At 57.7% G+C, this 55,944-nt stretch carries 53 protein-coding genes (1 of these 53 running past the window's edge); 20 read left to right on the top strand and 33 right to left on the bottom strand.

Features of this window, described 5'->3' with window-relative positions; genetic code table 11:
- On the top strand, positions 1 to 239 hold a 239-nt coding region (locus FCS96_RS20175), incomplete at its 5' end, for a hypothetical protein (protein WP_212747113.1).
- A gap of 200 nt (positions 240 to 439) precedes the next feature.
- On the opposite strand, the gene FCS96_RS19235 is transcribed toward FCS96_RS20175, so the two are convergent.
- The 6 genes from FCS96_RS19235 to FCS96_RS19210 form a co-directional block, all read right to left on the bottom strand.
- Positions 440 to 1,072 (bottom strand): protein-methionine-sulfoxide reductase heme-binding subunit MsrQ, encoded by a 633-nt coding sequence (locus FCS96_RS19235; protein ID WP_138441968.1) that lies wholly within the window; start codon positions 1,070 to 1,072, stop codon positions 440 to 442.
- Positions 1,072 to 2,046 carry a protein-methionine-sulfoxide reductase catalytic subunit MsrP gene (gene msrP / locus FCS96_RS19230; protein ID WP_138441967.1) on the bottom strand — a complete coding sequence of 325 codons (975 nt, stop codon included), beginning with the start codon at positions 2,044 to 2,046 and terminating at the stop codon, positions 1,072 to 1,074. The genes FCS96_RS19235 and msrP overlap by 1 nt, the downstream gene beginning before the upstream one ends.
- 101 nt (positions 2,047 to 2,147) lie before the next feature.
- Positions 2,148 to 2,999, bottom strand: a complete 852-nt coding sequence (gene pssA, locus FCS96_RS19225) for a CDP-diacylglycerol--serine O-phosphatidyltransferase (protein WP_138441966.1) — start codon at positions 2,997 to 2,999, stop codon at positions 2,148 to 2,150.
- A 90-nt stretch (positions 3,000 to 3,089) separates the two neighbouring features.
- Positions 3,090 to 4,106 carry a ketol-acid reductoisomerase gene (gene ilvC / locus FCS96_RS19220; RefSeq protein ID WP_138441965.1) on the bottom strand — a complete coding sequence of 339 codons (1,017 nt, stop codon included), beginning with the start codon at positions 4,104 to 4,106 and terminating at the stop codon, positions 3,090 to 3,092.
- Between the two features lie 65 nt (positions 4,107 to 4,171).
- A complete protein-coding gene (ilvN, locus tag FCS96_RS19215) occupies positions 4,172 to 4,663 on the bottom strand; it encodes an acetolactate synthase small subunit (RefSeq protein ID WP_070970156.1) in 492 nt (163 codons plus the stop codon).
- A 2-nt stretch (positions 4,664 to 4,665) separates the two neighbouring features.
- Positions 4,666 to 6,384 carry an acetolactate synthase 3 large subunit gene (locus FCS96_RS19210; protein ID WP_138441964.1) on the bottom strand — a complete coding sequence of 573 codons (1,719 nt, stop codon included), beginning with the start codon at positions 6,382 to 6,384 and terminating at the stop codon, positions 4,666 to 4,668.
- A 533-nt stretch (positions 6,385 to 6,917) separates the two neighbouring features.
- On the opposite strand from FCS96_RS19210, the gene FCS96_RS19205 reads away from it, so the two are divergent.
- Entirely contained in the window at positions 6,918 to 7,379 is a 462-nt protein-coding gene (locus FCS96_RS19205; protein WP_138441963.1) for a DUF4124 domain-containing protein, read from the top strand.
- A 63-nt stretch (positions 7,380 to 7,442) separates the two neighbouring features.
- Here the strand turns inward: FCS96_RS19205 and clpB are convergent, their stop codons facing one another.
- The 3 genes from clpB to rluD form a co-directional block, all read right to left on the bottom strand.
- On the bottom strand, positions 7,443 to 10,019 hold the full coding sequence (gene clpB / locus FCS96_RS19200; RefSeq protein WP_138441962.1) for an ATP-dependent chaperone ClpB: 2,577 nt from the start codon (positions 10,017 to 10,019) through the stop codon (positions 7,443 to 7,445).
- A gap of 170 nt (positions 10,020 to 10,189) precedes the next feature.
- Positions 10,190 to 10,939: a peptidoglycan editing factor PgeF gene (gene pgeF / locus FCS96_RS19195; protein ID WP_171040867.1), complete on the bottom strand. Its 750-nt coding sequence runs from the start codon at positions 10,937 to 10,939 to the stop codon at positions 10,190 to 10,192.
- Positions 10,929 to 11,906 carry a 23S rRNA pseudouridine(1911/1915/1917) synthase RluD gene (rluD, locus tag FCS96_RS19190; RefSeq protein WP_138441961.1) on the bottom strand — a complete coding sequence of 326 codons (978 nt, stop codon included), beginning with the start codon at positions 11,904 to 11,906 and terminating at the stop codon, positions 10,929 to 10,931. The genes pgeF and rluD overlap by 11 nt, the downstream gene beginning before the upstream one ends.
- A 159-nt stretch (positions 11,907 to 12,065) precedes the next feature.
- On the opposite strand from rluD, the gene FCS96_RS19185 reads away from it, so the two are divergent.
- Positions 12,066 to 12,899, top strand: coding sequence for an outer membrane protein assembly factor BamD (locus FCS96_RS19185; protein ID WP_138441960.1), 834 nt, complete (start codon positions 12,066 to 12,068; stop codon positions 12,897 to 12,899).
- A 21-nt stretch (positions 12,900 to 12,920) separates the two neighbouring features.
- Here the strand turns inward: FCS96_RS19185 and FCS96_RS19180 are convergent, their stop codons facing one another.
- A complete protein-coding gene (locus tag FCS96_RS19180; RefSeq protein WP_138441959.1) occupies positions 12,921 to 14,585 on the bottom strand; it encodes an NAD+ synthase in 1,665 nt (554 codons plus the stop codon).
- A 93-nt stretch (positions 14,586 to 14,678) separates the two neighbouring features.
- Here FCS96_RS19180 and FCS96_RS19175 point away from each other — a divergent pair, with 93 nt between their 5' ends.
- The 10 genes from FCS96_RS19175 to FCS96_RS19130 all read left to right on the top strand — a co-directional run bounded on the left by FCS96_RS19175 (position 14,679) and on the right by FCS96_RS19130 (position 25,583).
- Entirely contained in the window at positions 14,679 to 16,322 is a 1,644-nt protein-coding gene (locus FCS96_RS19175; protein WP_138441958.1) for a sensor histidine kinase, read from the top strand.
- 56 nt (positions 16,323 to 16,378) lie between these two features.
- Positions 16,379 to 17,767, top strand: a complete 1,389-nt coding sequence (locus tag FCS96_RS19170; RefSeq protein WP_138441957.1) for a sigma-54-dependent transcriptional regulator — start codon at positions 16,379 to 16,381, stop codon at positions 17,765 to 17,767.
- Positions 17,768 to 17,889: 122 nt separating this feature from the next.
- Positions 17,890 to 18,462 carry a GspH/FimT family protein gene (locus tag FCS96_RS19165; protein ID WP_171040871.1) on the top strand — a complete coding sequence of 191 codons (573 nt, stop codon included), beginning with the start codon at positions 17,890 to 17,892 and terminating at the stop codon, positions 18,460 to 18,462.
- Positions 18,463 to 18,628: 166 nt separating this feature from the next.
- On the top strand, positions 18,629 to 19,114 hold the full coding sequence (locus tag FCS96_RS19160) for a GspH/FimT family pseudopilin (protein ID WP_138441955.1): 486 nt from the start codon (positions 18,629 to 18,631) through the stop codon (positions 19,112 to 19,114).
- Positions 19,111 to 19,599, top strand: a complete 489-nt coding sequence (gene pilV / locus FCS96_RS19155; protein WP_138441954.1) for a type IV pilus modification protein PilV — start codon at positions 19,111 to 19,113, stop codon at positions 19,597 to 19,599. Before FCS96_RS19160 ends, pilV begins: the two co-directional genes overlap by 4 nt.
- Positions 19,596 to 20,723, top strand: coding sequence for a PilW family protein (locus FCS96_RS20330; RefSeq protein ID WP_138441953.1), 1,128 nt, complete (start codon positions 19,596 to 19,598; stop codon positions 20,721 to 20,723). Before pilV ends, FCS96_RS20330 begins: the two co-directional genes overlap by 4 nt.
- Before the next feature lie 14 nt (positions 20,724 to 20,737).
- Positions 20,738 to 21,220, top strand: a complete 483-nt coding sequence (locus FCS96_RS19145; RefSeq protein WP_138441952.1) for a pilus assembly PilX family protein — start codon at positions 20,738 to 20,740, stop codon at positions 21,218 to 21,220.
- A 75-nt stretch (positions 21,221 to 21,295) separates the two neighbouring features.
- Positions 21,296 to 24,697, top strand: coding sequence for a pilus assembly protein (locus FCS96_RS19140; protein ID WP_138441951.1), 3,402 nt, complete (start codon positions 21,296 to 21,298; stop codon positions 24,695 to 24,697).
- 37 nt (positions 24,698 to 24,734) lie between these two features.
- A complete protein-coding gene (locus tag FCS96_RS19135) occupies positions 24,735 to 25,100 on the top strand; it encodes a hypothetical protein (RefSeq protein WP_138441950.1) in 366 nt (121 codons plus the stop codon).
- 36 nt (positions 25,101 to 25,136) lie between these two features.
- Positions 25,137 to 25,583 carry a type IV pilin protein gene (locus tag FCS96_RS19130; protein ID WP_138441949.1) on the top strand — a complete coding sequence of 149 codons (447 nt, stop codon included), beginning with the start codon at positions 25,137 to 25,139 and terminating at the stop codon, positions 25,581 to 25,583.
- A 22-nt stretch (positions 25,584 to 25,605) separates the two neighbouring features.
- Here the strand turns inward: FCS96_RS19130 and ispH are convergent, their stop codons facing one another.
- The 6 genes from ispH to murJ form a co-directional block, all read right to left on the bottom strand.
- The gene (gene ispH, locus FCS96_RS19125) at positions 25,606 to 26,559 is read right to left on the bottom strand and encodes a 4-hydroxy-3-methylbut-2-enyl diphosphate reductase (protein ID WP_138441948.1); all 954 of its coding nucleotides are present in this window, start codon (positions 26,557 to 26,559) and stop codon (positions 25,606 to 25,608) included.
- 38 nt (positions 26,560 to 26,597) lie between these two features.
- Complete coding sequence (fkpB, locus tag FCS96_RS19120) at positions 26,598 to 27,050, bottom strand: FKBP-type peptidyl-prolyl cis-trans isomerase (protein WP_138441947.1); 453 nt, start codon at positions 27,048 to 27,050, stop codon at positions 26,598 to 26,600.
- Positions 27,051 to 27,055: 5 nt separating this feature from the next.
- Positions 27,056 to 27,580, bottom strand: coding sequence for a signal peptidase II (gene lspA / locus FCS96_RS19115; RefSeq protein WP_138441946.1), 525 nt, complete (start codon positions 27,578 to 27,580; stop codon positions 27,056 to 27,058).
- The gene (gene ileS, locus FCS96_RS19110) at positions 27,580 to 30,399 is read right to left on the bottom strand and encodes an isoleucine--tRNA ligase (RefSeq protein ID WP_138441945.1); all 2,820 of its coding nucleotides are present in this window, start codon (positions 30,397 to 30,399) and stop codon (positions 27,580 to 27,582) included. Before ileS ends, lspA begins: the two co-directional genes overlap by 1 nt.
- A gap of 71 nt (positions 30,400 to 30,470) precedes the next feature.
- On the bottom strand, positions 30,471 to 31,442 hold the full coding sequence (ribF, locus tag FCS96_RS19105; RefSeq protein WP_138441944.1) for a bifunctional riboflavin kinase/FAD synthetase: 972 nt from the start codon (positions 31,440 to 31,442) through the stop codon (positions 30,471 to 30,473).
- 113 nt (positions 31,443 to 31,555) lie between these two features.
- The gene (gene murJ / locus FCS96_RS19100) at positions 31,556 to 33,136 is read right to left on the bottom strand and encodes a murein biosynthesis integral membrane protein MurJ (RefSeq protein WP_138441943.1); all 1,581 of its coding nucleotides are present in this window, start codon (positions 33,134 to 33,136) and stop codon (positions 31,556 to 31,558) included.
- Positions 33,137 to 33,405: 269 nt separating this feature from the next.
- On the opposite strand from murJ, the gene rpsT reads away from it, so the two are divergent.
- Complete coding sequence (gene rpsT, locus FCS96_RS19095) at positions 33,406 to 33,675, top strand: 30S ribosomal protein S20 (protein WP_138441942.1); 270 nt, start codon at positions 33,406 to 33,408, stop codon at positions 33,673 to 33,675.
- Between the two features lie 82 nt (positions 33,676 to 33,757).
- Here rpsT and proB read toward each other — a convergent pair whose 3' ends face one another.
- From proB to rplU, 4 genes are all read right to left on the bottom strand, one after another.
- A complete protein-coding gene (gene proB / locus FCS96_RS19090) occupies positions 33,758 to 34,882 on the bottom strand; it encodes a glutamate 5-kinase (RefSeq protein WP_138441941.1) in 1,125 nt (374 codons plus the stop codon).
- Positions 34,883 to 34,903: 21 nt separating this feature from the next.
- Positions 34,904 to 36,100, bottom strand: coding sequence for an Obg family GTPase CgtA (gene cgtA, locus FCS96_RS19085; protein WP_138441940.1), 1,197 nt, complete (start codon positions 36,098 to 36,100; stop codon positions 34,904 to 34,906).
- Positions 36,101 to 36,235: 135 nt separating this feature from the next.
- Complete coding sequence (rpmA, locus tag FCS96_RS19080; RefSeq protein ID WP_041341649.1) at positions 36,236 to 36,496, bottom strand: 50S ribosomal protein L27; 261 nt, start codon at positions 36,494 to 36,496, stop codon at positions 36,236 to 36,238.
- Between the two features lie 36 nt (positions 36,497 to 36,532).
- Positions 36,533 to 36,844, bottom strand: a complete 312-nt coding sequence (gene rplU, locus FCS96_RS19075) for a 50S ribosomal protein L21 (RefSeq protein WP_041341647.1) — start codon at positions 36,842 to 36,844, stop codon at positions 36,533 to 36,535.
- A 254-nt stretch (positions 36,845 to 37,098) separates the two neighbouring features.
- On the opposite strand from rplU, the gene ispB reads away from it, so the two are divergent.
- Complete coding sequence (gene ispB / locus FCS96_RS19070; RefSeq protein ID WP_138441939.1) at positions 37,099 to 38,067, top strand: octaprenyl diphosphate synthase; 969 nt, start codon at positions 37,099 to 37,101, stop codon at positions 38,065 to 38,067.
- On the opposite strand, the gene FCS96_RS19065 is transcribed toward ispB, so the two are convergent.
- Positions 38,060 to 39,046, bottom strand: coding sequence for a glutathione S-transferase family protein (locus FCS96_RS19065; RefSeq protein WP_138441938.1), 987 nt, complete (start codon positions 39,044 to 39,046; stop codon positions 38,060 to 38,062). The genes ispB and FCS96_RS19065 overlap by 8 nt on opposite strands.
- Positions 39,047 to 39,204: 158 nt before the next feature.
- Between FCS96_RS19065 and FCS96_RS19060 the strand changes: the two genes are divergently transcribed.
- Complete coding sequence (locus FCS96_RS19060) at positions 39,205 to 40,116, top strand: LysR substrate-binding domain-containing protein (RefSeq protein WP_138441937.1); 912 nt, start codon at positions 39,205 to 39,207, stop codon at positions 40,114 to 40,116.
- Between the two features lie 116 nt (positions 40,117 to 40,232).
- Complete coding sequence (locus tag FCS96_RS19055) at positions 40,233 to 41,762, top strand: WS/DGAT/MGAT family O-acyltransferase (RefSeq protein ID WP_138441936.1); 1,530 nt, start codon at positions 40,233 to 40,235, stop codon at positions 41,760 to 41,762.
- 48 nt (positions 41,763 to 41,810) lie between these two features.
- On the opposite strand, the gene FCS96_RS19050 is transcribed toward FCS96_RS19055, so the two are convergent.
- Positions 41,811 to 42,485 (bottom strand): DUF2057 family protein, encoded by a 675-nt coding sequence (locus FCS96_RS19050; protein WP_138441935.1) that lies wholly within the window; start codon positions 42,483 to 42,485, stop codon positions 41,811 to 41,813.
- A 266-nt stretch (positions 42,486 to 42,751) separates the two neighbouring features.
- Between FCS96_RS19050 and FCS96_RS19045 the strand changes: the two genes are divergently transcribed.
- Entirely contained in the window at positions 42,752 to 42,955 is a 204-nt protein-coding gene (locus FCS96_RS19045; protein WP_041341637.1) for a DUF6316 family protein, read from the top strand.
- Positions 42,956 to 42,981: 26 nt separating this feature from the next.
- Here the strand turns inward: FCS96_RS19045 and FCS96_RS19040 are convergent, their stop codons facing one another.
- The 8 genes from FCS96_RS19040 to glyA form a co-directional block, all read right to left on the bottom strand.
- The gene (locus FCS96_RS19040; protein WP_138441934.1) at positions 42,982 to 43,506 is read right to left on the bottom strand and encodes a phosphatidylglycerophosphatase A family protein; all 525 of its coding nucleotides are present in this window, start codon (positions 43,504 to 43,506) and stop codon (positions 42,982 to 42,984) included.
- Entirely contained in the window at positions 43,503 to 44,459 is a 957-nt protein-coding gene (thiL, locus tag FCS96_RS19035; RefSeq protein WP_138441933.1) for a thiamine-phosphate kinase, read from the bottom strand. Before thiL ends, FCS96_RS19040 begins: the two co-directional genes overlap by 4 nt.
- Positions 44,460 to 44,462: 3 nt before the next feature.
- Positions 44,463 to 44,939, bottom strand: a complete 477-nt coding sequence (gene nusB / locus FCS96_RS19030; RefSeq protein WP_138441932.1) for a transcription antitermination factor NusB — start codon at positions 44,937 to 44,939, stop codon at positions 44,463 to 44,465.
- Complete coding sequence (gene ribH / locus FCS96_RS19025) at positions 44,939 to 45,415, bottom strand: 6,7-dimethyl-8-ribityllumazine synthase (RefSeq protein ID WP_138441931.1); 477 nt, start codon at positions 45,413 to 45,415, stop codon at positions 44,939 to 44,941. The genes nusB and ribH overlap by 1 nt, the downstream gene beginning before the upstream one ends.
- A 47-nt stretch (positions 45,416 to 45,462) precedes the next feature.
- A complete protein-coding gene (ribBA, locus tag FCS96_RS19020) occupies positions 45,463 to 46,578 on the bottom strand; it encodes a bifunctional 3,4-dihydroxy-2-butanone-4-phosphate synthase/GTP cyclohydrolase II (RefSeq protein ID WP_138441930.1) in 1,116 nt (371 codons plus the stop codon).
- Between the two features lie 64 nt (positions 46,579 to 46,642).
- Positions 46,643 to 47,758, bottom strand: a complete 1,116-nt coding sequence (ribD, locus tag FCS96_RS19015) for a bifunctional diaminohydroxyphosphoribosylaminopyrimidine deaminase/5-amino-6-(5-phosphoribosylamino)uracil reductase RibD (protein WP_138441929.1) — start codon at positions 47,756 to 47,758, stop codon at positions 46,643 to 46,645.
- Positions 47,755 to 48,273 carry a transcriptional regulator NrdR gene (nrdR, locus tag FCS96_RS19010; protein WP_138441928.1) on the bottom strand — a complete coding sequence of 173 codons (519 nt, stop codon included), beginning with the start codon at positions 48,271 to 48,273 and terminating at the stop codon, positions 47,755 to 47,757. The genes ribD and nrdR overlap by 4 nt, the downstream gene beginning before the upstream one ends.
- 75 nt (positions 48,274 to 48,348) lie before the next feature.
- Entirely contained in the window at positions 48,349 to 49,602 is a 1,254-nt protein-coding gene (gene glyA / locus FCS96_RS19005; RefSeq protein WP_138441927.1) for a serine hydroxymethyltransferase, read from the bottom strand.
- Between the two features lie 264 nt (positions 49,603 to 49,866).
- On the opposite strand from glyA, the gene ettA reads away from it, so the two are divergent.
- Positions 49,867 to 51,528 (top strand): energy-dependent translational throttle protein EttA, encoded by a 1,662-nt coding sequence (gene ettA, locus FCS96_RS19000; RefSeq protein WP_138441926.1) that lies wholly within the window; start codon positions 49,867 to 49,869, stop codon positions 51,526 to 51,528.
- Positions 51,528 to 52,904 (top strand): DNA repair protein RadA, encoded by a 1,377-nt coding sequence (radA, locus tag FCS96_RS18995; RefSeq protein WP_138441925.1) that lies wholly within the window; start codon positions 51,528 to 51,530, stop codon positions 52,902 to 52,904. Before ettA ends, radA begins: the two co-directional genes overlap by 1 nt.
- Before the next feature lie 172 nt (positions 52,905 to 53,076).
- Here radA and FCS96_RS18990 read toward each other — a convergent pair whose 3' ends face one another.
- From FCS96_RS18990 to FCS96_RS18980, 3 genes are all read right to left on the bottom strand, one after another.
- Positions 53,077 to 53,445, bottom strand: coding sequence for a PilZ domain-containing protein (locus FCS96_RS18990; RefSeq protein WP_138441924.1), 369 nt, complete (start codon positions 53,443 to 53,445; stop codon positions 53,077 to 53,079).
- 253 nt (positions 53,446 to 53,698) lie between these two features.
- Positions 53,699 to 54,763, bottom strand: coding sequence for a uroporphyrinogen decarboxylase (hemE, locus tag FCS96_RS18985; protein WP_138441923.1), 1,065 nt, complete (start codon positions 54,761 to 54,763; stop codon positions 53,699 to 53,701).
- A gap of 129 nt (positions 54,764 to 54,892) precedes the next feature.
- Positions 54,893 to 55,944: the 3' portion of an FAD-dependent oxidoreductase gene (locus FCS96_RS18980; RefSeq protein ID WP_138441975.1), read on the bottom strand. 367 nt of this gene lie beyond the right edge of the window; 1,052 of the gene's 1,419 nt are visible here — the last part of the coding sequence; its start codon lies off the right edge, out of view; it ends in the stop codon at positions 54,893 to 54,895.

Below are 55,944 nucleotides of genomic sequence, written 5' to 3'. Positions count from 1 at the left end.
ATCCGAAATACCTCGGCCAGCGCCCACACGAATTACTTGGTCAATTTTTTAAAGAGCGGTTGAGCTGCTGCTCAATCAAGGTGGCGTATTCTACATCGTGTCGCCGCCTTGTCAACCGTTTATTTTCGATGTTTTCCGTCTCCGGAAAGCGCCGAAAATCAACCGGCTTACTGCTTGTTTCGAGAGGCGCATTCTACAGCGAATCGAGCCTCTGTCAACCGCTTTCTGAAGAATTTTGAAACTCAATTTCTTCAACAATTTCAAACGGTTGCCTTCCTCGGGGGCCGCTGCGTCAGTGGCTTGTCCCTCAGAAGTGGTGCGCATTCTACAGGCGTCAGGAAAACTGTCAACGCGCTTTGCGAAGAAAATTCCAAAACTACGGGTTTCCACGCATTAGGCAGGTCAACAACCGCACAACTTGAGCGGTGTTTAACCAATATCAGCCCTTTTTCAGAGGGACCAGGCTGGACCAGCCTGACCAATAACCTCGCACGCCCAACAAAATAGCCAATAACAGGCCGTAAATCACCATTTCACCCAGATCACTTCTTGCTTGCCAGAGGAAATGAACCCAGGCAACAACCACAGCCAGATAGATCAACTTGTGCAGAGGCTTCCAATAAGAGCCCAACCTGCGCATCGCACTCACTGGCGACGTTGCAGCCAACGGCACCAGACACAGGAATGCCACCGCACCGGCAATGATGTAGGGCCGCTTGGTAAAGGTGGCCCACAAATCCGACCAGCCGAGAATGAACTGGAGAAACGCCAGGACATGGAGCACGGCATAGAAGAAAGCAAACAAACCGAGCATGCGCCGGACCCGTAGCCAACCTCCCCACCCGGTCCAGCGTCGCAACGGAGTCATCGCCAGGGTCGCCAATAGTAGCTGGAAGGCAGCAATGCCAAGCGCCTCCGTGATGGTCTGTCCGGGATCCGGCCCCACAGCACCGCTGACCACATCCCCAACCAGCAACAATAGAGGCAAAGATGCCAACGCAGCCATCAGCCAGCGAAACGCCAACAGCACCCCTGCGCTTCGGCGCCACTCAATACCCAGCACTCCCGGCATTAATAGAACTTCCGCAAGTCCATGCCCTTATAGAGGCTAGCGACCTGATCACCATAACCATTGAACTTTTCGGTCTCGATCCAGTTTGGTGAAAACAACGCCGATGGCAAGCGACGTTCCCGCTTCTGACTCCAGCGCGGGTGGTCGACCTCAGGATTCACATTGGCATAGAAGCCATACTCACTGGGAGCAATTCGTTCCCACGTGGTCTTCGGCCGCCTTTCCTGAAACCGAATCCTGACAATAGACTTGATACTCTTGAATCCATATTTCCAGGGCAATACCAATCGAATCGGTGCGCCATTCTGTTTAGGCAGAGCCTTGCCATACAGGCCGACAGCCAGAAACGCCAATTCGTTCATGGCCTCATCCATCCGCAACCCTTCCCGATACGGCCAATCGATGGTACTGAATATCGACTGCTGTCCCCGCATCTGTTCTGGGTCCTCCAGGGTTTCAAAGTAGAGATACTTGGCCTTGGACGTTGGCTCCAGGCGCTTCACTACATCGGCAAGCGGTACCCCAACCCAGGGAATCACCATGGACCAGGCCTCCACGCACCGTAACCGGTAAACCCGCTCCTCATAGTCATGGGGCTGAAGCAGGTCTTCGAGGGCATAGGTACCCGGATTGCCACACTCGCCATCCACAATCACGGACCAGGGATCGACCGACATGTTGTCGGCATACTTGGCCGGATCGTCCTTTCCGGCTCCAAACTCATAGAAGTTGTTGTAGCGGATAACGTCTTTGAACGGGGTCTTTTCTTCGTCGGTTGAGAACTGGGGCGCAGGGATGAAATTGAGCGATTCGCCCTGAACCGGGGCAGCCGCCGCAGACAGTAGCCCAGGCATAGCGAGGCCGGCCGCACCAGCAGCAATGCCAGACATGAATCGGCGACGGTTCAGATAGATATGTTCGGGGGTAACGTGGCTGTGGGACAGTGCCCAGGAGGGGCGACTCTTGATCAACATCGAAACTCTCCGCTCTAGTCGCCCGAGCATCGGGCGCTGGTAGGGTTGACCGGAGGTTTTGCATTAAATTCCCGGGCCTCAGGGGCCCGGGACTCAATACCTTACGCAGACTCCTCCGGGCTACGCTTGGGCTTGCCTCTGAAGATCGCCCGCACGGGACCCGACAGGGCATACAGCAGAAACCCGGTAAACAATACGGTCGCCGGATCAAGCGCGATCACGACAAAGATCAGGACCACGAGCAGGATTGCCGCAAACGGCACCCGGCCACGCATATCGAGATCCTTGAAACTGCGGTACAGGATATTGCTGACCATCATAACGCCGGTACCGCCAACCACAACAATCGTCAGCAGCGTCAGCCAGGACGAAGGCTCGAATTCGTGAAAGCACCACACCAGGCCAGCCACGCACGCAGCCGCAGCCGGACTCGCCAGGCCAACGAAAAACTTCTTGTCGACGGAGCCAATCTGGGTGTTGAAGCGGGCCAAACGGAGGGCCGCGCCAGCCACATAGATAAAGGTTATTGCCCAGCCTACTTTACCCAGGCCATTAAGGGACCAGAAAAATGCCACCAAACCAGGGGCAACACCAAATGCCACCATGTCGGCCAAGGAGTCATACTCTTCGCCGAATTTGCTTTGGGTGTTGGTCATGCGTGCGACGCGGCCATCGAGCCCGTCAAGAATCATGGACACGAAAATCGCGATAGCGGCGTTATCGAACATGCCGTTGGCCGCAGACACGATGGCATAGAAACCCGAAAACAGGGACGCTGTCGTGAGTGCGTTCGGCAGAAGGTAGATGCCCTTGCGGCGGACAGGGGCCCCCTCTACCAGTTCTTCTTCAACCACTTCGCCGGCTTCCACTTCATACTCTGAAGCCTGATCGTGCTTTTTCTCCGACGCCACGCGCTGGGCGTCCGCATCGGCAGTCTTTTTTTCGTCAGTCATTCCCATAACTCCGGAAAGCATTTGGGCGGAGTATATACGAAAAACGCGGCCTCCCGGGCCGCGTTTCTCAAGAACCAGTCAGAAATCTGATCAGTTCTTATCTTTATCCACGATCTTATTCGCGGAAATCCACGGCATCATGCCACGGAGCTTTTCACCCACGGTTTCAATATCGTGAGCCGCGTTCTGGCGACGACGAGCCGTCATGGACGGGTAATTGAGAGCGCCTTCAGAGATAAACATCTTGGCGTACTCACCGCTCTGGATGCGCTTCAGGGCGTTGCGCATGGCTTCGCGAGACTGCTCGTTGATGACTTCCGGGCCAGTCACGTACTCACCATACTCCGCGTTGTTGGAGATGGAGTAGTTCATGTTGGCGATGCCGCCTTCGTACATCAGGTCAACAATCAGCTTCAGCTCGTGCAGGCACTCGAAGTACGCCATTTCCGGCGCGTAGCCCGCTTCAGTCAGGGTCTCGAAACCGGCCTTGACCAGTTCAACGGCACCACCACACAGAACGGCCTGCTCACCGAACAGATCGGTTTCGGTTTCGTCCTTGAAGGTGGTTTCGATGATGCCGGTACGACCACCGCCGATGCCGCTGGCGTAGGACAGGGCAACGTTCTTGGCGGTGCCGGACGCGTCCTGGAAGATGGCGATCAGGTCAGGAATACCACCGCCGTTGGCAAATTCGGTGCGCACAGTGTGACCCGGAGCCTTCGGAGCGACCATGATCACGTCCAGATCTTTCCGCGGGACGATCTGGTTGTAGTGGATAGCAAAACCGTGGGCAAACGCCAGTGTGGCACCCTGCTTCAGGTTCGGCTCGATCTCGGCCTTGTACAGCTGAGACTGGAATTCGTCCGGGGTCAGAACCATGACCACGTCAGCAGCAGCAACGGCGGAAGGCACGTCGCTGGTCTTCAGGCCATAGGCTTCAGCCTTGGCGATGGACGACGAACCCGGGCGCAAACCAACGGTGACGTCAACGCCGGACTCTTTCAGGTTGCACGCGTGAGCGTGGCCCTGGGAACCGAAACCGATAACGGCAACTTTCTTGCCCTGGATGATGGAAAGATCGCAATCCTTATCGTAGTAAACCTGCATGACAAAACCTCTGTTATTTGTAATGGCCCTATCAGGCCATGATGTTCAATTCGTATCAATAGCCGTTAAAGGCTGAGAACCTTTTCGCCGCGGGCAATACCGGAGACACCGGTACGCACCACTTCGAGGACACCGGAGGTGCCAACCGCCTGGATAAATCCGTCAAGCTTCTCACTGTCACCCGCCAACTGCACGGTATAAACCGAACTTGTGACGTCGACAATCTGGCCCCGGAAGATGTCCACGGTACGCTTGATCTCAGCTCGCTGGGAACCGGTGGCCTTCAGCTTGACCAACATCAATTCACGCTCGATGTGGGAGCCTTCGGTCAGGTCCACCAGCTTGACCACTTCAATCAGCTTGTTGAGCTGCTTGGTGATCTGCTCGATGACCTTGTCCGACCCGGTGGTGGTCACCGTCAGACGGGACAGGGTCTCGTCCTCGGTGGGCGCCACGGTCAGCGTCTCGATGTTGTAGTTACGCTGGGAGAACAGGCCAACAACACGGGACAGTGCGCCCGGTTCGTTTTCTAGCAAAACAGAAATGATTCGACGCATGATCACACCCTCTCCGTTTTGCTGAGCCACATGTCCTTCATGGACCCACGGGCTACTTGCATCGGATAGACGTGCTCAAAGCGATCAACGTAGATGTCGACAAACACCAACTCGTCTTTCATCGCCAACACTTCTTTCAGCTTGGATTCCAGATCGGCCTTCTTGTCGATCACCACGCCCTTATGGCCATACGCCTCTGCCAGCTTGGTAAAGTCCGGCAGCGACTCCATGTAGGACTGGGAGTGACGGGACTCGTAGTTCATGTCCTGCCACTGCTTGACCATGCCCAGGGCCTGGTTGTTGAGGTTGATGATCTTCACCGGCAGGTTGTACTGCTTACAGGTGGACAGCTCCTGAATGTTCATCTGGATACTGCCTTCACCGGTGATGCACAGCACTTCATCGTCCGGGTGCGTCAACTTGACGCCCATAGCCGCGGGCAATCCAAAGCCCATGGTGCCCAGGCCGCCGGAGTTGATCCAGCGATTGGGTTTGTCGAACTTGTAGTACTGGGCCGCAAACATCTGGTGCTGACCCACATCGGAAGTCACGTAGGCTTCACCGTTGGTGAGCCTGCACAGCATCTCGATGACTTCCTGGGGCTTGATCACATCGTCACTGGTTTCGTATCGCATGCCGTGAAAGGCCCGCCACTCGTCGATCTGCTTCCACCAGGCAGCGATCGCATCCGCGTCCGGCTTTTCCTTGCTTTCTTTCACCAGCGCCTGCATTTCTTTCAGCACCGCATCAACCGGCCCCACGATGGGAACGTCAGCATCCACAGTCTTAGAGATGGACGCCGGATCGATATCGATGTGAATGATGCGGGCGCCCGGACAGAACTTCTCGGTCGCGTTGGTGACCCGGTCGTCAAACCGCGCCCCGACACAGAGAATCAGGTCCGAGTGGTGCATCGCCATGTTGGCTTCGTAGGTGCCGTGCATGCCCAGCCAGCCAAGGTGCTGCTTGTCGCTGGCTGGATAACAGCCGATGCCCATGAGCGTGTTGGTGATCGGGTAACCAAGAGTGCGGACCAGTTCGGTCAGCTGCTCAGAGGCCTTGCCCAGAATGACACCGCCACCGGCATAGATGATCGGACGACGGGCCGCCAGCATCATGTCGACCGCTTTCTTGATCTGACCGGCGTGGCCGCGAATGGCCGGGTTGTAGGAGCGCAGCTTGACCTTTTTGGGGTACGAATATTCGTAACGCTCGTTCGGCGTCGTCATATCCTTGGGGATATCGACCACAACCGGGCCGGGACGGCCTGTGGCGGCAATATAATAGGCCTTGCGGATCACCTCGGGAATTTCTTCCGGGTGACGCACGCTGAGGTTGTGTTTAACCACCGGACGGGAAACACCGATCATATCGGTTTCCTGGAAGGCATCCTCGCCAATTAGAGTGGACGCAACCTGACCGCACAGCACCACCATGGGGATGGAATCCATAAAGGCGGTGGCAATGCCGGTAATAGTGTTGGTGGCTCCAGGACCCGAGGTCACCAGTACGGTACCCGGTTTCCCGGTCGCACGGGCGTAGCCGTCGGCCATATGGACCGCAGCCTGCTCATGCCTGACCAGAATATGTTTGACCTTGTCCTGTCTGAACAGCGCGTCATATATATGAAGGGCTGCACCACCCGGATAGCCGTAAACGTATTCGATCCCTTCATCTTGCAAGGAACGAATGAGCATGTCGGCGCCAGACAATAACTCCACGATTTTCTACCCTCTTCCTACGAGTGAATGAGCCGGGGTACACCCGGTTGCCTGGATTCACGGTTTCCATGCTTCTTGTGAAAGCGGAACCGGCTGCTCCTCCACACTTTATGAGAGGTTGTCTCCTGGCCAGCCGCCCTCCTGAGGGTTGCGGAGAACGGCCAATCAACGGGTTGCACGTAAGCAACAACCATCCCGCGACGACGGCGCGGTGCGTTCAGTGTGGTGATTAACGGGGGTTACTCGCTCGGGATTGCCTGCCGTATTGACCCCAGTCTTCAGGCAATCGGTAATTCTGACAGCGGGAAACTCCCTGTCAATAGCCGTCACGCCTTTATTGCCCCTCCATCGCACCCCGATCGCACCCCGAAAAAGACGCCGGGCAGCATTGTCTTGCGGAGTTTTGAACCAAACGGAAGAAAATTACTGACACCGGTGGCATGATGACCTTGAATATGTACTAAGACCAAGATGAATCCGGTTACCAGGTTTTGACCTGCCCCGGGTGCAGTGAACCTATGATGAGTGGACTCATGAATAAAAAAATCCTGACGCTGAGCTTATTACTGGCCGTTGTACCGGGTGTCTCGATGGGCGCATCTGTCTATAAATGGACCGACGAGAACGGTGTTACGCACTTTGGTGACCGCCAACCGACCGGTACGCAATCTGAAAAGGTAAATGTGCGGTCGGGGAGCGCGTCGCCAGCAGCATCCAGCCGCCCAAGCCCAACGGAACGGGTCAATGCGCTGGAAGAACAAGAGCAGGAAGCGGCAGAGCAACGACGCCAGTCAGCGGCTGAAGAGGCCCGCCAAAAGCAGCGAGAAGCCAATTGCTCGACGGCCCAAGCCAATCTTGACGTGATGGCCAGAAATGCCCGCATCCGGATTGAGGAAAACGGTGAGCAACGGTATTTAACGCAGGAAGAGATCGCGGAGAAGCGTACTCAGTTTGAAGAGATCGTCGCCGAGAACTGCGGGCCTGAAGAAGGCTAATAAACCGCTAGCGTTAGAAAAGAGATGGGGACCGGATCAATACCGATCCGGCCCCTACCCCGCTCAGATTTTGGCAAACACCAGCTGGTGATCCTGAACCGTGGCCTGGATAGTGTCCCCGGGCACGAAGTCTCCGCGCAGAAGCTTCTGTGCCAACGGATTCTCGATCATCCGCTGGATGGCTCGCTTCAAAGGCCGCGCGCCGTAGACCGGATCGTAGCCAACCTCCGCCAGCAATTCCATGGCGGCATCGTCCAGCTCCAGCCTCATTTCCTGATCCTTCAGACGCTTGCCAAGAGCCTCGATCTGAATCTTGGCAATGCCCTGAATCTGGTTCTCCGCCAGCGGATGGAACACCACCACTTCGTCGACCCGGTTAATGAACTCGGGGCGGAAATGGGTGCCTACCACCTCCATCACGGCTGTCTTCATGGCCTCGTAATTTTCTTCACCGGCTTTTTGCTGAATGATGTCCGAGCCCAGGTTTGAGGTCATCACGATGACGGTGTTCCGGAAATCGACCGTACGACCCTGGCCATCAGTCAGCCGGCCATCCTCCAACACCTGCAACAGGATGTTGAAGACATCCGGGTGGGCCTTTTCCACCTCATCCAGCAGCAAAACCGAATAGGGCCGGCGACGTACGGCTTCGGTCAGATAACCGCCTTCCTCATAGCCAACATACCCCGGAGGAGCACCAATCAGCCGGGCTACCGAGTGTTTCTCCATGAACTCCGACATGTCGATGCGGACCATAGCCTCTTCGGTATCGAACAAGAACGACGCCAGCGACTTGCACAGCTCGGTCTTACCGACACCGGTGGGGCCCAGGAACAGGAACGAGCCGTTAGGGCGGTTGGGGTCAGACAGGCCGGCCCGGGACCGGCGCACGGCGTTGGACACGGCTTCGACCGCCTCATCCTGACCAATGACGCGATCGTGCAGCGCCTCTTCCATGCGCATCAGCTTGTCGCGCTCACCTTCCAGCATTTTCGATACTGGGATGCCGGTCCACTTGGAGACAATCTCGGCGATCTCCTCATCGGTCACCCGGTTGCGGAGCAGTTTCATCTCCATCATTTCGGCCTGGCTGGCCATATCGAGCTGACGCTCAAGCTCCGGAATCTGGCCGTACTGAAGCTCCGACATCTTGCCCAGATCACCGGCCCGCCGAGCATTTTCGAGATCAATCCGGGCCTGTTCCAGCCGACTCTTGATCTTCTGGGAGCCGTGCAAGGCCGCCTTCTCGGTGTTCCAGACTTCTTCCAGGTCGGCGTATTCGCGCTCGACACCGGTAATGACACCAGACAACTCTTCCAGCCGCTTCTTGGAGGCAGCGTCGGTTTCTTTTTTCAACGCTTCCCGCTCGATCTTGAGCTGGATCAGCCGGCGCTCAAGGCGGTCGAGGGCCTCGGGCTTGGAGTCCATCTCCATGCGGATCTGGCTCGCTGCCTCATCCACCAGATCAATGGCCTTGTCCGGCAACTGGCGATCGGCGATATAACGGTGCGACAGCTTGGCGGCAGCAATAATGGCACCGTCGGTCACCTCGACCCCGTGGTGTACCTCATAGCGCTCTTTGAGCCCCCGCAGGATGGCGATGGTGTCTTCCTCGTTGGGCTCACTAACCAGCACCTTCTGGAACCGACGCTCCAGCGCGGCGTCCTTCTCGATGTTCTCGCGGTATTCATCCAGGGTGGTGGCTCCCACACAATGCAGCTCACCGCGGGCCAGCGCTGGTTTCAGCATATTGCCGGCGTCCATGGAGCCTTCGGCCTTGCCGGCGCCGACCATGGTGTGAATTTCATCGATGAACAGAATGATTTGCCCCTCTTGCTTGGACAGCTCATTCAGCACCGCCTTCAGGCGTTCTTCGAACTCGCCCCGGAACTTTGCACCGGCGATCAGGGCGCCCATGTCGAGGGACAGCACCTTCTTGTCTTTCAGGCCGTCGGGCACTTCGCCATTAACGATGCGCTGAGCCAGGCCTTCGACAATAGCGGTCTTACCAACACCGGGCTCACCAATCAGCACCGGGTTGTTCTTGCGCCGGCGCTGTAGCACCTGAATAGTGCGACGAATCTCGTCGTCCCGGCCAATCACCGGGTCCAGCTTGCCCTCCTCGGCACGCTCGGTGAGGTCAATAGTGTACTTGGACAGCGCTTGCCGGTTCTCCTCGGCGCTGGCGTCGTTCACGGCCTCGCCGCCGCGGGCCTCATCGATGGCCTGTTCCAGAGCTGCCTTGTCGACACCCTGCTCGCGCAGCACCCGCCCCAGCGTGCCGCGATCTTCCAAGGCCGCCAGCAGCATCAGTTCGCTGGAAATGAACTGATCCTTGCGCTTCTGGGCAAGCTTGTCGGCAATATTGAACAGACGCCCCATGTCGTTGGACATGGAAACATCCCCGGCCGAGCCCTGAACTTCCGGAAGATGCTCAAGCTCACGGGCGATGGCCTGACGGATACGCCCGGGCTCTGCCCCGGCCTGTTTCAGCAGCGGCTGTATAGCACTGCCGTCCTGGTCCAGTAGCGCCTGCATCAGGTGCACCGGCTCAATAAAGTTGTGATCCTTGCCCACCGCAAGCGATTGAGCATCCGCAAGAGCGGTCTGCAACCGGCTGGTCAGCTTATCGATTCTCATAGGTTCTGTTCCCCAATTCGTAGGTCCGGGATGTCGGCCGAGTTCTGGACTGAACCAACATCCGCACTGCTTTGAAGTTAAATGTAGGGGCAAGCGCGGGGACTTCAAGCGGTCAGGTCATCAAGCCATCAGGAAGTTGACCGGGATCATCCAACCCCGGCAACGAAGTTTCAGGATTCGAGCCAGATCAGGGTTGCCATACGACCAGTCTGGCCGTCGCGGCGGTAGGAGTAGAAACGCTGGGAATCGGAGACGGTGCATAGATCGCCGCCGTAAACGGCACTGACACCAGCCTTTTCGAGCCGCTGCCGGGCCAGGCAATAGATATCAGCCATGAAATGCCCAGGGCGGACACCGGATGTCGAAAAAGCTTCGGCGGCACGGTCGCCCGTCGCAATAAATGCATCCCGGACTTCTGGCCCCACTTCGAATTGCCCGGGACCAATGGCCGGACCCAGCCAAGCAATAATTTCCCCTGTCGGTGCGGTGAAGCTGGCTACGACCTGTTCCAGAACACCGGCACACAGACCACGCCAACCGGCATGGGCCGCGGCCACTTGGGTACCGGCACGGTCACAGAACAGTACCGGGAGGCAGTCGGCGGTCAGAATAGCGCACACCTGCCCGGCCTGAGTCGTGGTGGAAGCGTCCGCCACCGGAACACCATCAACCGGGAGCGTTACGAGCTCTGTGCCATGCACCTGGGACAGCCAGCCAAAGGCGCCCTGCTCAAACGCCAATTCGCTGGCCAGCCGACCTCGATTTACAGAGACGTGTTGCGGATCATCCTGCACATGACTGCCAAGGTTCAGCGAGTGCCACGGTGGCTGGCTGACACCGCCAAGCCGGGTGGTACTGACCGCCCGAACCCGATCAGGCGCAGGCCAGTCCGGCCGGATCAGGTCCAGCTCAGAAGTCATGGTTTTCCAGGTCTTTGACATGCTTTCGAAGCGCCGCCATCAGTTCCACCATATCCTCGGGTACAGGTACCTCCCAGGACATAGTCTCTCCAGTTTCCGGGTGCTCAAGGGTGAGCTGACGGGCATGCAAGGCTTGCCGGTTAAAGGCGGCCAGAGCTTCCCGAAGCTCCTCGGTGGTGCCTTTGGGCAAACGTAGCCGACCGCCGTACATCGGATCGCCCACCAGGGGATGTTTCACATGGGCCATGTGTACCCGAATCTGGTGAGTACGGCCGCTCTCAAGTTTGCACCGAATGTGGGTGTGCGCGGCAAATCGCTCAACCAGCCGGTAATGGGTCACGGCCGATTTTCCGCCGGGGACGACCGCCATTTTCTTACGCTCACGGGGATGACGGCTAATCGGCGCGTCCACGGTTGCCCCACCGGTCAGGGTACCCACTACAACGGCGTCGTATTCCCGGCCCATGGTCCGGGTCTGCAACTGGCCCACCAGGGAGGTGTGGGCGATCAGACTGCGCGCCGCCACCATAACGCCAGAGGTGTCTTTATCCAGGCGGTGCACGATACCAGCCCGGGGCAGGTTCTCCACTTCCGGCGCGTAGTTAAGCAGTGCGTTCACCAGGGTGCCATCGGCGTGGCCCGCGGCCGGATGCACCACCAAGCCAGCCGGTTTGTTGATCACCAGCAGGTGCTCGTCTTCGTAGACGATGTCCAGCGTGATTTCCTCGGCCTGCCAGCTCACCTGGGCTTCAGGCTCGGCATCCAGCTCCAGGCGGTCGTCAAGCATGACCTTGTCCCGGGGCTTGCGACTCTCCCCATTGACAGTCAGTGCACCGCTCTTGATCCAGGTTTGCAGCCGCGACCGGGAGTGCTCGGGCATCAGCTCAGCCGCGGCCTGATCCAGACGCCGGTCACTCAGCTCTGGTGGAACCAGAAAACTGGCGGTAATTCGATTATCAGATGACATTAAGCCCCCAGGGCCGGTGTGTGTTACGTTTCACAAAGAATTTTTCGAACAATCTTTCAAACATTCTTTCAAAGAAAGAGGCACAGTCTGCACATGCGGCGTCTTCCCCGCTACAATGGCGGCTCTTTTGAACTTATCGACATTATACGGGAATCCGGCATGAGATCAGTTGTCCGTTTACTGCTACTGACCACTCTGATGGTTTTGGTCAGTGCCTGCGCCTCCAACAAGCAGGAAGAAGTACTGCCGGAAGAGACCTATTACGAGAATGCCCGCGAAGCCATGAACTCTGGCAACTTCAACGAAGCCGAGGAAAATCTCGACGCGCTGGAAACCTACTACCCGTTCGGACGTTATGCCGAGCAGGCCCAACTGGACCTGATTTACGCCCGCTTCCAGAATCTTGATCTGGAAGGTGCCCGAGCCGCGGCCGACCGTTTCCTGCGCCTTAACCCGCAGAGCGAGCATGCCGATTATGCATTATTCATGCGTGGGCTGGCGTCCTACAACCTGGACCTTGGCCTGGCCGCCCGCTACTTCCCGGTCGACGTCTCCGCGCGGGATCCTGGTGAGCAAACCCAGGCCTTCCGGGACTTTTCCGAACTGCTGAATCGCTACCCGGACAGCGAGTACGTGGCCGATGCCCGCCAGCGCATGATTGCTATCCGAAACCGAATGGCAGCACTGGAAATACACGCGGCACGTTACTACATCAAGCGTGAGGCCTACATTGCTGCCAACAACCGGGCACGCTATGTGGTTGAGAACTACCCGACGTCACCGGTGGTCGAAGAGGCGCTGATCATTCTGGCCGAGACCTTCCGCTTCCTGGATCTGAAGAAAGGTGCGCGGGATGCCATTGCCCTGCTGCAGACCAACTTCCCCGACAGCGAGGCGTTCAACGAAGACGGCGAGTTTGTAGCTGACGTTCTGAAAAGAGAAGACCGGTCACTGACCAGCGTCATTACTTTCGGCCTTATGGGCGACGAGTAACCTCACCGCCCGCCCCTTGCGTTACTTGCCGCTCTTCCATCCATTGGTGATGGGATAGCGGCGATCCTTGCCAAAGCCCCGCTCAGTAATCCGCACGCCAATCGGCGCCTGCCGACGCTTGTACTCGTTGATATCCACCAGCCGGATCACCCGGTCCACATCGGCGCGCTCAAACCCTTCGGCGACAATGGCATCGGCGCTAAAATCCCGTTCGACGTATAGATTCAGGATCTGGTCCAACACATCGTAGCCAGGCAGGCTGTCTTCATCTTTCTGGTCCGGCGCCAGTTCCGCCGACGGCGGACGGGTAATGACCCTTTCCGGAATCACCGGTGACACGGTGTTTCGGTAGGTCGCCAGTCGGAATACCAGGGTCTTGGGCACATCCTTCAGCACATCGAAACCGCCAGCCATGTCCCCGTAGAGCGTGGAGTACCCCACCGCCATCTCACTCTTGTTGCCAGTGGTCAGAACCAGTGAGCCAAACTTGTTGGACAGTGACATCAGCAGCACGCCACGCAAACGCGCCTGAAGGTTCTCCTCGGTCGTGTCCGGGCTGGTGCCCTCAAACGGCCCGGCCAGGCTGAACATAAACGCATCGTACATCGGTTCGATAGAGAACACGTCGTACTGGACCCCAAGCGCCACTGCCTCGGCTTCGGCATCCTCCAGACTCATACTGGAGGTGTAGCGGAACGGCATCATCACCGCCCGGACCCGATCCTTACCCAGGGCATCCACGGCCACCGCCAGAGTCACCGCGGAATCGATACCGCCGGACAGTCCGAGCACCACCGAGCGGAAACCATTCTTGTTCACATAATCCCGGACACCGGTCACCAGCGCACTGTAAACATTGGCCTCCAGGGAGGGCTCGGCCGGCAACGGCTGGGACACCGGCTGGCAATGGTGCTCACACAGGAAATCAACCGGGAACAGACCGTTGCTGAATTGCGGCGCCTCACAGGCCAGTTCACCGGAGTGGTCAAACACCATGGAGCCACCATCGAACACCAGCTCATCCTGGCCGCCAACCAGGTTGACGTACACGATGCTGACCTGATTCTCCCGGGACTTACGCTCCAGCAGGGCCTTGCGACGTGTCTGTTTGTCGATGTCATAGGGCGATGCGTTCAGGTTCAGGATCAGTTTGGCACCGGCAGCCGCGGCCTCTTCCACCGGGCCATCTTTCCAGATGTCCTCACAGACCGTGATACCCACCGGCACCCCACGAATATCCAGGGTGACCACATCGCGGCCTTCGGCAAAGTAGCGCTTCTCGTCGAACACCTGGTAATTAGGCGGAAAGCGTTTGAAATAGCGGCCAGTCATCGCGCGCCCATCAATCACCACAGCGGCATTGTATAATAGTGCGCCCTCCCGCAACGGGGCTCCAATGACAATGGCCGGCGCCAGATTCTCATTCTGCAGGCGTTCCAGGGCCTCAAACACCCGCACTTCCAAGCTTGGCCGAAGCAGCAAATCCTCCGGTGGGTACCCGGTTAAACACAGCTCGGGAAACACCACGACATCCGCCTGGTGCTCGGTGGCAGCACGCTGAGCGGCCTTGATCACCAAGTCCGTATTTCCGGGTATGTCGCCCACCAGAAAATCCAGCTGCGCCATAACCACCCGGAGTTTCTTGGGGGAAAGTTGAGGGGAAGATACACTCCCGGAAACGGACATAAATCGGCTCCTGTAACTCATTGCCACGAAAAGGCTATTATAACCCCGCAAGCGCGAGGATTTCTTCCGAACACCAGCGGATTCCGGCAAATCATGACAGCAACACAACAACCAACGACTGAACTCGGCTTCGTTTCCCCGGCCGATCAGCAACAGCAGAAGCTGTTCCGCATTTACAATCATTACCGCTTAGTCGTCAGCCTGATACTGCTGGGACTGTTGTTCGTAGACCCGGTCAATCTGGACTCCCGTTTTCGATTGCTGGACTACTACCAGGCCGGAGTGGCCGGCTATTTCGGCCTGAATGCATTCGTCGCGCTTCTGATCCTGGCCGGGTTCCAACCCAGTCGCCGCCACATCACACTTTCAATTCTGCTCGATGTTCTGGTCATGCATTGGCTGCTGCTGACCAGCACCGGTATTACCAATGGCCTGGCCAACCTGGTGATCGTGTCCGTGGCTGCCGGTAATATCCTGACGCCAGGCAGAATGGGTTTTTTCTACGCGGCACTTGCGGCCATTTGCTCACTCGGCATTTCCGGGTGGTCAGTGCTGGTGCTGGAGGCGCCCGCGGATGACATTGTGCGAGCCGGCTCGCTGGGTATTCTCTACTTCGCAGCGGCATTTGTGCTGCAATCCATTTCCAAACGCATGCGAAGCAGTGAAGCCCTGGCTAGTAGCCGCGCCCAGAGCCTCGCGGAACTCGAACGAATCAACCAGCAGATCATTCAGCGCATGCGCACAGGCATTTTGTTACTGGACCGCTACGGCCAGATCCGGCTGGCAAACGCTGCGGCCGAAGAACTGCTGTTTGGCGAACCCTCCGCTGACCGATCTGAACAGACGGCGGGAGCCCGCGTGCTCCCCCAGCCGCTAAAACTGGGCCTGGAGTCCTGGCTTAAAGACCCGACACGCCGCATCGATCCGTTCCGGCCTTTCCAGACCTCACCCATGCTGCAGGTCAACTTCACCCAGCTCGACCAGGAACGGGGCGACCAGATCCTGGTGTTCATCGAAGATATGAGCAAAATCACCCAGCAGGCCCAACAAATGAAACTGGCCTCCCTAGGTCGCCTGACCGCCGGTATCGCCCACGAGATCCGCAACCCTCTCGGAGCAATCAGCCACGCCGCGCAATTGATGGAGGAATCGCCGCATCTGGACCACGGTGACCAGCAGATGCTGGACATCATCCGGCGTCACTCTCGGCGGGTGAACGGCATTGTGGAAAATGTTCTGGATCTGTCACGCCGACGTACCGCCAATGCCGATCTGATTGACGTATCGGGCTGGCTGAAGGAATTCAAGGCGGATTACCTGCAAACCCAGGACGAATCGGCCAGGTCAGTCATTGACCTGAGCCTCGCTCCCAACATCCCTCCCGCCCGTTTCGACAAAAGCCAGATCGAGCAGGTGATGGTCAATCTGTGCGACAACGGCCTGCGCTACAGTCAGCAACAAACCGGCCAGCGCCGAATAGAAATTCGCGCTGGCGCTACCGTGGATGGTGAACGAGCCTATCTGGATGTTCGGGACACCGGCCCCGGCATTTCCCAGGAACACCAAGGCTCCGTTTTCGAGCCGTTCTTTACCACCGACAAAAGCGGAACCGGCCTCGGCCTTTATCTGGCCCGGGAACTGTGCGAGGCTAATCAGGCCCACCTGTCGATGGTGAACGACAATCAGCCCGGCTGCTGTTTTCGCATCACTTTTGCGCACCCCGGGCGGCTGATTTAACAGGGCGTCTTCGGATATTGCGCGCCTGCACAATAACAGGGAAACGACACACGACGATGACCACTCACACCGCGCTGATTGTTGACGACGAACCAGATATTCGAGACTTGCTTGAAATTACTCTTACCCGCATGGGTATCAACGCGAAGACCGCTTCGGACCTGACCAGTGCCCGAAAGCTACTGGACGAACAAAGTTTTCATCTGTGCCTCACCGACATGAACCTTCCGGACGGCAATGGCATCGACCTGGTGCAGTGGATCCAGCAGCACGCACCTGCCACCCCGGTTGCGGTTATCACCGCCTACGGCAATATGGATACGGCTATTCAGTCCCTGAAAGCCGGCGCGTTCGACTTCGTATCCAAACCAGTGGAACTGCCCCGCCTGCGGGAACTGGTTAACAGCGCCCTGCGACTGTCGCAGCCGAAACCCGACCAGGACGACTCCGCCGATGAGCCCGGATTGCTGCTGGGCAACTCGCCGCAGATCAAGAAACTGCGCAACCAGACCCGCAAGCTGGCGCGCAGCCAGGCGCCCGTGTTCATCAGTGGTGAATCCGGTAGCGGTAAGGAATTGGTCGCCCGAATGATTCACCTGCAGGGGCCACGACGTGAGGGGCCTTTCATTGCGGTGAACTGTGGCGCGATTCCATCGGAGCTGATGGAGAGTGAGTTTTTTGGGCATAAGAAGGGAAGTTTTACTGGCGCCATCGAAAACAAAGACGGTCTGTTTCGGTCAGCAAGCGGCGGCACCCTCTTCCTGGACGAGGTTGCTGACCTGCCACTGGCAATGCAGGTCAAATTGCTGCGGGCGATTCAGGAAAAAGCCGTGCGGCCGGTGGGTGACACCCGAGAAATTCCAGTCGATATTCGGGTTCTCAGCGCCACCCACAAGAATTTACCGGAGCTTGTGCAGGAAGGCAGCTTTCGTCAGGATCTGTTTTATCGCATCAACGTGATTGAGCTTGGCGTGCCCCCGCTGAGGGAAAGGACTTCAGACATAGAGTTGCTCGCATCGCACATACTTGAACGCATTGCCAGCGAGTATGAGTGTCAGCCCGCCGTCCTCGCGCCTGAGGCCATTGACCTACTTCAAGATTACGACTTCCCCGGCAACGTACGCGAACTTGAGAACATTCTGGAGCGTGCCTATACACTGTGTGAGGCAGACCGGATCGGCCCAGATGATCTACATCTCGGCAATGGCAGCCAACCATCCACGAAATCCGAAGCCCCAGTCCCAGAAACAACCTCAACAACACCGAAAGCCATTACCGCTCCAGATGGGGAAATCGATCTCGAAAGTTACCTCGAAACTATCGAACGACAAACCATCGAAAAAGCACTGGAAGCCACTCGTTGGAATAAAACAGCTGCCGCAAAGCGTCTGGGCATCAGCTTTCGTGCGCTGCGCTATCGCCTCAAGAAACTCGATATGGAGTGACTTCGGTCTCAGATTCTGCCATCCCCCATCCCCTGTGCGGTCTCGGTTAGGTAAACTGTTCAACTCAGTCATCACAGGATGTGATGCAGCGTTACTTTCCCAACCAACAAGGATGTTGGAACATGCTTACCCGAAAAGCGCTTATGGGCTTCACGCTCATTGAGCTATTGGTTACTGTCGTTTTACTAACACTGCTCGCCGGAATGGCAAGCACCTCCTGGAGCACCCTGATTGCGTCCAGTCAGCACCGGCAGATGGTCAACGATCTGCGCCTCGTGTTCGCAGTCGCCCGCTCCTACGCCACTGATAAACGGGGGCTTACCACCATTTGCCCACTCTCCGAAGCCCAGAAATGCGTGGATGACTGGAGTCTACCCATCTCGATCTTTACCGACAAGAACAACGACAGACGTCCCGATAATGGACAAATTCATCGGGTCTTCAATCCGGTGCCCTCGCGATCCAAAATCTACTCCCGCACAGCTGGGCGCGGGTATTTCCAGCTAGCACCTGATGGAATGAGTCATGGCACTCTGGGCAGCCTGGTCGCTTGCAGCAATATGCCGGGCGCTCCCAACCGGATGAGTTACATCGCAATGAACATTGGCGGGCGGCTGCGAGTGCTTGATGACAAAGACCGCGATGGGACCATCAAACTTCCTTGGGGCCCTGTTCTGACCTGCCCAAAAACCTGACAGTCCAGTGCTGGCAGCCCACGCCACCCGACCACCCTGTGACACACCTCACAGCGTGTCGCAAAGCATACCGTTTATGCCGAATCATCGACCGTTTGTCGTTCACGGAGTGCACGACCGCTTGAGCTTTGCTGTACTAGGCTAAGGCAAAAAAACGGGACAAGGCATGTTGAAGAATACCGCAGGTTTCACACTGATAGAATTAATGGTCACCGTAATGATCCTTGCGATCATAGCAACGGTGGCGGTTCCAGGGTTTGGAAACCTGATCGGCGAGAACCGCTTGACCAGTGGCACCAACCTGTTGGTGTCGTCGATTCGGCTAGCGCGGGCAGAAGCCGTTAAGCGTGGAACAACGGTGACATTCAGCACCGATGGCGGACTCGCCTCCGGGTGGTGTGTTCATGAAGGGGACGCCACCGGTGACTGCGCCAACGACCAGATTCGCGGCTTTAATGGCCCGGCAAACCTTACTTACACCGCAACGGTGACCGACTTGGTATTCGACCGTCGAGGTTTTCTAGTCCCACAGGTCGGCCAGACATTTACTGTGGCGCCGGATGGCTGCGCGACAGGTGGCCGCCTACTAACTGTCTCGGTCAGCCCGGTCGGACGCACAGAAATCGATCCTGATATCGGAGCCTGCCCATGATCCCTCAGCTTCCTTATTTTCCCAGTCAGGCCCAACCTATCCATTCTCTGAAGCATCAGTCGGGGATTGGCCTAATTGAAATCCTCATTGCTGTTCTGATCCTGGGCATCGGTATTTTGGGCGTTGCGTCTACACAGGTCGTGTCCATGCAGATGAACTCGCAATCCCAGAATCGTAGCCAGGCGGTCCTGCTTGCCGAGGATCTTTTCGACCGAATCCGAGCAAATTCGACCAACCCCGCTGCCTATGCCCTGGCTCAGGGCGATGCTCAGGGCGCCGACAATGGCCAATGCGACACCTCGTATGTTCCTGCGAACGGCAATGTCACAGCCGACGATATCGCATCTTGGGAGAACAGCCTCGCCTGCCTTTTGCCAGAGGCCGGCCGTACGGTTGCAGTCAACGGCAATGTTGTGACGATAACGATCGACTGGGATCAAAACGACGCTAACGCCAACCCGGTTGTAGTGAGGACTCAGATTTGAAACCGAATAACATGAAGCACACTCAGCCCATGAAACTCCGCACACGACAGACCGGGTTATCGCTGATCGAGCTGATGATCGCCATGGCACTTGGCCTGCTACTGACTCTTGGCGTCACTCAGATCTACTTGAGCGGTAATGAAACCTATCGCCAAACCCAAGGCATGTCGTATGCACAAGAGAGCGCACGATTCGTGTCCGCTATCTTGAAACCCGATTTACGCTCTGCTGGCAGTTTCGGCTGTTTGGCTGAAATGGGCAGACCTCTAGACCAGGTAGTCGATATCCGCCTAAATGTCGGCCCTGTCGTACCCGCAGGGCAGGCAATACAGGGCTGGGAGTATAGAGGCACCGGACCTGCTGACAGCATCACGCTGGCGTCAGCTTTGGTAACACCGACTGCGGGCAATTGGGACTCAGGCACTTCCGGAGATGACTTGCCCGCTGACCTAGTTGGTTCCGTCGTCGCAAATTCAGACGTAATCATTGTTAACGCAGCATCCAAAATCAATGTGCCTCTTGATGCGACCAATCCTCAAAACGGAAATAGTTTAAACCTTACAGGTAGCACCGGATTACCGGTAAACCGCGTTATCCTGGCAACTTCCGAGGACTGCTCTGAAGGGGAGATATTCCAGAAATCCAATAACGCCAATGCTACGTCCATCACCATGGCTGGGGGTAATACCAATCCGGGCAATAATGGCAATACCTTTAACCTTAACTATGGCCCCCAAACCCGAGTCTACGAATTCGTCTCCACCGCCTTTTACATCGGACAGGGTACGAATGGCGAGCCCGCCCTCTTCCGCCGTTTGATGACCCCACCCCAGCCTCCCCAAGAGTTGGTCTCCGGGGTTGAAACGCTCCAGATCCTCTATGGCATTGATACTGTAGGCACCTCAGCTGCGGACAGCTACGTAGCGGGCGACCAAGTGGCAGACTGGGGCCAGGTAGTCAGTATCCGTTTCTCGGCGATGACACGCAGCCAGGATGAAGTATTGGAGGACGTGAACACGCGTAACTTTGACATGTTGGGCAGCGAGGTTTCTCAGGGCAACACCGCTGACCGCAGAGTGCGGGTTGTTTCAATTGGCACAACCGCCATACGGACCAGAATGTAGGCAGGGACACGAAAATGACAAACTCGCCAATACCAATCCAAAATCAGTGCGGAGCCACGCTCATTGTTGCGCTGGTTATGCTGCTCCTCATTTCACTATTAGCTGTAGGCGGTATGCAAAGCTCCATCCTGCAGGAGCGTATGGCCAGCAATGCCCATGACGGCTCAATCGCTTTCCAGGCCTCGGAAGCAGCATTACGCCAAGCGGAGACTGACCTTCTCAATATCATTGCAACACGCCAGGCCGCTTCGGGCACTGCGCGACTGGCCACTCCGTGGGACTGGGACGGGATCAGCCCCGCATCCTCCGGAGTCGGTAACGTTGGCACCCAAGTCAATAGCGAGCCGGTTTATCACCACGCCCGTCTGGCCGACATATGTCCGATTGATCCAACAGAACCCTGTTTCGAGCGCTTCGTGGTGACCTCCCGTGGCGAGGGCGGCAGCCCCGACGCGATTGCGGTTCTCCAGTCCACTGTTCTGCTGCCGCCGGAATGACCAGAGCCAGCACAAGCACTGACGAAACAACGACTTTGACTATCGATTCGCACTCTCCCAGTAGGAGGAGATCAGATGGAACATAAAAACAGCTATCACACCCAAGGATTCAGCGGGTCCCTTCGCCGACTGAGCAGGATGAGATCAGTTCAGAACGCCGGGCATGCCCTGCTGGCGTTGGCGCTATCGACAGCCACTTTCCAGTCCGCCCTGGCAAATGTAAACCTGGCTTCAGCGCCGGTCTTTCTAAAAGAGTCCGTTGATCCAAACCTGCTCTTCATCTTTGACGATTCCGGCTCTATGGCACGAGAGTACATGCCGGATAACTTAAGTCGTGATGATGGTCAGCGGTGGTACTACAGCAGCAAAGTCAACACCATTTACTATGACCCGACACTGACTTATCTGGCACCGTTCAAACCGGATGGCACAGGCCGGTTTCCAGATTCCAACTTCAACAGTGCATGGCGAGACGGCTATGAACAGTCTGGATCCGTCAATCTCGCCAACACCTATAGAACGCATCGCAACACGTTTGACAATCCTGCTTTCTACTATCGGTTCAATAGCACCGATCAGTGCGAATCGAACCCTAAGAATAATAACTGCTATTCCCTTGTTTTTCTGACCAACGAGAGCGCAGAACAACAGCAAAATTTCGCCAATTGGTACTCTTACTACAACCGTCGCGATTTCGCCTCCCGCGCAGGCATCTCCGAGGCATTTTTTGATCTCCCGCCCAATATCCGTGTTGGCTACGGCGCCATTAACTCCAACGGAAACTCTGTTGATGGGCAAAACACGGATACAATCATCAGCGGGGTGCGTCCGTTCTCGGCCGCTAGGCGGCAGCAGTTTCTTGGCTGGCTCCAGTCAAAAAGCGTTGGCGGCGGCACCCCATTACGCACCGCCCTCAAAGACGCTGGCGGGTATTATTCCCGAAGCGATAACAAAGGTCCCTGGGGAAATAACCCAGGGACCAACGATACCAGCTCCCATGTCGAATGCAGACCCAGTTATACCATCCTAATGACCGACGGCATCTACAATGGCAGCGACCCAGGTGTTGGCAACCCGGATGGCACTCCTGGGCCGTCCCACACAAACCCTGATCCTGAGGGAAAAAACTTTAACTACGAGTCCAAATCCCCTTTCGCTGACACATACTCAAACACACTCGCAGACGTCGCGATGGAATATTGGAAAAAAGACCTCCGGCCCACCATCGCCGACAAAGTTCCTACTGCCGGTATCGATGAAGCCTTCTGGCAGCACATGACAACATTCACTATCGGCTTGGGTGTGAACGGCACCATCAGTGAAACTGACGCATTTGCCGCCATCAAAAATGGCAACACCATCACCTGGCCAGAACCCAACACCAGCGAACGAAGAATTGACGATCTACTCCATGCGTCGGTCAACGGCCGCGGTGGATTCGCCAGCGCCCAAAATCCTGACGAGTTTTCGAAGGAAATTGCTGCGTTCCTCGACACCGTGATTGCCCGGGCAGAGACATCGGCATCGGCCGCAGCGGTTAGCTCTGCGGTTCTTCGAACCGAGTCGGCGGGTTTCTTTGCAGGCTTCCGAAGTGAGGACTGGTCTGGCACCTTGACGGGGTTTAGTTTCGATTCGGGCAGCGAAATCTGGGATGCCGAAGAAACGCTCCGCAATACGCTTCCCGCGAACCGGAATATCATTACTCATAATGGTTCAAGTGCTGTGGAATTAAAAGACATCAGAGACTTGGCCCCCAACCAGGCAAACGCGTTGAATGCCGATCCAGAAAACCCGGGGCAATTCGATAACCTGGGCACGAATCGAATCGCCTGGATCCGAGGTGCCGAAAACGCCCACAGCAGTTTCCGCAATCGCGATTTCACCAATGAAGCAAAAGTTACCGTTCGCCGTCTCCTTGGCGACATTGTCAACGCTAACCCACTGTTTGTGAGTAACTCGAATTATGGGTTCTCCCGCTTGCCTGGCACTGCTGGAACAAGCTATGCAGCCTTCCGCTCAACGCCCAGTTATCAGACTCGCACTGAAGCCCTATACGTGGCGGCCAACGACGGAATGCTGCATGCCTTTGACAGTGATAACGGGGAGGAGCTGTTTGCCTACATGCCGGGCGAGTTACTGACACCTGCTGTGGGCTCCAGCCATGCGCAGATATCCTCCCTGATGTCATCAAACTACACCCACCGGTACTTCATGGATGGATCGCCCAAGGCCTTGGACGCTTACATCAACACCGACGGTACAACCAAATGGCGCACTATATTGGTTGGCAGCATGGGCGCAGGTGGCCGTAGCGTCTTCGCCATTGACATCACCAACCCAAACGCCGTGAATAAGGACAAAGTGCTCTGGGAATTCAGCCATCCTGACCTTGGCTTTGGGGTATCAGACCCTGAAATCGCCCGGCTGCCGAATGGCGAGTGGGTGGCCATTTTTGGTAACGGCTATAACGGTGACGACGAGAAAGCCAGCCTGTTCGTGGTCCGACTCTCCGACGGCACACTGCTCAAGCAATTTGAGACTGGAGCTGGTGGTTCTGTCAGCCCCAACGGACTTGCCGCACCTGTGCTGACCAATTTCCCTGATCGTGGCGCCATTACCCAGTACGTGTACGCTGGTGATCTGCTTGGAAATCTATGGCGCTTTGATCTTTTGGCTAAAAATCCTAGCAACTGGTCATTGACCAAAGTGTTCACCGCAGTTGGTCCAGGTGGCGACGCCCAGCCAATTACGGTATCCCCCAGATTGACCATTAACCCATCCGATCTGGACAAGCTGATTGTTACCGTCGGCACGGGTAGCTTCATCCGCAATGGTGACGATACGACGGACCAGGTTCAAACGTTGTACGCGATCATCGACGACCTAACCGAGACGAATTTGACCCGCAGTAATCTTCTGGAGCAAACCATCACTCGGCAAGATGAAATCACGGTTGCGCGTGCCGATGGATCCGGCGATAACAAGTTTACCGTGCGGAAAACCTCTGATAACAAACTGACTACACAGAAGGGTTGGTACCTGGATCTAATCTACAATGGCCAAAAGACCGGCGAACGAGTTATCAGTCGCGCCAGCTTCCCGTTCGGCATCTTCCCGGACCGGGTGCGCTTCAGCACACTCATTCCGGATCCCAACCCCTGCGGAAGTGGTCGTCGAGGCTTCATCATGGACCTCAACCTTGTCTCTGGTGGCGCACCGTATGACCCTGTCTTCGATCTCAACAGTGACGGCGAATACAGCAAGGGAGACTTGGTTGGTGGAGGCGGAACCGACTACGCTCCAAGCGGCATAGATATTGGAGAGGGCGCCGAAATTCGCACGATCACCGACGGTGAGTCTGAAGCATTCATTACCGATCCGACCAAGATCGACAAAGATGATCCGTGTAAATCCGCGGTTTGTGGAAAGACCTTAGAAAACAGCATTGGTCGCCAAACCTGGGAGCAGCTCCGCTAGGAGCTGCAACACTCCCCACTTATGCAGGGTATTTCACATGAAGTTACCAGCTAGAATTTCTCTACAGGGCACCTGCCTGACACTGGCTCTCGGTTTGGGAGCATTGGGGGCAGGCTCAGTCCAGGCTGAATCAATAGTGGATGATGTTCAAGTGCGAGGCGCATTCGACAGCGCCACCATTGAGCATAAAGGCACGGTCGATCTGATTCCCGCTGACGGTCGAGGTATCATCGTCGACGACACGCTGCTTGAATTGGATAGCGTTATCACGGTTAACGGTCAAAACTGGTCCCGGGAACATTTAGCCAGAAAGTTGGAGCAAGGGATGCAGATCACGTACGAGCTGAAACAGGGCCTTTCTGGACCGCAGCCCGTTATTGTCTCAATCAAAGTGCATTGGTAAACAGCCAGTCTCGCACCAAGTAGTAAAGGAATGCTGATGGGTACATCAACCAAACCGACAGTCAGGACGCTGGCACGGCAAATGCCAAAAAACGGTGGTTTCACGCTCCTGGAGCTGGTCATTGCTGTTGCCATAATCGGCATCATTGTCGCAATAGCCTTCCCTGCTTATCAAAATCAAGTCGAAGATACGCGCAGGAGAACGGCTCAGGCTGATCTTCTAGAGCTTGCCCAGTGGATGGAGCGGCGCTACTCCAACGGCTTTGACTACCGGGACGCTGGAAACAACCCGGCTTTACCATTCACTCAGTCACCTCAGGACGGAACAGCGTTCTATAACCTCAGCTTCACTGCTGCTATCGCCAGGGACGCGTACACCCTGCAGGCTGTTCCCACAGGGGCACAGGCTGGCGATGACTGCGGGACACTGACCATAGATGAGCAGGGTAACCGTGGTGCTGCTCTTCCGGCAGGCTGCTGGTAACCAAGAAACCGGTTGAGCTCGCTCAGTCGAGCTCAACCGCATCAATTCTCAGCTCCTTGGGCATAGAAAACACAATATTTTCCTCACGCCCTGCAATTTCTTGCGGAACATTACCACCGAGCTCACGTAGGCGCTCGATCACCTCATTAACCAACACCTCAGGCGCAGACGCTCCCGCCGTAACACCCACCGATGTCTTACCATCCAACCACTCCGGCTCAATCTGTGCCGCCTCATCAATAAGGTAAGCCGGTGTCCCCATACGCTCCGCCAGCTCGCGTAGGCGGTTGGAGTTGGAGCTGTTCGGAGAGCCAACAACAAGCATAAGGTCGCAGTCACCTGCCAGCTGCTTTACCGCATCCTGCCGATTCTGGGTGGCGTAGCAGATGTCGTCTTTGCGCGGGCCTTCAATCTGTGGGAATTTTGCGCGCAGGGAGTCGATCACTCGAGCAGTGTCATCCATGGACAATGTCGTCTGGGTAACGTAGGACAGACGGCTGGCGTCTTTTACATCGAGCTTGGCAACATCCGCCTCGTCTTCAACCAGATAGATATCACCGCCGTTGGTGTGATCGTACTGGCCCATGGTGCCTTCCACCTCGGGATGCCCATGGTGGCCGATCAGGATGCATTCGCGGCCATCCCGGCTGTAGCGCATGACTTCCATGTGTACCTTGGTCACCAGCGGACAGGTGGCATCGAAAACTTTCAGACCCCGACGGGCAGCCTCGCTCTGAACGGCCTGAGACACACCGTGGGCACTGAAAATCACCAGCTTGTCATCCGGCACCTCGTCCAGCTCGTCCACGAAGATGGCGCCGCGATTACGCAGGTTATCCACCACGAACTTGTTGTGGACCACTTCGTGACGCACATAAATGGGTGCTCCGAACACATCGAGGGCACGATTGACGATTTCGATGGCGCGGTCCACGCCGGCGCAAAAGCCACGTGGGTTGGCGAGTCGGATCTGCATGCTGGGTTCCCGCTGGTAAAGAATGAGCCGTACCGACGTCAGTGCGTCGGTTTCGCCGGTTCGACGTCGATGATTTGCACTTCAAAGGTCAGTGTACGCCCCGCCAGCGGATGGTTGAAGTCCACTTCGACTTCGTCTCCCTCGACACGGCTGACCACCCCCGGCAGCTCGCTCTGGCGAGCATCCGCGAAGGAAATCATCACACCAGGCTCGAGCACCATGTCGGCGCTGAACTCGTGGCGCTTGAAGGTTTGCAGGTTGTTCGGATTGTGCTGGCCGAAGGCCTTCTCGGGCGGCACTTCGTAACTAGCGCGCTCCCCTGCCTTCATCCCCATCAAATAAGCTTCAAAATTTTCCGGTAGGTTATCATCGCCGATTTCCAGCATGGCCGGCTCTTTTTCAAAGGTGGAATCAATCACTTCGCCGTCCGGGAACTTCAGTGCAAAATGCAATTTAACACGGGTTCCCTTGTCTACGGGCAATTCATTCATGAGCGTTAGTCACTCCTGTCGGCATCGCCGCCAGAACTGGCGGGCGAGCGAAACGTATCAATGATCATCATGGCGGCACCGACGGTAATAGCCGTGTCTGCCAGGTTGAAGGCGGGGAAGTGCCAATCCTGCCAGTAGAAATGCAGGAAATCGACAACGTAGCCATGAACTACACGGTCATAGACATTGCCGAGGGCGCCGCCAAGAATCAGTACGATGGCAATGGCGGTCCAGGTTTCATGGTGCTGGAGTTTTCTCAACCAGATCACCAGCACGCAGCTCACCGCCAGCGCCAGGGCCACAAAGAACCAGCGCTGCCAACCGGCGGCCTGCGCCAGGAAGCTAAAGGCCGCGCCGGTGTTGTGCAGCAATGTCAGATTGAACATCGGCACGACCGGCACCGGATCGCCATAGGTCAACATGGCGGTGGCCAGGGCTTTGGTGCCCAGATCGAGCACTACCACCAGCACCGCCAGCCACAGCCACTTCATTTTTGAGCCGGTTTCCGCTTCCGCCATCACAGAGTCCATCAGGCGAACGCGCGGGCTTCGCCTGGCCCTTCCAGATTGGCCACACAGCGACCACAGAGATCGGTGTATTGGGTATTTGAACCGACGTCTTCACGGTGGTGCCAGCAGCGCTCACACTTGGCGTGCGCGGCCGGTGTTACCGCCACCCGCAGCCCCTCGTAGGCTGTCAGCTCCGCTTCGCCGGCCTCTGAAGCCGGCTTCACGGTGGCCTCGGAAGTAATCAGGACAAAGCGCAGTTCTTCGCCAAGGTGCTTCAGATTAGCGGCCAGATCGCCTTCGCAGAACAGAGTCACTTCCGCGCTCAACGAGCCCTTGATTTCACCACGGGCACGGGCGTCTTCCAGGCACTTGTTGACCGCCTCTTTCACGCTGAAGATTTCACGCCAGTACTCACGGCCCAGCTCAGCGGTTTCCGGCAGCTCGGTCAGACCGTCGTACCAGGTTTCATAGAACACCGTGTCGCCACGCTTACCCGGCAGGTGCTGCCAGATTTCGTCGGCGGTGAAGCTCAGGATCGGCGCAATCCAACGCACCAGCGCCTCGGCTACATGGTAGAGCGCGGTCTGGCAGGAGCGTCGTGCCAGGCTGTCTGCCGGTGTGGTGTACTGGCGGTCCTTGATGATGTCCAGATAGAAACCACCCAGGGTCGACTCGCAGAAGTTGTAAACCTTCTGGTAGATGCGCAGGAACGCGTAGTTCTGGTAATCGTCTTGGAGCTCGTTCTGCAATTGCAGCGCCCGGTCCACCATCCAGCGGTCAAGGGCAATCATGTCTTCCGGCGCAACGGTGTGCTGTTCCGGATCGAAGCCACTGAGGTTGCTGAGCAGGAAGCGTGAGGTGTTGCGAATCCGGCGATAGCCATCGGCAGTCTGGCGCAAGATATCCTTGGACACCGTCATCTCACCGCTGTAATCGGTCGCAGCGACCCACAACCGCAGGATATCGGCACCCAGTTCGTTCATGACTTCCTGGGGCGCGATTACGTTACCCAGCGACTTGGACATCTTGTGCCCCTTGCCGTCCACGGTAAACCCGTGGGTCAGCACCTGGCGATACGGCGCCTCGCCGTTCATGGCGATGGAGGTTTTCAGGGACGACTGGAACCAGCCGCGATGCTGATCCGAACCTTCCAGGTAGATGTCCGCCGGGAACTGGCCCAGCTCGTCCCGCACCCGCAAAACGGATTCGTGGGTAACCCCGGAATCAAACCAGACGTCCAGCGTGTCAGTGACCTTATCGTACTCATCGGCGTCGTCACCCAGCAGAGACTTGGTTTCGATGTCGTACCAGGCATCGATACCATCCACTTCGATGTGCTTGGCCACCTTCTCGATCAGCGCCTGGGTATCCGGGTGCAGCTCCTGGGTTTCCTTATGGATAAACAGGGTGATCGGCACGCCCCAGGTACGCTGGCGCGAGATACACCAGTCCGGAGATTGCTGGAACATGGCTTCAATACGATTCCGGCCCCAGGACGGCACCCAGCGCACACCTTTGATGGCTTCCAATGCATCGGCCCGAAGGTTCTGCTGCTCCATGCTGATAAACCACTGCGGCGTGGCGCGATAGATCAGCGGTGTTTTGGTGCGCCAGCAATGCGGGTAGCTGTGCCGGAACTTCTCGGAGCGCACCAGCTTGCCTTCGCGCTCCAGGGCCGCGCAGACAGGTTCATCGGCTTTGTACACGTGCACGCCCGCCAATTCGCCAGCAGCACTGGTGTAGGTACCGTCGGCCTGAACCAGGTTGATGGTGCCGATGTTGTAGGCCTTGCCCACTTCAAAGTCTTCCATGCCGTGGTCGGGCGCGGTATGCACAGCACCGGTACCGGCCTCAGTCGACACGTGGTCACCAAGGATGATCGGTACCTGCTTGTCGTAGAACGGATGCTGCAACGCCAGGTGCTCAAGTTCGGAACCGGTACAGGTGCCCAGCACCTCGTACTGCCCGACTTCCCAGCGACTCATTACGCCCTCGACCATATCGGCGGACAGAATAAGTCGCTCCTGCCCCAGGCCGAGATCAGCCTGAACCAGTGCGTACTGAAGCTCGGCATTGAGCGACACCGCCTGGTTGGCAGGAATGGTCCAGGGCGTGGTGGTCCAGATCACGACGGAAACAGCACCCTCACCGCTGTCTGTTCCAAACGGCGCCAGGGCCTTGCCTTGATCCACAGCGGTGAAACGCACATCAATCTGTGTGGACGTCTTGTCCTGGTATTCAACTTCGGCCTCTGCCAGTGCGGACTGACCCACCACACTCCAGTAGACCGGTTTGTAACCACGTACCAGGTGGCCCTTGGCAACAATCTTGCCGAGCGCGCGGACAATACCGGCCTCCACCTTTGGATCCATGGTCAGGTAGGGCTTGTCCCACTGGCCCATGACGCCCAGGCGAATAAAATCTGCCTTCTGACCTTCAATCTGTTTGGCCGCGTAGTCACGACAGGCCTGGCGGAAGGTCTTGTAATCCACCTTGACGCCGGCCTTGCCGATTTCCTGCTCGACCTTATGTTCGATCGGCAGACCGTGGCAATCCCAGCCTGGCACATAGGGGGCGTCATAACCCATGAAGCCCTGAGACTTCACGATCATGTCTTTCAGAATCTTGTTGACCGCATGACCAATATGAATGCTGCCGTTGGCATAAGGAGGCCCGTCATGAAGAACGAACTTTTCCCGCCCTTCGCGCTGCTTGCGCAGATTGCCGTAGACATCCAGATCCTGCCAGCGTTTGAGCATCTCCGGCTCGCGCTTGGCCAGGTTACCGCGCATGGGAAAGGCGGTTTCCGGCAGATTCAGGGTATGCTTGTAGTCGCTCATGGTCTGTGTGCGTGCTCTTTTGGTCAGTTTGGGTCAGTAATCACTAATGTGTGGGCCGAAGCCGCCGGTTTTCAATGCGCTGTCCGACAGGATCCGTTTTTGGACAGCCAATCCCGGGCATCGTCAAAATCGTTGGCGATCTGTTCTTTCAGGGCGTCCACGGAGCTGAATTTGATCTCCTCACGCAGAGCCTCACGAAACACAACGTCGATTTGACGACCATAGAGTGTGCCAGCAAAGTCAAACAGGTGCACTTCCAGCGCCGGCTGCTTGCCATCAACCGTTGGCCTCAGGCCGATATTAGCCACGCCATCGTAGGTCGATCCATCGTCAAGCGTCGTGCTCACCACATAAACGCCCCTCAGGGGTGCCATGCGTTTAAGCAGAATGTTGGCGGTCGGCGCACCAATCTCGCGCCCCAATTGACGTCCGTAGACTACACGGCCGGTGATCCGGTAAGCGTGGCCCAGAAGCGCTTCCGCTTCGGCCAGTCGGTTCAGGGCCAATCGATCGCGAATCCGGGTACTGCTCACCCGCTCCCCGTCTATGGTCACCGTGCGGGTATTCTCCACCGTGAACCCCTGGCTCTCACCGCTTTCCCGCAGCAGCATGAAATCACCAGTGCGGTCACAGCCGAATCGAAAATCATCGCCCACCACCAGGTGGCGTACGCCAAGTCCATTGACCAGAACGGCGTCAATAAATTCCCGACTTGTTAAGCAACGGAATCGGCTGTTGAAATGCAGACACAGCACGTAATCAATACCTGCCGCTGTCAGAGCCTCAAATTTCTGCCGAAACGACATCAGCCTGGGAGGCGCTTCCTTGCCCTGAAAAAACTCCCTGGGCTGAGGCTCAAAGACCATGACCACCGACGGCAACCCCAGGCTGGCCGCTTTCTCTTTGACCTGCTCCAGGATAGTTCGATGCCCAATGTGCACCCCGTCGAAATTTCCAATGGTCGCGACACAGCCACCAGCAAGGGGAGAATTCTCCCGCCGGGACAGCAGAGTCAGGTTGGTCAGGCCTCGGATCAGACGCATGCAATGCGAACCTTCAGTTACCAGCTGGCTTTCAGCTCCCCGCATCATCCAGGGCAAATACGCGTGGTTTTGCCGGACCGAGGATCACTGGTGAGAAAACGCGCGATTATACCTTACCTGTGGCGGAAATGTCTTACCCTCACCCCGGTCAACGCCAGCACCAGGAAGTAAACTGCCACGCCAACGCCAACCAGCACAGCCATATCGGCAGCTCGCTGGAAGCCACCGGCCGCCAGCCAGTCGCTCACGGGCGCCTTGAGCCAGACAATGCTCGCCGCCAGCGCCAGATTCGCACTGACAATCTGGAGCAGGAAACGGCTCCACCCGGGCTGGCTGCGCCAGGCACCCTGATCGCGCAACCCGCGCCAGAGCAGGTAGCCATTGAGCCAGGCAGACAAGGAGGTCGCCAGCGCAAGGCCGGCATGGGCCAGAGGGATGACCAGCATGAGGTTGAAGGCCATATTGGCAACCATGGCAATCACACCAATCTTGACCGGGGTTTTGGTGTCCTGCCGGGCAAAGAACCCCGGCGCCAAAACCTTGATCAGCATGAACGCAAGCAGGCCGGCGGAGTAGGCTCGCAGACTCTGGGCCGACATCAACACGTCACGATCGGTCACTTCCCCGTAATGGAACAAAGTGGCAATGAGAGGCTCTGCAAGCAGTGCAAGTGCCACCGCAGCTGGCAGACCGATCAGCAGGACGGCACGCACGGCCCAGTCGAGGGTGGCGGCAAACTGATCCGCGGACTCCGCCGCGTGTTTGCGGGACAAGCTGGGCAGGATGACAGTGGCAATGGCGATGCCGAACACGCCCAGAGGCAGCTCCGACAGCCGGTCCGAGTAGTACAGCCAGGACACACTGCCGGTCTGGAGAAAGGAAGCCAGCACAGTATCCAGCAGCAGGTTAATCTGACTCACCGATACCCCGAACAACGCCGGTGCCATCAACCGGAGAATACGGCCAACCCCTTCATGCTTGTAATCGACCCGGGGGCGCGGCAACAGACCCAGGCGCATCAGGAACGGCAACTGGAAGAACAGCTGCAGGGCACCGGCGATGAACACACCCCAGGCCAGCGCCATAACCGGCTCGGCCATCAACGGCGTCAGGTAAATGGCGGCGCCAATCATCGCCAGATTAAGCAAAACCGGGGTAAAGGCGGGCACCGCAAAACGGTCGTAGCTATTCAGTATGCCACCGGCAAACGCCGTCAATGAGATCAGCAGCAGATACGGAAAGGTGATTCGCAGCATGTCGCTGGCCAGGGCGAACTTAACCTCATCCTCTAGGAAGCCGGGCGCAAAGACTGCCGTCAGCACTGGGGCACCCAGCATGGCCACGAGGGTGACCGCCAACAGAATCAGCCCCAGCGAACCAGCCACCGCGTCCACCAGTCGCTTGACCTCCGACACCGGCTGATGCTCGCGATAGGAGGACAGCACCGGCACAAACGCCTGGGAAAAAGCGCCCTCAGCAAACAGGCGGCGGAGGAAATTGGGAATCTTGAACGCCACAAAGAATGCATCTGCACCGGCGCCTGCGCCGAAATAGCGGGCAATAACCATATCCCTGACCAGGCCCAGCACCCGGGACAACATGGTCATGGCACCAACAAGCCCGGAGGAACGTAACAGTCCCGGGGCCTTTGGCAGGCTTTTTTGCTCGGTCTTGGTTTCGGGTTCCGATGACATGCAGGTACTGATCTGGCGTTAGACTGCGATACGGCAAGGCGTCTCGGAAACTACTAGCTCAGCCCGGACACCCTCACCCAATGAGCGGCGAGTTTAGCACAGGCCTCTCGTGCCGGGGGATGACCGGGCGATGAAATGACCAATGGTCTTGACATTTCAGGGTTTCAGCGGCATAGTTCCGCGTCATTTATTTCGACGCGCTGGTTTTGGCGCGCCCGCGATGTAACGAATCATTCAGCAACGAATTTGAGATTTTCAGGAGTTTTACGGTGGCAAATACCCCGCAAGCCAAAAAGCGCGCACGTCAGAACGAGAAGAACCGCAAGCACAACGCAAGCCTGCGTTCTATGGCTCGTACCTACATGAAAAAAATCCAGACCAAGATTGAGTCCGGCAACTACGAAGAAGCCCAGACTGCTTTCAAGCAGGCTCAGCCGATTCTGGACAGCATGGTCAACAAAGGCATCTTTGCCAAAAGCAAAGTCGCTCGTCATAAGAGCCGCCTGAGTGCCAAGATCAAGTCTCTGAAGAGCGCGTAAGCGGAATTATCTTCGGAAACGAAAAAACCGGCCAACTGGCCGGTTTTTTTATGCCTGCACTTTTTATATCTGCACTTCGGATCTACACGAGAACCAGATTATCCCGATGAATCATCTCGTCACCTGAGACATAGCCCAACACCTCGGCAATCCGATCACTGGAGCGCCCGGCGATCGCCCTGGCCTCATCCGCGTCGTAATTGACCAGACCCCGTGCAACCTCTTTGCCCATCGAATCGACACAGGACACCATCTCGCCCCGACGGAATTGACCGACAACCTCGCGAACCCCAACCGGCAGCAGACTTCGACCACCCAGACAGACAACCTTGACCGCACCATCGTCCAGGCTCAGCTTGCCTCGGGTCTGCAGATGACTCGCCAGCCACTGCTTGCGAGCCGCCACCCTTCCCTGCTCAGGCAGCAGCAACGTGCCAACCACATCGCCCTGACGCAGGCGGGTAATCACGCCTTCGATCCGCCCACCGACGATAACCGTAAAAGCACCGGAACGGGCCGCCAGACGGGCAGCACGAACCTTGGTCAGCATGCCACCACGCCCGAGCGCACCAGCACCACCGCCGGCCATAGCATCAAGCGCCGGATCACCGGCCTTACTCTCTGCCACCAACGAGGCATCGGCGTGCTTACGCGGATCTTTATCGAACAAGCCCAACTGATCGGTCAGGATGATCAGGCCATCGGCCTCAATCAGGTTGGCAACCAGGGCGCCGAGGGTATCGTTGTCGCCAAACCGGATCTCGTCGGTAACCACCGTGTCGTTTTCGTTCACGATAGGCACAACGCCAAGATCCAAGAGCGCCCGCAAGGTGCTGCGACCATTCAGGTAGCGCTTGCGATCGGAGAGATCGTCGTGGGTCAGCAATATCTGTGCGGCGTGCAAGCCGTGGCGCCGAAACTGAGCCTCCCAGGTTTGCACCAGCCCCATCTGCCCCACAGCGGCGGCGGCCTGGAGTTCATGCAGGTGTTGCGGCCGTGCTTTCCAGCCGAGCCGGCTCATGCCCTCGGCCACGGAACCGGACGACACGATCACAACCTCCACACCCTCTTCAATCAAACCGGCGATCTGATCGACCCACAACCCCAACGAGGCCACATCCAGACCTTTGCCGTCGTTGGTCAGCAGGGCACTTCCGATTTTGATGACCAGGCGCTTGGCCCGACGCAGATGGGTGCGCTCACTCATGATCCGTGCAACTCTCTTCGTTTACTCAGGGGCGTAGACCACTTCGACATCGTAATCATCGTCATCGAAGTCGTCATCATCGTCGTCGTCCTGACGGGCAGCGCGGCGCGCCTGACGCTCCGCTTCGATCCGAACACGGGCCTCCTCATCCATCCGGCGCTGGCGAGCAGCTTCGCGCTCGGCCACCTCAGGATTTTGAGCCTCTTCCTCGGCCTGCTGTTCTATCCAGCGCATAACGGCCTGGGTCAACGGCTTGGTACCTTCACCGCTGAGCGCGGAGATCCAGAACACCGGCCCCTTCCAGCCCAACTTGTCGACAATGGCCTGACAGTGGGCATCGCGATCTTCCTCGGCGACCATATCCACCTTGTTCAGCACCAGCCAGCGCTCACGCTCAGCCAGGGTTTCACTGAACTTCTCCAGCTCATGCTCGATCGCACGCACCGCCTCGACCGGTGATGAGCCGTCATAAGGAGCCACATCCACCAGATGCAAGAGCAAACGGGTACGAACCAGGTGCTTGAGGAAACGGATGCCAAGGCCAGCACCCTCTGCCGCACCTTCAATCAAGCCGGGAATATCGGCGATCACAAAACTCTGATGCGCCTGCACACTGACCACACCAAGATTGGGTACCAGCGTGGTAAACGGATAGTCGGCCACTTTGGGCCGCGCCGCCGAGACCGAACGGATAAACGTGGACTTGCCGGCATTGGGCATACCAAGAAGACCAACGTCCGCCAGCACTTTCAGCTCAAGACGGAGATTTCGCAGCTCACCCTCGGATCCCTTGGTGGTCTGCCGGGGCGCCCGGTTCACCGAGGACTTGAAACGAGTATTGCCAAGGCCATGAAAGCCGGCCTGGGCCACTTTCAGACGCTCGCCGGCGCGGGTCAGATCACCCAACACCTCATGGGTATCCATATCCACCACGGTGGTTCCCACCGGCACCGGCAACACCAGGTCTTCACCCTTGTTGCCTGTACAATTACGACCCGAACCAGGCTCGCCATTCTGGGCCTTGTGCTTACGCTGGAACCGATAATCGATCAGCGTATTCAACGCACTCTCGGCTTCCAGATACACGGAGCCACCGTCACCACCGTCGCCGCCGTCAGGACCGCCCTTTGGCACGTATTTCTCGCGCCGAAAACTGAGGCAACCATGCCCGCCTTTTCCAGCCTCAACGATGATGGTGGCTTCGTCTACGAATTTCATTGATAAACCCTTTGCGCCTCGCGCATAAACTAAAAAGCCCCGCAGCCTCTAGGAAGCTTTGCGGGGCTCCTGGCAACTCTGATATCTGATGATATCAGGGCCACCTAAGGTTCGACAGAACCGGATCGCCGCTGCTTACGCAGCAGGAACGATGCTCACGAACTTACGGCTCTGCGGGCCTTTGACCTCGAACTTCACCTGACCTTCCGCTTTCGCGAACAGGGTGTGGTCCTTGCCAATGCCTACATTGTTACCAGCGTGGAAACGGGTTCCGCGCTGACGAACGATGATGCTGCCTGCAGATACATTTTCGCCGCCATAGCGCTTCACACCAAGTCGTTTCGACTCGGAATCGCGACCGTTACGGGTACTACCTGCTGCTTTTTTGTGAGCCATTACCAGCCTCCTTCTCTAAGGGGTAATTCGAGAGCCTCAGCCCTTGATACCCGTGATCTTGACTTCAGTAAACCACTGACGGTGGCCCTGACGCTTCATGGAATGCTTCCGACGACGGAACTTGATGATCTGAACCTTGTCGTGACGACCGTGGCTGACCACTTCCGCAGTCACTTTGGCGCCATCTACAACCGGCGCACCTACCTGAACCTTGTCGCCGTCGGAGACCAGCAGAACGCGATCGAACTCAACGTTACCACCAGTTTCAACTTCCAGCTTTTCCAGCTTCAGTGTTTCGCCTTCTTTTACACGGTGCTGTTTACCACCGCTAACAATAACTGCGTACATTAACCTTCTCCGCGATTGACCCATCCCTGCTCTTATCCACCTGGTTCTAAGGGAAGCTCTTTGGCAACCCTATAGCAGGGAGCGCAGGTTGGGATGAGTTGGGCGCGTGATTGTACGAAAAGGTGCCGCGCAATACAAGCCAAGTTGACACTGTAGGCAGCAATACCTAGCATTGCCGCGACCTGCCCGAAATATCACTGACCGCTTTCATCAAACAGCAGCCATCAAATAGCAATGAGGGATCAACAAGCCGCATGACAGCCCAGCGCATTTACGACACCGTGGCCGATGACTTCAGTCGCGTCAACGAACTGATCATCCAGCGGCTGTCCTCAGACGTTCCCTTGGTGAAAAAGATTGCCCAGTACATCATTGAAAGCGGGGGCAAGCGCCTGCGCCCCCTACTGGTTCTGCTTTCCAGCCAAGCCACAGGCTACGCCGGAAACAATCACCTGAAACTGGCTGCAGTGATCGAATTCCTGCACACCGCCACCCTGCTCCATGACGACGTAGTCGACACGTCGGACATGCGCCGGGGCCGGAGCACCGCCAATGCCCGCTGGGGCAACGCACCCAGCGTTCTGGTAGGGGATTTCCTCTACGCCCGGGCATTCGAGATGATGGTGGAGCTGGAAAGCCTGCCGATCATGAACGTGCTCTCACACGCTACCGCGGTGATTGCCGAAGGCGAAGTGATGCAGCTGATGAACGTCAAGAACCCGGATCTTACCGAAGAGCAGTACATGAAGGTCATTCACAACAAGACCGCCATGCTGTTTGAAGCTGCGTCCCACTCCGGCGCCCTGCTGGCCGGCGCTAGCCAACAGCAGGAGAAAGCACTGCAGGACTACGGCAAACACCTGGGCCTGGCGTTCCAGCTGGTGGACGACGTACTGGATTACCGTGGCGATGCCGACACCATGGGCAAGAACGTTGGCGACGACCTGGCAGAAGGCAAGGCCACGCTGCCACTGATTCACGCCATGGCCAACGGCAGTGACGAAGAGCGCCAGCTCATCCGTCAGGCCATTCGCAAAGGCGGCCTGGACGACCTGTCCCAGATCTTGGCCGTTGTCGAGAACACTGGCGCCCTGGAATACACCATGGCGCGAGCCCGGGCCGAAGCAACGCAGGCCGCCAAATGCCTGTCCGGCCTTGCGGATTCCAGCCACAAGACCGCCCTCACCCTGCTAACCGAAGTGGCCGTGGCCCGGGTTAGCTAAGCGCTTCCCGGCCGTGGGGAGCATCCAGCTCGACCTTGGGGCCGACCGGAACCACCTGGGTCGGGTTAATGGTGCGCTGGCTGACGTAATAGTGGCGCTTGATCTGCTCCAGATCCACTGTCTCGGCAACACCGGCTACCTGATACAGATCCCGCACGTAAGCTGACAAGGCCGGGAAATCGGCGATCCGCTGGCGATTGCATTTGAAGTGACTGAAATAGACCACATCAAACCGGATCAAGGTTGTGAACAACCGCCAATCTGCTTCGGTCAATTGATGCCCAACCAGATAGCGCTGGGTCGACAACCGGTCTTCCAGCCAATCCAGCGACCGAAACAGTTCGAAATAGGCCTCTTCGTACTTGTCCTGCGCAGTCGCAAAGCCGGCTTTATACACCCCATTATTAACGGTGTGATAGACCCGCTCATTAACGGCTTCTATGTCTGAACGAAGCTCGCTCGGGTAAAAGTCCACCCCCTCCTTGACCCCGTCTAGGCCGTCAAAAGCGGAATTCAGCATTCTGATGATGTCCGCCGACTCATTACTGACGATGGTCTGCTTCTGGGTATCCCAAAGCACCGGCACCGTTACCCGGCCAGAATAGGTGGGTGCAGCCCGGGTGTAGAGCTGGTGCATAAACCGGTAGTTATGCAGGTCGTCCCGGTGTATCTCATCGTCCGGCCGGAATTCCCAGCCGTTCTCCACCATATCCGGATGCACAACGGACACAGCGATGTGCTGCTCCAGCCCCTTGAGCTTCCGGAAAATCAGGGTCCGGTGCGCCCAGGGACAGGCCATGGAGACATACAGATGGTAACGACCGGACTCGGCCTGGAAGCCACCCTCGCCCTGAGGCCCAGGTGCTCCGTCCGCAGTGACCCAGTTGCGAAAGCGGGCGGCTTCTCGCTCAAATTTGCCACCGGTTTTACCAGTGTCGTACCACTTGTCGTGCCAATTGCCGTCTACAAGAAGACCCATCGATACACTCCCGTTAAAATTTCTGATCGTGACGGACCGGCTGGCTAGGTGGCATTAAACTCCCACCGGGCCAGTCCACATTTAACGGGAAGAATAACGAGGACCCTGCTACCCTCTCAAACAAGCATTTCTGGCCAACAACCTCAGATATTTCGAACATGCACACAGCCATCACCATCGACGCCCTAAAAGTTCTCGACGCCATTGACCGCAAAGGCAGCTTCGCCGGCGCCGCCAATGAGCTGTTCCGGGTTCCCTCGGCCATCAGCTACACCGTGCAAAAGCTGGAAGAAGACCTGAACGTTGCCATTTTCGACCGCAGTGGACACCGGGCCAGCCTGACACCGGCCGGACGTTACCTGCTAGAGGAAGGCCGCACGCTTCTGGAGGCGGCTGAGAATCTTGCCCATACCACCAAACAGGTCGCCCAAGGTTGGGAAACGCGCCTGCGCATCGGCTTCAATTCGCTGCTGCCAGCAATGTGCCTGTTTCCAGCGGTTCGCGAATTCTACGAGCTGGGCGTGCCGGTTGATGTACAGATTGTCGAAGAGGTTTTTGCCGGCTCCTGGGATGCCCTGCAGGACCGTCGCGTCGACCTTATTCTCGGTGCCGACCAATACAGCAAACCCGCCGGCAATTTCACTACCCAAGCCCTGGGCACCATGCCCTTTGTCTTCGCGGTCGCCCCCGACCACCCGCTGGCAGGAATCAGCGAAGTCCTGACTGAGGACGATATCACCCAGTACCCGGCCGCCGTGGCAGCCGACACCTCGCGCTCGCTCCCGCCTGGTCACGCCGGCATTTTTCGACGCCAACGTACATTGACCGTCGCCAACGTCGACCAAAAGATTGCCATCCAGGAATCCGGCCTTGGCGTCGGATGGCTGCCACTGCCCCGGATTCGGGAACAACTCAAACAAGGTAGCCTCATCACCAAGCAGGTGCATGAGCCCAGATCGCCGATAATGCTTCATATCGCCCGGCACGCGGATGATCAGGGCAAGGCGCTGATGTGGTTCTGGGACCGGCTGACCACCGATGGCTCAATCAAGGAATGGCTCGCCAACTGAAGGGAGCAGGATGGTAATGTGACCGAGGGAAAGGCTGGACCCTGGCGGCACAGCCAACGGGAAAACCCCGATGTTCGCGTATACTCAGCGAACCTAAGCGCCAAGGGAGTCTATTAATGCGGCAATTGTCGGAACTGGATGCCTCGTTTTTGTACCTGGAATCTGAGACCACGCCCATGCACATCGGGGGCATCTACCTATTCGACGCCAGCGAGCAGAAAACACCCCTGGCGTTCAGCACTTTTGTCGCTTACCTCAGAAGCCGCCTGCATGTAGTCCCGGTCTTCCGCCAGCGCTTGAAAGAAATCCCCATTCGCCTGGGCCGCCCCTACTGGATTGACGATCCGAACTTCAGCATTGAGCGCCACCTGGCCTACGTCAACCTGGGGGAAAATGGCCAAAGGGATACTTTGATGACCCTGGCCTCAAAGATTCTGGAAGAGCCCCTGAAACGGGACCGGCCGTTGTGGCACATCACCTTTGTGGACGGTTTCCGACTGGATAACGATGATCCCGACAGTCAGGGCTTCGCCCTCATCGTCAAGCTGCACCACGCCGCCATCGACGCATTCAGTGGTGAGGACATCCTGAGCAATCTACTGGAGTACACCCCGGAGCCCCGTCCGATTCACGCACCTCGGCCCTGGCACCCTCGACCTGCGCCGTCAGAAGAGCGCGTTATCCTTCAGGCCGGCGCCAACATCCTCAAGACACCGGTGCAGTTTACCGCCCTGGCGGTTAATGCCGCCCAGGCCACCGCACGAGGTCTGATCCAGAAGCAATTGCGCAAGCTGCCCATGCCCTTCCCGCTGTTCGCAGCGCCACACAGCCCGTTCAATCGACAGATCACGGCTAATCGACAAATTGTATCCGCCAATGTCGATCTGGCCCGGCTCAAGGCGGTGAAGGCCATGTTGGGCGACGTCACGCTTAACGATGTAGTTTTGGGTCTGTGCGCCGAAACCCTTCGCCGATACACCGCAGATCATGATGGCGACACCCGGAAATCGCTGATCGCCATGACTCCGATTTCAGTTCGCTCCAACAGCCTGCGCAGGGCTACGGGCAACCAGATGTCGGCCATGCTGCTTGATTTATCCACCTGCGAACCGGACCCGGCTCTGCGAATACGCCGGATTCACTGGAACGCGGTTGCCTCGGAGCCCTACCGCGAAGCCATTGCTGCCGATCGACTGACCGAACTCCTGCCTTCGACCATGCTGGCGCTGTCTGCGCGGCTGTACTCGGAACTGCAGATCGCACAACGCTATCAGCCGGCGTTCAACCTCCCCATAACCAATGTTCCCGGGCCCCAGGTTCCGCTTTACCTACAGGGCGCGCGACTGGTCCAGCAGTACAACACTGCGCCACTGTTCGACAGCATGGGACTGGTAATCGTCGCGGTCAGCTACCAGGGCAGTCTGACGCTGAATTTTACCCTGTGCCCGGATGTGGTCGCCAATGGCGCCTCTCTGGCCGACTACATCGAGAGAAGTTTGGACGCGATCGAAACTGCGGCGAATTCACTGGAACCCGAGGAAGACCCGGAGGAGGGCTCGGCGTCATCACACCAAACCTTGACCGACGATGTGCTGACCGCACTGGAAGGGGTTCTGAAAAAGGCGCTGCACCGCTTTCGCGCCTGAGGAATCACCAGCCTGCGCAAGGGCAGGCCGGCGGTTAGCTATTGGCCGTTATTCGAAGGCCCAGCGTAGGAAGGCTTTTTTCTCATCTTCGGTGGCCGTTGCCCAAACCGCCTTCAGCCTGTCCAGCGCACTGTCATCAGCAGAATCTACCGCGCGGCTTGCAGGGATAGGCGTGCGATCAGGGGCCTGTTGAGGCGCCCAGGACTTTGAATCGGCTACTGCCTGACCGTCTTCCGTAACAACTGTGGCCATGAACGTCTCCGCCATTTGCTCGGCCTCGGCACGGGATTTCGGCTCAGGGAAGCGGAAGCGATAAACTTCGTCCTGCTCCGCATTAAAACGAACAACTTGAGGTTCACTCAAGTACACGTGCACCTTTGATTCGCCATTTTCAACCACACCGGACTTGGCCCAGATGGTCTTGTGGGTGAACACCACTTCGTTCTCACCGGGCAGCAAGGCATAGTCCAGCGCCAGGTCGTCCATCAGGAAGTTGCTCATATTGCGGCCGTTAACCTGGGTGACTTTAATGTCGCCAGGCGCTTTCAGGGTAGCCGCCTGGCTTGCCGCTTCCGGTTCGCCGTCCCAGGTCTCAACCCGCGTCATCGAGGATGCGCAGCCAGCCAGCGCAATGACCAAAACACTCGCAAACAGTGAACGCGAAACCCGCTTGATTGAACGACCAAACGCCGGCTTAGACAACGAAGCTTGCTTGATACCCATGAAATCTCCTTGATGTGAGGGGAAAAGGCCCTGAGGTTAGCACCCGTTTGATTGCATTCTGACGAGTGCGCCCAGTCAGGGCAAGCCAACCCGCCCAATCAGCTATGCCGGAACCGTTGGAGATTTTGCCGATCTTAATAGCGATAGATACAGCGGGATCATAAAAAAGTGTTGAATTCCGGCAGAATTGGATTAATTTTATACAGATTGGCCAAAAAAACGTTGCGGCTGATGTAAATCAGCCGTCAGCGGGCACAGGAGACGTTATGGATACCCAAATCAGATCGGGTGAAGCTGGGCCCGTTCCCTTCAGAAGTAGCCGGTTCTTCTGCGTTGGCAGCAAGTGGTATTTCACCACGAGGGAAGGCTTTGACAGCGGACCTTTCGCCTCCAGGGAGCGCGCCGAAACCGGGCTGCGCCGGTTCCTGCACGTCGTGAGACTGCTGCCAGAGGAACAGCAGCTGCATTGACTTGCCTGATCAGGGCAAATGCCGACTCAGACAATGAAGGGCAGCAACCATCGATCAATGGCGAGCATGGAAAGCATCGCCATCAAGCCTGCCACCACGTCATCCACCATGATCCCCAGCCCTCCCGGCAGACGATCGTCCAGCCAGTTAATCGGCCATGGCTTCAAGACATCAAACAGCCTGAACAAGGTAAATGCCAGCAAGACACCGACTATCTGCTCCGGGAACAGGCCCAGGGCAATCCACATGCCCACGAACTCGTCCCAGACGATGCCACCATGATCATGAACTTTCAGGTCCCGGGCGGTCTGGCCACACAGCCAGATACCAACCAGGAACGCCACCAGAACAATACCCCAGTAAACCGGCCCCGGCAGCCATGCGAAGGTGTACCACAAGGGGATGGCGGCCAGACTGCCCCAGGTTCCGGGCGCCCGTGCCGCCGCCCCACTGCCAAACCCAAACGCCAGGAGATGCACCGGATTCTTCAAAAACCCCGGCGGCAACAACGCCTGCGGCAAATCCGGCTCGGGAAAATCGTCCTGACTCATGCCTTGCTCCTGAAATGGTCGAAACCAGTGGCCGGCCTGTCGGTGTGGCCGGGGCTATCCTTGATGTGCAACCCGGCGGCCTGATTCACGGTGCCGATAACAGTCATCTGGCTGCGGATTGCGTCCGAAGCGCCCTGCCAGAGCGCCTCGGGTACGGTAACGCAGAGCTCGTAATCGTCTCCGGCGTGTAAAGCGTAGTCCACCGCGCGCGCGCCCTTAAGCCTGGACAACGCAGGCGACAGCGGGATCAAGGCCTGATCGATGGTGGCACCGGCCCCAGAGGCCTCCAGAATGTGCCTCAGATCGGCAATCAATCCATCGGATATATCAATGGCTGCTGTTGCTAGCCCGGATAACGACTCACCGAGCTCAAGGCGCGGGCGCGGATGATGGTAACGCTCAAGCACCTGAGCCATGTCGTCGGTGGGCTGCGCCTCCTCAAGGTAGTCCAGAGCCGCGCCCGCGTCGCCCAATGTGCCAGACACGCAAATCAAATCCCCTGCCCGGGCTCCGGAACGTCTCAAGCCACGACCTTCTGCCACCGTGCCATGAACCTGAACACTCAATGACAATGGCCCGCGGGTGGTATCGCCACCGGCCAGCGCCAATCGGAAAATGTGGCTGGCATCGGCGAGTCCACGAGCAAAGCCTGTAAGCCAGTCATCGTCGGCCGCCGGCAGCGTCAGGGCCAGGGTAAAGCAGGCCGGCGCAGCGCCCATGGCGGCCAAGTCACTGGCAGCCGCCGCGAGGGCACGCCAGGCAAGGTATTCGGCAGGATAGGATACGGGGAAGTGGATGCCCTCCACCATGGTATCGATGGAGAACACCAGATCATGGCCGGCGGGAATGCGCTGAATCGCACAGTCATCTCCGGGCCCCAGTACCAGTGCACCGTTGGAAACGGAACCGGCCAAGGGCAGGAAATGCTTTTGGATCAGCTCAAACTCGCCCATGCCCTAGCGGGAACGTGTCTCTGCCAGCCGCAAACGACGGCTGAGCTTGTCCAGAACACTGTTGACGAACTTGTGACCCTCAGTCCCGCCAAAGCGCTTTGCCATTTCAATGCCTTCGTTGATTACCACCTTGTACGGCACATCCAGGCGATGCTTTAACTCATAGGCACCGAGGCGAACGATGGCAAGTTCAATGGCATCCACTTCCTGCAGCGGGCGATCCAGGTACGGCTCCAGTAACTGGTCGAGATCGACCTGCTCCCGGTGCACGCCCCGCAACAGGTCGCGAAAATACAGCAGATCCACCTTGGCCATGTCGTTATCAACCATGAACTCGGCCTCAATGTCCGAAATCGAGCTCTTGCTGAAGTGGCGCTGGTACAGTCCCTGCAGAGCCAGGGCCCGGGCGCGGCGGCGATCGCCGGCTTTGGGCTGGCCGCTCGGGGCTGGCTGTGGGGTGTTATCGTCAATTGCGCTCATTACTCACCCAGCTTCTTGAACAGGCTGACCATTTCCAGCGCGGTAATGGCCGCTTCCGCGCCCTTGTTACCGGCCTTGGTGCCTGAACGTTCGATAGCCTGTTCGATAGAATCCACTGTCAACACGCCAAAGGTGACCGGTACGTCGGTTTCCAGGCTGACCGCGCCCAGACCACTGGAGGCTTCACCGGCGACATACTCGAAATGAGGCGTGCCACCACGAATCACCGCGCCCAGAGCAATGATTGCGTCGTAGTTGGCGGTCTCGGCAACGCGTTTTACCGCCAGCGGCATCTCGTAAGCACCGGGAACACGGATAATGGTAATGTCATCGTCAGAAATGCCGTGGCGACGCAGGGTATCCACCGCTCCGTCCACCAGGCTTTCAACGACGAAGCCGTTAAAACGGCCAACGACCAGCGCGTACCGTCCGCTGCACTGGGTAAAATCACCTTCAATTACTTTGATATCTGCCATGCATGGCTCCTTCACGGGTCACGACGCGTTGGTCATGACCGGGTTAATCAATTAGGGGTATAGGGAACGTATTCAACCACTTCCAGATCGAATCCGGAGATGGCGGAGAACTTGATAGGCGGACTTAACAGGCGCATTTTACCAACGCCGATGTCCCGCAGAATCTGGGAGCCGGTACCGACGGTGAAATAAACACCGGAGCTGCCCTTTCCAGCGGAGCCTTTCCCTTCATCAAAGAACTCGTGGATACGGTCTTCCAGGTTGTAGCTGTCCTCAGCACTGTTCAGCAACACGACGACGCCCCGGCCCTCGGCTGCCACTTTCTCCAGGGCGTGGTGCAGTGGCCAGCTGCGTGAATCCTTGCGGCGCGCACCAAGCAGGTCGCGCAGGGTGTCGGTAATGTGCACACGCACATGAACCGGCTCTTCAGCACGGATATCACCCATGACCATGGCCAGGTGGGTAGCACCCTGAATGTTGTCCCGATAGGTACGCAGGTTGAACTTGCCGTACTCGGTGTCCAGCGTGTTCTCTTCCACGCACTCAATGGTGCGCTCGTTCATGGTGCGGTAGTGGATCAGGTCGGCAATGGTGCCAATCTTCAGATCGTGCTCCTCGGCAAACCGCTCAAGATCTTCCCGACGGGCCATGGAGCCATCATCGTTCATGATCTCGCAGATAACACCAGCGGGCTCCGATCCGGCCAATGCAGCCAGGTCGCAGGACGCCTCGGTGTGCCCGGCTCGGCTGAGTACGCCACCGGGATCGGCCATCAGCGGGAAGATATGGCCCGGCTGGACCAGATCCGACGCCTTGGCATCCCGGGCCACTGCGGCCTGAACCGTGCGGGCGCGATCGGCAGCGGAAATACCGGTGGTCACACCCTCTTTCGCTTCAATCGACAGCGTGAACTTGGTGCCAAAACCAGAGGCATTCTGATGCACCATTAGCGGCAGGCCCAGCTGTTCACAACGATCGCGGGTCATGGGCATGCAGATCAGGCCACGACCGAAACGGGCCATGAAATTGATGGCTTCGGCGGAACAGTGTTCAGCCGCCATCACCAGATCGCCTTCGTTTTCGCGATCCTCATCATCCATCAGGATGACCATCTTGCCCTGACGGATATCTTCGATGATTTCTTCAATGCTGTTCAGTGCCATACAGTTTTGCACCCTTGCGGTTTGCCGGCAGCCTCGGGTTGCCGGGACACCGTGAATTTAATGATTACCGGCGCGCCAGGATCAGTCGCTGATCCTCACCCACCTGACGTCGATCAAGCACTATCCACTGCACTTTGTCTGCCATGGACTCCAGTGGCAGATGCGCAGTCGGACGCCCGGTGCTGCCCAGAAACACCGGCGCCTGGTAGAGCCAGAGTTCGTCGACCAGGCCTTCGCTGATGAAGGTGCCCGCGAGTGTTGGCCCGGCTTCCACCAGCAGTTCGTTGATGCCCAGCTCACCCAGGGAATCCAGCAACTCCGCCACGTCGATGCCGTTATCTTTCCAGGCAACCCCGTTGATGCTTATCCCCAGGGCCGCCAAATCCTGCGCCGGCGCGGTCGCCAGGGTCGACGAAGCACAGAACACCTGCACGTTGCCGCCCTTGAGGATGGTTGCCGAGGCCGGGGTACGGGCGTCCCGATCCGCAATAACTCGCAGCGGCTGCCGGGATGGCTCCGTGGCGTCGCCGATATCCCCCAGCTCTTCCCGGCGGACGGTGAGCGATGGATCGTCTGCCAATACTGTGCCGACACCGGTAACGATGGCGTCACTGATAGCTCGCAAACGCTGAACATCCTGACGCGCCTCGACGCCTGTAATCCATTGACTCTCCCCTGACGCCATCGCGGTTCGACCATCCAGGCTGGCCGCCATCTTCAAGCGAACCCAGGGTCGCCCGGTGTTCATGCGCTTCATGAAGCCCGGGTTCAGGCGTGCCGCCTCTTCCGCCAGTACACCTTCGGTGACCTGAATGCCCGCCTCGCGCAGCAATTCCAGGCCGCGCCCGGATACCGACGGATTGGGATCTTTGGTTGCCGCAAACACGTGTGCCACACCAGCATCAATCAGTGCCCGAGCACACGGCGGTGTGCGGCCGAAGTGACTGCACGGTTCAAGCGTGACATAGGCCGTTGCCCCACGGGCCGACGGACCGGCCTGACTCAGTGCCCGGATCTCCGCGTGCGCCTCACCGGCGCGTTCGTGCCAGCCTTCGCCCAGAATCTGATCGCCCTTTGCAATGACACATCCCACCCTCGGATTCGGATGGGTTGAGTAGCGGCCACGCCAGGCAAGCTGGACCGCGCGCGCCATCATGGCCCGGTCACGGACGTCGATCATACGTTTCCTTTCGAGGATTGGTTGTCGGCCAGTGCCTTCGCTACGTCTACCGCACTCTCGCCATTGGTCGCCGACAACCGCTCAATCTCTTCCTTGAACTCATTGATGTCCTGGAAGCTGCGATAAACCGAGGCAAACCGGACGTAGGCGACCTTGTCCAACTGCCGGAGCTCGGTCATCACTTCCTCACCCAACTGCATCGACTTGACTTCTCGCTCACCGGTAGCCCGAAGCCGGTACTTGATGCGGTTCAACGCCGCATCAATCTGCTCGATACTCACCGGCCGTTTTTCCAGTGCCTTCATGATGCCGGACCGCAGCTTTTCCTCATCGAACGGCTGACGAATCCCGTCCTGCTTGACCACGCGGGGCATGACCAGTTCGGCACTCTCGAAGGTGGTAAAGCGTTCGTGACAGGACAAGCACTCCCTGCGGCGACGCACCTGATCGCCCTCGGCCACCAGGCGCGAGTCGATCACCTTGGTATCTGCTTCACCACAAAAGGGACAATGCATAATCAAAGACTCCGGAAAGGAGCCGGCTCCGGTCGCGTTCATACGCGGACGGAGCCGGCGGGTCTTGCCTGTAGTTTAGCCGTAGACCGGGAAACGGGCACACAGAGCAGCAACCTGCTCGCGTACGCGGTCGTTTACGGCGTCGTCTTCGAGGTTATCGAGGATGTCACAAATCCAGCCAGCCAGATCCCGAGACTCGGACTCACCGAATCCACGAGTGGTAATGGCCGGTGTGCCGATACGCAGACCGGAAGTGACGAACGGTGAACGCGGGTCGTTGGGAACCGCGTTCTTGTTGACGGTGATGTGAGCACGGCCCAGGGCGGCGTCCGCGTCTTTACCGGTGATGTCCTGCTTGATCAGGCTGACCAGGAACAGGTGGTTCTTGGTGCCACCGGAAACCACATCGTATCCGCGCTCAATAAACACCTGGGCCATGGCGCTGGCATTCTTGACTACTTGCTTCTGGTAGCTCTTGAACTCGTCGCTCATGGCTTCTTTGAAGCAGATCGCCTTGGCGGCGATCACGTGCATCAGAGGGCCACCCTGGCCACCCGGGAATACAGCGGAATTCAGCTTCTTCTGCAGGTCAGCATCGTCGCAGGCCAGGATCAGGCCGCCACGAGGACCGCGCAAGGTCTTGTGGGTGGTGGTGGCAACGACATGGGCGTGCGGCACCGGGTCCGGGTATACGCCTGCAGCGACCAGGCCAGCCACGTGCGCCATGTCGACGAACAGGTAAGCACCCACTTTATCGGCGATGGCACGGAAACGGGCAAAATCCAGCTCCTGGGAGTAAGCGGAGAAGCCGGCAATGATCATCTTCGGCTTGTGCTCTACCGCCAGCGCTTCCACTTCGTCGTAATCGATCAGGCCGGTTTCCGGGTTGAGGCCATACTGGACAGCATTGTAGATCTTACCGGAAAAGTTGACGCTGGCGCCGTGGGTCAGGTGACCACCATGGGCCAGGCTCATGCCCAGAACGGTATCGCCCGGCTTCAGCAACGCCATGAACACCGCAGAGTTAGCCTGGGAACCGGAGTGCGGCTGGACGTTGGCATAAGCGGCGCCGAACAGCTCTTTAGCGCGTTCAATGGCCAGATTTTCGGCGATGTCGACGAACTCACAGCCGCCGTAGTAACGCTTGCCCGGGTAACCTTCGGCGTACTTGTTAGTCAGCAGACTGCCTTGTGCCTCCATTACTCGGGGGCTGGTGTAGTTTTCGGATGCAATCAGCTCAATGTGAGCTTCCTGACGCTTCTCTTCCGCCTGCATGGCGTTCCAGAGTTCGTCATCAAAGCCGGCTATTTTCATTTCACGATTAAACATGGATGCGCTGCCCCTGTGTGCTTGACTGGCCCGGAGAGCTTTGGAAATCTCCGCAGGCTCCCTGAAAAATTGGGCAGCTATTCTATCTTACAAATGGGTAAAAAATCATCTTTTATGGGCCTCACAGGCCCTCCGCAGAAACCGGCACGCCGCAATCTGCGATTTTCCCTCAATTGCTATCGTTTTCCGGTTTCGCTACCTTACGTGGCTTATCTGCGAGTTCCTTTTATTTACCTCCGATTACTACAGAGGACCTACCCTGTTATGGCCCAATACGTATACTCAATGAACCGCGTGGGCAAAGTGGTCCCGCCCAAGCGTGAAATCCTCAAAGACATTTCCCTGAGCTTCTTCCCTGGCGCCAAGATCGGCGTGCTCGGTTTGAACGGCGCCGGTAAGTCCACCCTCCTGCGGATTATGGCGGGCGTAGACCAGGATTACATCGGCGAAGCCCGACCACAGCCTGGCATCCAGGTTGGCTACCTGCCCCAGGAACCTGAGCTGGATGACGAGAAAACCGTCAAGGAAATCGTCGACGAATCGGTTTCCGGGGTCCACGACGCTCTGGCCGAACTCGATACGGTTTACGCCGCCTACGCTGAGCCGGATGCCGATTTCGATGCCCTGGCCAAGAAGCAGGGTGAGCTGGAAGCCTACATCCAGGCCACCGATGGCCATGACATTGAACGCAAAATGGAAGTGGCAGCTGACGCCCTGCGCCTGCCGGCCTGGGATCAGAAAGTGAAATTGCTTTCTGGTGGTGAACGTCGCCGTGTCGCGCTTTGCCGCCTGCTGCTGTCCGGCCCGGACATGCTGCTTCTGGATGAGCCCACCAACCACCTGGACGCCGAGTCGGTAGCCTGGCTTGAACGTTTCCTGCATGACTACGAAGGCACCGTGGTTGCCATTACCCACGACCGTTACTTTCTGGACAACGTTGCTGGCTGGATCCTGGAACTGGACCGCGGCCAGGGTATTCCGTTCGAAGGCAACTACAGCCAGTGGCTGGAAAACAAGGAAAAGCGCCTGGAGATGGAGTCCAAGCAGGAAGCCTCGCACCAGAAAGCGGTCAAACAGGAACTGGAATGGGTTCGCAGCAATGCCAAGGGCCGCCAGTCCAAGAGCAAGGCACGTCTGGCCCGCTTCGAGGAGATGAGCTCACAGGAATTCCAGAAGCGCAACGAAACCAACGAGTTATACATCCCGCCCGGACCACGCCTGGGCAACAAGGTGATCGAAGTAGACGGCATCAGCAAGTCCTTCGATGATCGCCTGCTTTACGAAGACGTGTCCTTCAGCGTGCCGCCGGGCGCCATTGTTGGCATCATCGGTGGTAACGGTGCCGGTAAATCCACCCTGTTCAAGATGATCGGTGGCTACGACAAGCCCGATGCCGGTGACATCGTGGTGGGTGAAACCGTGGAACTGGCGTACGTCGACCAGATGCGCGACCTGGACGGCAGCAAGACTGTGTGGGAAGAGCTCTCCGATGGTAACGACATCATCAAGGTGGGCAACTACGAAACACCGTCCCGCGCTTACGTTGGCCGCTTCAACTTCAAGGGCAGCGACCAGCAGAAGCGCGTTGCCGACTTGTCCGGTGGTGAGCGTAACCGACTGCACCTGGCCAAGCTGCTGAAACAGGGCGGCAACGTCCTGATGCTGGACGAACCGACCAACGACCTGGACGTGGAAACCCTGCGTGCGCTGGAAGAGGCGCTGCTGAACTTCCCGGGTGCCGCACTGGTGATCTCGCACGACCGCTGGTTCCTTGACCGCGTCGCCACCCACATCCTGGCGTTCGAGGACGATGGCGAAGTGGTGTACTTCGAGGGTAACTTCAGCGAATACGATGAGGACCACAAGAAGCGTAAGGGCGACTCGGCCATGGTGCCCCAGCGTATGAAATACAAGAAGCTGGCCTGATGGCAAAGACGAAGACCGCTTACGTCTGCACCGAGTGCGGTTCAGACTATTCCAAATGGCAGGGCCAGTGCACGGCCTGCCAGGCCTGGAACACCGTCAGCGAGGTTCGCGGCGTTAGCGCCAATAACAGCGGCGCGCGCGGTGCCCGCTTCGACGGGTTTGCCGGCAGCCTGTCGGAAGTCCAGAGTCTGGACGACGTTAGCCTGGCCGAGCAACCCCGGATCAGCACCGGCATGATGGAGTTCGACCGCGTGCTCGGCGGCGGGCTGGTCGAAGGTTCGGCGGTGCTGATGGGCGGCCACCCTGGCGCCGGTAAAAGCACCCTGCTTTTGCAGGCAGTCTGCCATCTCGCGGCCAGCGTTTCAGCGCTGTATGTGACCGGTGAGGAATCCCTGCAACAGGTTGCGATGCGTGCCAAACGCCTGGGGTTGCCCACCAAAGACCTGAAGATGCTCTCTGAGACCAGCGTCGAGCGGCTCATGCAGGTCGCCGAATCCGAGAAACCCAGGATTTTGGTGGTCGACAGTATCCAGGTAATGCACATGGCGGACATTGAGTCCGCCCCTGGCTCGGTGTCTCAGGTTCGGGAAAGTGCCGCCTACCTGACCCGGTTCGCCAAGCAGACTGGCACCATCCTGTTTCTGGTTGGCCACGTGACCAAGGACGGCAGCCTCGCTGGGCCAAAAGTCCTTGAACATATGATCGACTGCTCCATCCTGCTGGAAGGCTCCAGCGACAGCCGTTACCGCACCCTGCGCGGCATCAAGAACCGTTTTGGTGCGGTCAACGAGCTGGGTGTCTTCGCGATGCTGGAACAGGGACTCAAGGAAGTGAAGAATCCCAGCGCCATATTCCTGAATCGAGGCGAGGAAGCAGCGCCCGGCAGCGTGGTGATGGTGGTCTGGGAAGGCACCCGCCCGATGCTGGTGGAAATCCAGGCTCTGGTCGATATGGCTCAGGGCGGCTACCCGCGCCGGGTTGCAGTCGGCCTGGACCAGAATCGCCTGGCCATGCTCCTGGCGGTTCTGCATCGCCACGGCGGTATGCATGTGTCGGATCAGGATGTCTTCGTGAACGTGGTTGGCGGCGTCAAGGTGGCGGAAACCAGTGCCGACTTGGCACTGTTGGCAGCCATCGTGTCGTCTTTCCGGGATCGCGCGCTGCCCCAGGATCTCGTGATCTTCGGGGAGGTGGGGCTATCTGGTGAAATTCGGCCAGTGCCCAGTGGTCAGGAGCGGATTTACGAAGCGGCCAAGCATGGCTTTACACGGGCATTGGTGCCGAAGGCCAATGCACCTCGAAAGGACATTGAGGGTATGAAGGTTATTCCGGTTACCAAGCTCAGTGATGCATTGTCTGCCCTGGAAGAACTCTAGGGTTTTGAGCTTTTGAGTTAACGGGACGGGTGGCTTTCCTATTTCCAAAAACCGCTACGAGCACATCCATGTGCACTTGTTTCCGGCCTTCCCTGGCCTACAACATTTTTGGAAATAGGAAAGCCACCCGCTCCTGCCCAGCTCGAAAGGGCCCTCAACTTTTCCTTCCGGATTAATCAATCAGATGGGCGAACTCTCGCTCGAGCAATGCCTGATCACCCAGATTGAGCTCAACAAGACGCTTGAGGTGGGCGGCGCTATCTAAATCAATGTACTGGCATTTGAATCCGAGCCGGTGAGCTTCGACGTGCCGCAACTCCACCGCCATCACGATGGCTGCCTCATGATCGTTCAGGTGAATGGTCACCTCGCACGGCTGCCTTAAGGGCACATCCCATCCTTCCGGCCGCTTAACCAGTACGCCTTTCAGGCAGATATCCAAAACTTCAGTCGGCCAGACACTATCAAGACAATGCAGCTCGCACGGGGCATCGAACTCGATGCGGTGAAATCGACGCTTTTCGGGGGCTTGGATGGCCAAGTGGTGACTCCTGTGCTCGGTCTTATCTTATCTGACTATAGACCGGACAAGGAGCCACATCCACTCAGCTCGGCGGGCGTTTGGGGATATACCCCCGAGGTTATGCGAAGGCCATTGTGGGGCCGTTTCCAAAAATGTTGGAGGCCAGGGATGGCCGGAAACAAGCCCACATGGATGTGCTCGAAGCGGTTTTTGGAAACGCCCCCAGTGGCCTTACCGCTTCAGCTGCAGGCTAGGTCAAGAAAACCCGTACTCAGCGATGATATTCAGGGCTCAACTCAACAACCGCCTCAATGAACGCCCGAGCATTCTCGGGATCCACATCCGGGGTGATGCCATGGCCAAGGTTGAAAACGTGGCCGGTGCCGGTGCCAAAGCGGCGCAGAATGTCCGCCACTTCCTCGCGGATACGGGCCGGTGGCGCGTAAAGCATGGCTGGGTCCATGTTACCCTGAAGCGTTACCCGATCACCGATACGGGCGCGGGCGTTGCCAATGTCCGTGGTCCAGTCCAGTCCAACAGCATCAGCCCCGGTATCCGCTATGGACTCGAGCCACTGGCCGCCGTTCTTGGTGAACAGGATCACCGGAATATGACGCCCCTCTCGCTCGCGAATCAGGCCGTCGACGATTTTCCTCATATAGCGCAGCGAGAATTCCTCGTACGCCCAGCTGCTGAGCACGCCGCCCCAGGTATCAAAGATTTGTACCACCTGCGCACCGGCGCGAATTTGGCCGTTCAGGTAATCGATAACCGAGTTGGCCAAATGATCCAGCAGGCGGTGCATAACCTCGGGCTGACCGTACATCAGCTTTTTGGCTTCACGGAAATCTTTCGAGGAGCTGCCCTCGATCATGTAGGTGGCCAGAGTCCACGGGCTGCCTGAGAAACCGATCAACGGCACACTGCCATTGAGCGCGCCTCGAATCGTCGACACGGCACTCATGACGTAATCCAGATCCACTTCCGCCTTCAGCGTGGGCAGCGCGGCAACATCAGCCTCGGAGCGTATGGTGTGCTTGAATTTCGGCCCTTCACCGGTCTCGAAGTAGAGCCCCAGACCCAGTGCATCGGGAATGGTGAGGATGTCTGAGAATAGAATCGCCGCGTCGAGCGGGAAACGCTCCAGCGGTTGCAGGGTTACTTCACAGGCAAGCGGCGTATTCTTGCACAGACTGAGAAAGTCGCCAGCCTTGGCACGGGTGGCCCGATACTCCGGCAGGTAACGCCCGGCCTGGCGCATCATCCATACGGGGGTGCGGTCAACTGGCTGGCGCATGAGGGCGCGCAGGAAGCGATCATTTTTCAGCTCGGTCATAGATTATCCAGCATTCTCAGTCTGTAAATGGTCGTATCGAATGGGGAGCAATGATACCCAGTTCGCCACAATAAAAAAGGGCGGCATACCCTTAGTACGCCGCCCTTCCGATCGGGATCAAGCCGACACTCAGATATCCAGGTAATCCATGATACCTTCAGCCGCCTGACGGCCTTCCCAAATAGCCGTTACGACCAGATCAGAACCGCGGACCATGTCGCCCCCGGCAAAGATCTTTTCGTTGCTGGTCTGGAAAGCAAAGTCGGACTGCTCGGGCGCCGAAACGCGACCGGAGTCGTCGGTGTCTACCTTCAGCTCATCAAACCAGTCCGCAGGACTTGGTCGGAAACCAAAAGCGACCAGCACCGCATCCGCAGGAATCACTTCCTCACTGCCCGGTACAACTTCGGGACGGCGACGTCCGTTTTCATCGGGCTCGCCCAGTTGGGTAGACACCACCTTCACACCTTCAACCTGATCTTCACCAATGATGGCAATCGGCTGGCGGTTGAACAGGAATTTAACGCCCTCTTCCTTCGCGTTGGCCACCTCACGACGGGAACCCGGCATGTTCTCCTCGTCCCGACGGTAGGCACAGGTTACGCTCTCGGCCTGCTGGCGAATGGAGGTACGGTTACAGTCCATGGCGGTATCACCACCACCGAGAACCACAACACGCTTGCCCTTCATGTCGATGAATTCGGACGCGTCCTTCTCAAAGCCAAGACGGCGATTAACGTTTGAAACCAGAAACGGCAGCGCATCGTAAACACCCGGCAGGTTCTCACCGGGGAAGCCGCCTTTCATGTAGGTGTAGGTGCCCATGCCCATGAACACGGCATCGTACTCATCGATGATGTCCTGCAGCATGACGTCCTTGCCCACTTCGGTGGAAAGGCGGAATTCGACACCCATTTCCTCAAACACCTGGCGGCGACGAGTCATGACTGACTTTTCCAGCTTGAACTCAGGAATCCCGAAGGTCAGCAGACCACCGATTTCCGGATAGATGTCGAACACCACCGGCTTCACGCCATTGCGCACCAGCACGTCGGCACAACCCAAGCCTGCGGGGCCAGCACCAATCACCGCCACTTTCCGGTCGGTCCACTTAACGGCCGACATATCAGGCTTCCAGCCCAGAGCAAACGCAGTATCAGTAATGTACTTCTCAACTGAAC

It is taken from the genome of Marinobacter alexandrii (genome assembly GCF_005871205.1).
Lineage (GTDB): Bacteria > Pseudomonadota > Gammaproteobacteria > Pseudomonadales > Oleiphilaceae > Marinobacter > Marinobacter alexandrii.
Note: the sequence above shows the minus strand (reverse complement) of the source record. Positions and strands in the feature narration are given on the sequence as shown.

Bases quoted from the DNA above. Each gene is read 5' to 3' on its own strand.
- ettA (WP_138441926.1), top strand. From the start codon at position 49,867: ATGGCCCAATACGTATACTCAATGAACCGCGTGGGCAAAGTGGTCCCG.
- ribBA (WP_138441930.1), bottom strand. From the start codon at position 46,578: ATGGCACTGAACAGCATTGAAGAAATCATCGAAGATATCCGTCAGGGC.
- FCS96_RS19045 (WP_041341637.1), top strand. From the start codon at position 42,752: ATGGATACCCAAATCAGATCGGGTGAAGCTGGGCCCGTTCCCTTCAGA.
- pilV (WP_138441954.1), top strand. From the start codon at position 19,111: ATGATCCCTCAGCTTCCTTATTTTCCCAGTCAGGCCCAACCTATCCAT.
- FCS96_RS19050 (WP_138441935.1), bottom strand. From the start codon at position 42,485: ATGGGTATCAAGCAAGCTTCGTTGTCTAAGCCGGCGTTTGGTCGTTCA.
- rpmA (WP_041341649.1), bottom strand. From the start codon at position 36,496: ATGGCTCACAAAAAAGCAGCAGGTAGTACCCGTAACGGTCGCGATTCC.
- thiL (WP_138441933.1), bottom strand. From the start codon at position 44,459: ATGGGCGAGTTTGAGCTGATCCAAAAGCATTTCCTGCCCTTGGCCGGT.
- msrP (WP_138441967.1), bottom strand. From the start codon at position 2,046: ATGTTGATCAAGAGTCGCCCCTCCTGGGCACTGTCCCACAGCCACGTT.
- hemE (WP_138441923.1), bottom strand. From the start codon at position 54,763: ATGACCGAGCTGAAAAATGATCGCTTCCTGCGCGCCCTCATGCGCCAG.
- FCS96_RS19055 (WP_138441936.1), top strand. From the start codon at position 40,233: ATGCGGCAATTGTCGGAACTGGATGCCTCGTTTTTGTACCTGGAATCT.
- ispB (WP_138441939.1), top strand. From the start codon at position 37,099: ATGACAGCCCAGCGCATTTACGACACCGTGGCCGATGACTTCAGTCGC.
- nrdR (WP_138441928.1), bottom strand. From the start codon at position 48,273: ATGCATTGTCCCTTTTGTGGTGAAGCAGATACCAAGGTGATCGACTCG.
- ilvN (WP_070970156.1), bottom strand. From the start codon at position 4,663: ATGCGTCGAATCATTTCTGTTTTGCTAGAAAACGAACCGGGCGCACTG.
- ilvC (WP_138441965.1), bottom strand. From the start codon at position 4,106: ATGCAGGTTTACTACGATAAGGATTGCGATCTTTCCATCATCCAGGGC.
- FCS96_RS19165 (WP_171040871.1), top strand. From the start codon at position 17,890: ATGCTTACCCGAAAAGCGCTTATGGGCTTCACGCTCATTGAGCTATTG.
- fkpB (WP_138441947.1), bottom strand. From the start codon at position 27,050: ATGAATGAATTGCCCGTAGACAAGGGAACCCGTGTTAAATTGCATTTT.
- FCS96_RS19235 (WP_138441968.1), bottom strand. From the start codon at position 1,072: ATGCCGGGAGTGCTGGGTATTGAGTGGCGCCGAAGCGCAGGGGTGCTG.
- FCS96_RS19175 (WP_138441958.1), top strand. From the start codon at position 14,679: ATGACAGCAACACAACAACCAACGACTGAACTCGGCTTCGTTTCCCCG.
- nusB (WP_138441932.1), bottom strand. From the start codon at position 44,939: ATGAGCGCAATTGACGATAACACCCCACAGCCAGCCCCGAGCGGCCAG.
- clpB (WP_138441962.1), bottom strand. From the start codon at position 10,019: ATGAGAATCGATAAGCTGACCAGCCGGTTGCAGACCGCTCTTGCGGAT.
- FCS96_RS19180 (WP_138441959.1), bottom strand. From the start codon at position 14,585: ATGTCCGTTTCCGGGAGTGTATCTTCCCCTCAACTTTCCCCCAAGAAA.
- FCS96_RS19065 (WP_138441938.1), bottom strand. From the start codon at position 39,046: ATGGGTCTTCTTGTAGACGGCAATTGGCACGACAAGTGGTACGACACT.
- pgeF (WP_171040867.1), bottom strand. From the start codon at position 10,939: ATGACTTCTGAGCTGGACCTGATCCGGCCGGACTGGCCTGCGCCTGAT.
- proB (WP_138441941.1), bottom strand. From the start codon at position 34,882: ATGAGTGAGCGCACCCATCTGCGTCGGGCCAAGCGCCTGGTCATCAAA.
- radA (WP_138441925.1), top strand. From the start codon at position 51,528: ATGGCAAAGACGAAGACCGCTTACGTCTGCACCGAGTGCGGTTCAGAC.
- murJ (WP_138441943.1), bottom strand. From the start codon at position 33,136: ATGTCATCGGAACCCGAAACCAAGACCGAGCAAAAAAGCCTGCCAAAG.
- ribF (WP_138441944.1), bottom strand. From the start codon at position 31,442: ATGCGTCTGATCCGAGGCCTGACCAACCTGACTCTGCTGTCCCGGCGG.
- ileS (WP_138441945.1), bottom strand. From the start codon at position 30,399: ATGAGCGACTACAAGCATACCCTGAATCTGCCGGAAACCGCCTTTCCC.
- FCS96_RS19170 (WP_138441957.1), top strand. From the start codon at position 16,379: ATGACCACTCACACCGCGCTGATTGTTGACGACGAACCAGATATTCGA.
- rluD (WP_138441961.1), bottom strand. From the start codon at position 11,906: ATGTCATCTGATAATCGAATTACCGCCAGTTTTCTGGTTCCACCAGAG.
- cgtA (WP_138441940.1), bottom strand. From the start codon at position 36,100: ATGAAATTCGTAGACGAAGCCACCATCATCGTTGAGGCTGGAAAAGGC.
- rplU (WP_041341647.1), bottom strand. From the start codon at position 36,844: ATGTACGCAGTTATTGTTAGCGGTGGTAAACAGCACCGTGTAAAAGAA.
- ribH (WP_138441931.1), bottom strand. From the start codon at position 45,415: ATGGCAGATATCAAAGTAATTGAAGGTGATTTTACCCAGTGCAGCGGA.
- FCS96_RS19145 (WP_138441952.1), top strand. From the start codon at position 20,738: ATGACAAACTCGCCAATACCAATCCAAAATCAGTGCGGAGCCACGCTC.
- FCS96_RS19040 (WP_138441934.1), bottom strand. From the start codon at position 43,506: ATGAGTCAGGACGATTTTCCCGAGCCGGATTTGCCGCAGGCGTTGTTG.
- FCS96_RS19185 (WP_138441960.1), top strand. From the start codon at position 12,066: ATGAGATCAGTTGTCCGTTTACTGCTACTGACCACTCTGATGGTTTTG.
- ribD (WP_138441929.1), bottom strand. From the start codon at position 47,758: ATGATCGACGTCCGTGACCGGGCCATGATGGCGCGCGCGGTCCAGCTT.
- ispH (WP_138441948.1), bottom strand. From the start codon at position 26,559: ATGCAGATCCGACTCGCCAACCCACGTGGCTTTTGCGCCGGCGTGGAC.
- FCS96_RS19135 (WP_138441950.1), top strand. From the start codon at position 24,735: ATGAAGTTACCAGCTAGAATTTCTCTACAGGGCACCTGCCTGACACTG.
- pssA (WP_138441966.1), bottom strand. From the start codon at position 2,999: ATGACTGACGAAAAAAAGACTGCCGATGCGGACGCCCAGCGCGTGGCG.
- lspA (WP_138441946.1), bottom strand. From the start codon at position 27,580: ATGGACTCTGTGATGGCGGAAGCGGAAACCGGCTCAAAAATGAAGTGG.
- FCS96_RS19160 (WP_138441955.1), top strand. From the start codon at position 18,629: ATGTTGAAGAATACCGCAGGTTTCACACTGATAGAATTAATGGTCACC.
- glyA (WP_138441927.1), bottom strand. From the start codon at position 49,602: ATGTTTAATCGTGAAATGAAAATAGCCGGCTTTGATGACGAACTCTGG.
- FCS96_RS19060 (WP_138441937.1), top strand. From the start codon at position 39,205: ATGCACACAGCCATCACCATCGACGCCCTAAAAGTTCTCGACGCCATT.
- FCS96_RS19140 (WP_138441951.1), top strand. From the start codon at position 21,296: ATGGAACATAAAAACAGCTATCACACCCAAGGATTCAGCGGGTCCCTT.
- FCS96_RS19130 (WP_138441949.1), top strand. From the start codon at position 25,137: ATGGGTACATCAACCAAACCGACAGTCAGGACGCTGGCACGGCAAATG.
- FCS96_RS19205 (WP_138441963.1), top strand. From the start codon at position 6,918: ATGAATAAAAAAATCCTGACGCTGAGCTTATTACTGGCCGTTGTACCG.